At 70.5% G+C, this 57,671-nt stretch carries 46 protein-coding genes (2 of these 46 cut by a window edge); 22 read left to right on the top strand and 24 right to left on the bottom strand.

Going from position 1 to position 57,671, the window contains the following annotated elements; genetic code table 11:
• On the top strand, positions 1-418 hold the end of the coding sequence (gene efeU / locus ACWGR4_RS00460; RefSeq protein WP_452129982.1) for an iron uptake transporter permease EfeU. The gene continues 434 nt to the left of window position 1, outside the view; only the last 418 of its 852 coding nucleotides appear in the window; its start codon lies beyond the left edge, outside the window; the stop codon is at positions 416-418.
• A gap of 121 nt (positions 419-539) precedes the next feature.
• On the opposite strand, the gene efeB is transcribed toward efeU, so the two are convergent.
• Both efeB and efeO read right to left on the bottom strand, forming a co-directional pair.
• Positions 540-1,820 (bottom strand): iron uptake transporter deferrochelatase/peroxidase subunit, encoded by a 1,281-nt coding sequence (gene efeB, locus ACWGR4_RS00455; protein WP_452129981.1) that lies wholly within the window; start codon positions 1,818-1,820, stop codon positions 540-542.
• Between the two features lie 94 nt (positions 1,821-1,914).
• Positions 1,915-3,054, bottom strand: a complete 1,140-nt coding sequence (gene efeO, locus ACWGR4_RS00450; RefSeq protein ID WP_379996358.1) for an iron uptake system protein EfeO — start codon at positions 3,052-3,054, stop codon at positions 1,915-1,917.
• A gap of 880 nt (positions 3,055-3,934) precedes the next feature.
• On the opposite strand from efeO, the gene ACWGR4_RS00445 reads away from it, so the two are divergent.
• Both ACWGR4_RS00445 and ACWGR4_RS00440 read left to right on the top strand, forming a co-directional pair.
• Positions 3,935-5,182 (top strand): thiolase family protein, encoded by a 1,248-nt coding sequence (locus tag ACWGR4_RS00445; RefSeq protein WP_379996354.1) that lies wholly within the window; start codon positions 3,935-3,937, stop codon positions 5,180-5,182.
• Positions 5,179-7,296: a 3-hydroxyacyl-CoA dehydrogenase NAD-binding domain-containing protein gene (locus ACWGR4_RS00440; RefSeq protein ID WP_452129980.1), complete on the top strand. Its 2,118-nt coding sequence runs from the start codon at positions 5,179-5,181 to the stop codon at positions 7,294-7,296. The genes ACWGR4_RS00445 and ACWGR4_RS00440 overlap by 4 nt, the downstream gene beginning before the upstream one ends.
• A 563-nt stretch (positions 7,297-7,859) precedes the next feature.
• Here ACWGR4_RS00440 and ACWGR4_RS00435 read toward each other — a convergent pair.
• Positions 7,860-8,066 carry a hypothetical protein gene (locus tag ACWGR4_RS00435; protein ID WP_452129979.1) on the bottom strand — a complete coding sequence of 69 codons (207 nt, stop codon included), beginning with the start codon at positions 8,064-8,066 and terminating at the stop codon, positions 7,860-7,862.
• A gap of 93 nt (positions 8,067-8,159) precedes the next feature.
• A complete protein-coding gene (locus tag ACWGR4_RS00430) occupies positions 8,160-8,597 on the bottom strand; it encodes a hypothetical protein (RefSeq protein ID WP_452129978.1) in 438 nt (145 codons plus the stop codon).
• Positions 8,598-8,795: 198 nt separating this feature from the next.
• Here ACWGR4_RS00430 and ACWGR4_RS00425 point away from each other — a divergent pair, with 198 nt between their 5' ends.
• Both ACWGR4_RS00425 and ACWGR4_RS00420 read left to right on the top strand, forming a co-directional pair.
• Positions 8,796-9,299: a GNAT family N-acetyltransferase gene (locus ACWGR4_RS00425; protein ID WP_452129977.1), complete on the top strand. Its 504-nt coding sequence runs from the start codon at positions 8,796-8,798 to the stop codon at positions 9,297-9,299.
• Positions 9,300-9,348: 49 nt separating this feature from the next.
• The gene (locus ACWGR4_RS00420; RefSeq protein ID WP_452129976.1) at positions 9,349-10,467 is read left to right on the top strand and encodes an LCP family protein; all 1,119 of its coding nucleotides are present in this window, start codon (positions 9,349-9,351) and stop codon (positions 10,465-10,467) included.
• 4 nt (positions 10,468-10,471) lie between these two features.
• Here ACWGR4_RS00420 and ACWGR4_RS00415 read toward each other — a convergent pair whose 3' ends face one another.
• The gene (locus ACWGR4_RS00415; RefSeq protein WP_452129975.1) at positions 10,472-13,372 is read right to left on the bottom strand and encodes a hypothetical protein; all 2,901 of its coding nucleotides are present in this window, start codon (positions 13,370-13,372) and stop codon (positions 10,472-10,474) included.
• 1,655 nt (positions 13,373-15,027) lie between these two features.
• Here ACWGR4_RS00415 and ACWGR4_RS00410 point away from each other — a divergent pair.
• The 3 genes from ACWGR4_RS00410 (at position 15,028) to ACWGR4_RS00400 (ending at position 18,015) form a co-directional block, all read left to right on the top strand.
• On the top strand, positions 15,028-15,837 hold the full coding sequence (locus ACWGR4_RS00410) for an SDR family NAD(P)-dependent oxidoreductase (protein ID WP_380041831.1): 810 nt from the start codon (positions 15,028-15,030) through the stop codon (positions 15,835-15,837).
• Positions 15,838-15,973: 136 nt separating this feature from the next.
• Positions 15,974-17,092: an LLM class flavin-dependent oxidoreductase gene (locus tag ACWGR4_RS00405; RefSeq protein ID WP_379996339.1), complete on the top strand. Its 1,119-nt coding sequence runs from the start codon at positions 15,974-15,976 to the stop codon at positions 17,090-17,092.
• A 128-nt stretch (positions 17,093-17,220) separates the two neighbouring features.
• On the top strand, positions 17,221-18,015 hold the full coding sequence (locus tag ACWGR4_RS00400) for a hypothetical protein (RefSeq protein ID WP_379996337.1): 795 nt from the start codon (positions 17,221-17,223) through the stop codon (positions 18,013-18,015).
• A 99-nt stretch (positions 18,016-18,114) separates the two neighbouring features.
• Here ACWGR4_RS00400 and ACWGR4_RS00395 read toward each other — a convergent pair whose 3' ends face one another.
• From ACWGR4_RS00395 to ACWGR4_RS00380, 4 genes are all read right to left on the bottom strand, one after another.
• Positions 18,115-19,584, bottom strand: coding sequence for an amino acid permease (locus ACWGR4_RS00395; RefSeq protein WP_452129974.1), 1,470 nt, complete (start codon positions 19,582-19,584; stop codon positions 18,115-18,117).
• 283 nt (positions 19,585-19,867) lie between these two features.
• A complete protein-coding gene (gene dxs, locus ACWGR4_RS00390) occupies positions 19,868-21,817 on the bottom strand; it encodes a 1-deoxy-D-xylulose-5-phosphate synthase (protein WP_452129973.1) in 1,950 nt (649 codons plus the stop codon).
• 121 nt (positions 21,818-21,938) lie between these two features.
• On the bottom strand, positions 21,939-23,069 hold the full coding sequence (locus tag ACWGR4_RS00385) for an ROK family transcriptional regulator (RefSeq protein WP_452129986.1): 1,131 nt from the start codon (positions 23,067-23,069) through the stop codon (positions 21,939-21,941).
• 349 nt (positions 23,070-23,418) lie between these two features.
• Positions 23,419-23,736, bottom strand: coding sequence for a hypothetical protein (locus ACWGR4_RS00380; RefSeq protein ID WP_379996331.1), 318 nt, complete (start codon positions 23,734-23,736; stop codon positions 23,419-23,421).
• Between the two features lie 281 nt (positions 23,737-24,017).
• Between ACWGR4_RS00380 and ACWGR4_RS00375 the strand changes: the two genes are divergently transcribed.
• A complete protein-coding gene (locus ACWGR4_RS00375) occupies positions 24,018-25,016 on the top strand; it encodes an asparaginase (RefSeq protein WP_452129972.1) in 999 nt (332 codons plus the stop codon).
• 434 nt (positions 25,017-25,450) lie between these two features.
• On the opposite strand, the gene acnA is transcribed toward ACWGR4_RS00375, so the two are convergent.
• Positions 25,451-28,168, bottom strand: coding sequence for an aconitate hydratase AcnA (acnA, locus tag ACWGR4_RS00370; protein ID WP_452129971.1), 2,718 nt, complete (start codon positions 28,166-28,168; stop codon positions 25,451-25,453).
• Between the two features lie 352 nt (positions 28,169-28,520).
• Between acnA and ACWGR4_RS00365 the strand changes: the two genes are divergently transcribed.
• Positions 28,521-29,540 carry a Gfo/Idh/MocA family protein gene (locus ACWGR4_RS00365; RefSeq protein WP_452129970.1) on the top strand — a complete coding sequence of 340 codons (1,020 nt, stop codon included), beginning with the start codon at positions 28,521-28,523 and terminating at the stop codon, positions 29,538-29,540.
• Between the two features lie 9 nt (positions 29,541-29,549).
• Here the strand turns inward: ACWGR4_RS00365 and ACWGR4_RS00360 are convergent, their stop codons facing one another.
• Entirely contained in the window at positions 29,550-29,924 is a 375-nt protein-coding gene (locus ACWGR4_RS00360) for a PH domain-containing protein (RefSeq protein ID WP_379996323.1), read from the bottom strand.
• Positions 29,925-29,973: 49 nt separating this feature from the next.
• The gene (locus ACWGR4_RS00355) at positions 29,974-31,146 is read right to left on the bottom strand and encodes a PLP-dependent cysteine synthase family protein (RefSeq protein ID WP_452129969.1); all 1,173 of its coding nucleotides are present in this window, start codon (positions 31,144-31,146) and stop codon (positions 29,974-29,976) included.
• A gap of 167 nt (positions 31,147-31,313) precedes the next feature.
• Between ACWGR4_RS00355 and ACWGR4_RS00350 the strand changes: the two genes are divergently transcribed.
• The 5 genes from ACWGR4_RS00350 to ACWGR4_RS00330 all read left to right on the top strand — a co-directional run bounded on the left by ACWGR4_RS00350 (position 31,314) and on the right by ACWGR4_RS00330 (position 36,661).
• Complete coding sequence (locus ACWGR4_RS00350) at positions 31,314-31,823, top strand: SigE family RNA polymerase sigma factor (protein WP_379996319.1); 510 nt, start codon at positions 31,314-31,316, stop codon at positions 31,821-31,823.
• Positions 31,824-31,912: 89 nt separating this feature from the next.
• Positions 31,913-33,010 (top strand): hypothetical protein, encoded by a 1,098-nt coding sequence (locus ACWGR4_RS00345; protein WP_452129968.1) that lies wholly within the window; start codon positions 31,913-31,915, stop codon positions 33,008-33,010.
• 181 nt (positions 33,011-33,191) lie between these two features.
• A complete protein-coding gene (locus ACWGR4_RS00340) occupies positions 33,192-34,562 on the top strand; it encodes a DUF2252 domain-containing protein (protein ID WP_452129967.1) in 1,371 nt (456 codons plus the stop codon).
• Between the two features lie 87 nt (positions 34,563-34,649).
• Positions 34,650-36,110, top strand: a complete 1,461-nt coding sequence (locus tag ACWGR4_RS00335; protein WP_452129985.1) for an AlkA N-terminal domain-containing protein — start codon at positions 34,650-34,652, stop codon at positions 36,108-36,110.
• Positions 36,107-36,661, top strand: a complete 555-nt coding sequence (locus tag ACWGR4_RS00330; protein WP_380042765.1) for a methylated-DNA--[protein]-cysteine S-methyltransferase — start codon at positions 36,107-36,109, stop codon at positions 36,659-36,661. Before ACWGR4_RS00335 ends, ACWGR4_RS00330 begins: the two co-directional genes overlap by 4 nt.
• 38 nt (positions 36,662-36,699) lie before the next feature.
• Here the strand turns inward: ACWGR4_RS00330 and ACWGR4_RS00325 are convergent, their stop codons facing one another.
• The gene (locus ACWGR4_RS00325) at positions 36,700-37,485 is read right to left on the bottom strand and encodes a hypothetical protein (protein WP_379996310.1); all 786 of its coding nucleotides are present in this window, start codon (positions 37,483-37,485) and stop codon (positions 36,700-36,702) included.
• A gap of 339 nt (positions 37,486-37,824) precedes the next feature.
• Here ACWGR4_RS00325 and ACWGR4_RS00320 point away from each other — a divergent pair, with 339 nt between their 5' ends.
• Positions 37,825-39,030, top strand: a complete 1,206-nt coding sequence (locus tag ACWGR4_RS00320; RefSeq protein ID WP_452129966.1) for a DUF4073 domain-containing protein — start codon at positions 37,825-37,827, stop codon at positions 39,028-39,030.
• A 139-nt stretch (positions 39,031-39,169) separates the two neighbouring features.
• Here the strand turns inward: ACWGR4_RS00320 and ACWGR4_RS00315 are convergent, their stop codons facing one another.
• The 3 genes from ACWGR4_RS00315 to ACWGR4_RS00305 all read right to left on the bottom strand — a co-directional run bounded on the left by ACWGR4_RS00315 (position 39,170) and on the right by ACWGR4_RS00305 (position 43,247).
• Positions 39,170-40,114: a hypothetical protein gene (locus ACWGR4_RS00315; RefSeq protein WP_452129965.1), complete on the bottom strand. Its 945-nt coding sequence runs from the start codon at positions 40,112-40,114 to the stop codon at positions 39,170-39,172.
• 34 nt (positions 40,115-40,148) lie between these two features.
• Positions 40,149-42,062 carry an IucA/IucC family protein gene (locus tag ACWGR4_RS00310; protein WP_379996303.1) on the bottom strand — a complete coding sequence of 638 codons (1,914 nt, stop codon included), beginning with the start codon at positions 42,060-42,062 and terminating at the stop codon, positions 40,149-40,151.
• A 762-nt stretch (positions 42,063-42,824) separates the two neighbouring features.
• Positions 42,825-43,247, bottom strand: a complete 423-nt coding sequence (locus tag ACWGR4_RS00305; protein WP_078974902.1) for an ATP-binding protein — start codon at positions 43,245-43,247, stop codon at positions 42,825-42,827.
• 242 nt (positions 43,248-43,489) lie between these two features.
• Between ACWGR4_RS00305 and ACWGR4_RS00300 the strand changes: the two genes are divergently transcribed.
• Together ACWGR4_RS00300 and ACWGR4_RS00295 are read left to right on the top strand one after the other, a co-directional pair.
• Positions 43,490-43,984 carry a hypothetical protein gene (locus ACWGR4_RS00300; protein ID WP_452129964.1) on the top strand — a complete coding sequence of 165 codons (495 nt, stop codon included), beginning with the start codon at positions 43,490-43,492 and terminating at the stop codon, positions 43,982-43,984.
• A gap of 82 nt (positions 43,985-44,066) precedes the next feature.
• The gene (locus tag ACWGR4_RS00295) at positions 44,067-45,629 is read left to right on the top strand and encodes an MDR family MFS transporter (RefSeq protein ID WP_452129963.1); all 1,563 of its coding nucleotides are present in this window, start codon (positions 44,067-44,069) and stop codon (positions 45,627-45,629) included.
• Here the strand turns inward: ACWGR4_RS00295 and ACWGR4_RS00290 are convergent.
• Positions 45,591-46,130: a hypothetical protein gene (locus ACWGR4_RS00290; protein ID WP_452129962.1), complete on the bottom strand. Its 540-nt coding sequence runs from the start codon at positions 46,128-46,130 to the stop codon at positions 45,591-45,593. The genes ACWGR4_RS00295 and ACWGR4_RS00290 overlap by 39 nt on opposite strands.
• A gap of 69 nt (positions 46,131-46,199) precedes the next feature.
• Here ACWGR4_RS00290 and ACWGR4_RS00285 point away from each other — a divergent pair, with 69 nt between their 5' ends.
• Entirely contained in the window at positions 46,200-46,721 is a 522-nt protein-coding gene (locus ACWGR4_RS00285; RefSeq protein ID WP_452129961.1) for a hypothetical protein, read from the top strand.
• A gap of 78 nt (positions 46,722-46,799) precedes the next feature.
• Positions 46,800-48,686, top strand: coding sequence for a serine/threonine protein kinase (locus ACWGR4_RS00280; protein WP_452129960.1), 1,887 nt, complete (start codon positions 46,800-46,802; stop codon positions 48,684-48,686).
• 19 nt (positions 48,687-48,705) lie between these two features.
• Here the strand turns inward: ACWGR4_RS00280 and ACWGR4_RS00275 are convergent, their stop codons facing one another.
• Positions 48,706-49,083 carry a peptidase inhibitor family I36 protein gene (locus ACWGR4_RS00275; protein ID WP_452129959.1) on the bottom strand — a complete coding sequence of 126 codons (378 nt, stop codon included), beginning with the start codon at positions 49,081-49,083 and terminating at the stop codon, positions 48,706-48,708.
• A gap of 202 nt (positions 49,084-49,285) precedes the next feature.
• Between ACWGR4_RS00275 and ACWGR4_RS00270 the strand changes: the two genes are divergently transcribed.
• Entirely contained in the window at positions 49,286-49,786 is a 501-nt protein-coding gene (locus ACWGR4_RS00270; protein ID WP_452129958.1) for an AMIN-like domain-containing (lipo)protein, read from the top strand.
• A gap of 253 nt (positions 49,787-50,039) precedes the next feature.
• On the opposite strand, the gene ACWGR4_RS00265 is transcribed toward ACWGR4_RS00270, so the two are convergent.
• The 6 genes from ACWGR4_RS00265 to ACWGR4_RS00240 all read right to left on the bottom strand — a co-directional run bounded on the left by ACWGR4_RS00265 (position 50,040) and on the right by ACWGR4_RS00240 (position 57,290).
• Positions 50,040-51,677 (bottom strand): BCCT family transporter, encoded by a 1,638-nt coding sequence (locus ACWGR4_RS00265; RefSeq protein ID WP_452129957.1) that lies wholly within the window; start codon positions 51,675-51,677, stop codon positions 50,040-50,042.
• A 92-nt stretch (positions 51,678-51,769) separates the two neighbouring features.
• Positions 51,770-53,599: a hypothetical protein gene (locus ACWGR4_RS00260; protein WP_452134158.1), complete on the bottom strand. Its 1,830-nt coding sequence runs from the start codon at positions 53,597-53,599 to the stop codon at positions 51,770-51,772.
• A 317-nt stretch (positions 53,600-53,916) separates the two neighbouring features.
• Entirely contained in the window at positions 53,917-54,318 is a 402-nt protein-coding gene (locus tag ACWGR4_RS00255) for a hypothetical protein (protein WP_452129955.1), read from the bottom strand.
• 329 nt (positions 54,319-54,647) lie between these two features.
• Positions 54,648-55,595: an ABC transporter ATP-binding protein gene (locus ACWGR4_RS00250; protein WP_452129984.1), complete on the bottom strand. Its 948-nt coding sequence runs from the start codon at positions 55,593-55,595 to the stop codon at positions 54,648-54,650.
• Between the two features lie 38 nt (positions 55,596-55,633).
• Positions 55,634-56,443, bottom strand: a complete 810-nt coding sequence (locus ACWGR4_RS00245; protein ID WP_452129954.1) for an ABC transporter permease — start codon at positions 56,441-56,443, stop codon at positions 55,634-55,636.
• Positions 56,436-57,290, bottom strand: coding sequence for an ABC transporter permease (locus ACWGR4_RS00240; RefSeq protein WP_452129953.1), 855 nt, complete (start codon positions 57,288-57,290; stop codon positions 56,436-56,438). Before ACWGR4_RS00240 ends, ACWGR4_RS00245 begins: the two co-directional genes overlap by 8 nt.
• 298 nt (positions 57,291-57,588) lie before the next feature.
• Here ACWGR4_RS00240 and ACWGR4_RS00235 point away from each other — a divergent pair, with 298 nt between their 5' ends.
• Positions 57,589-57,671, top strand: the 5' portion of a protein-coding gene (locus ACWGR4_RS00235) for a TerD family protein (protein WP_379996275.1). It continues 1,228 nt past the right edge of the window; 83 of the gene's 1,311 nt are visible here — the first part of the coding sequence; its start codon is at positions 57,589-57,591; the stop codon falls past the right edge of the window.

The following is a 57,671-nucleotide window of genomic DNA, read 5'->3' as shown; positions in this document are numbered from 1 at the left end:
CACCGAGCCGATGATCGGCGTCGCCCTCGGACTGGCCACCGCCGTCGTGCTCGGCTACCTCTTCTACGCCGGCGCCGTCCGCATCAACCTCGCCAGGTTCTTCCTCTGGACCGGCGCCGCACTCGTCGTCGTCGCCGCCGGCGTACTCGCGTACGGCGTCCACGACCTCCAGGAGGCCGACTACCTCCCCGGGCTGTCGAACCGGGCCTTCGACATCAGCGACACCATCCCCCCGGACACCTGGTACGGCACCCTCCTCAAGGGCATCCTCAACTTCCAGCCCGACCCCACGGTCCTCCAGGTCACCGTCTGGACGGCCTATCTGATCCCGGTCATGGCACTGTTCTTCCTGCTCCCCAAGGGCGGCCCGAAGAAGGCTCCGTCGGCGGCGCCTCGGGAGACGACGACCGCCGCCTGATCCGGGGGCGTCAGTGGGACGGGACGGCACGGGCGAGGGGCCCGATCCGAAGCGGTGCTTCGGGTCGGGCCCCTCGGTGTCTCGGGCCTTCGGTCCATGGGCCGCCGGGCCACCGGGTCGCTCAGGCGAACAGTGCCTTGCCCCAGTAGTCGTCCGCGCCGCGCACGCCGCCCGGACACGCGAACAGGGCCGAGCCCACGTGCTGGATGTACTCGTTCATCGCGTCGTTCGACGCCAGCCGCTGCTGGATCGGGATGAAGCCCTTGCGCGGGTCGCGCTGGTAGGCCAGGAAGAACAGGCCCGCCTCCAGCCGGCCGAGGCCGTCCGAGCCGTCCACGAACGAGTAGCCACGACGCAGGATGGTCGCGCCGTTGTTGGTGTCGGGGTGCGACAGCCGCACATGCGACTTCTCCGGCAGCGCCTTGAGCGGCACCACGTCGTGTTCGCCGGTCGCGCCCTGCGGCGCGCCCACACCCTTGTTGCGGCCGATCACGTCTTCCTGCTCCTGCAGCGAGGTGCGATCCCAGGTCTCGATGTGCATCCGGATCCGGCGTGCGACCAGGTAGGAGCCACCGGTCATCCACGCCGGGCCCTCACCGGCCGGCACCCACACGTGCTCGCGCAGCCGGTCGGTCTCGGTGCCGGCGATGTTGCGCGTGCCGTCCTTGAAGCCGAACAGGTTGCGCGGGGTCATCGCCTCGGGCGTGGTCGAGGACGTCTTGCCGAAGCCCAGCTGCGACCAGCGCACCGACACCACGCCGAAGCCGATCCGGGCCAGGTTGCGGATCGCGTGCACCGCGACCTGGGGGTCGTCGGAGCAGGCCTGGACGGCGATGTCGCCGCCGGAGCGCTGCGGGTCGAGCTTGTCCCCGGGGAAGGCGGGTAGTTCGGTCAGCGCCTCCGGCTTCTTCGCGGCGATCCCGAAGCGGTCCCGGCCGTCCTTGGTGAACAGCGTGGGGCCGAACCCGACGGTGAGTGTGAGGTTGTTCGGCGGCAGCCCGACGGCCTCGCCCGTGTCGTCGGGCGGCGACTCGGGCACACCGCTGTCGGCGCCGGTCCCGATCTGCTTGCCCGCGGTCATCGCGGCCGCGGCGGCGGTCCACTGCTGGAGCATGCGCACCAGTTTGGCGCGGTCGTCGGTGATCACGTCGAACACGCAAAAGTGCAGCCGGTCCTGAACCGGGGTGGCGATGCCGGCCTGGTTCACGCCGTGGAAGTCCACCGCGCCCGGGGTCGGCGTGGACGACTTGTCCTCGCTCCCGGTGACCGCGGTGGCCACCCCGCCCGCCGCGGCTGCGCCGACCACGAGCGCGCCACCGGTCCAGCCCAGCAGCGCCCGTCGACTGAATCCGTCGCCCGACGGCGGTTCGACCGCCTCGGCGACACGTTCGGTCTCGGTCATGGGCCCTCCCTAGGCTCGTGCGGTGCGGTCGGCTCGTGCGGTGCGGTCGGCTCGTGGGGTTCGGTCGGTTCGTGCTTCGCAATGGCGGGCGATGTCACTGGGCGACGACGCCGGCAAGCTTCGACAGCGGCTCGCCGAGCGCGTTGACCGCGTCCGAGAGTTCCTTGCGCTTGGCCTCGTCGACCGTGTCGTAGGAGACGTAGCCCTCGCCCTGCTTGTACTTGAACAGCAGGCCCTGGATCTTGGCGAACTCGGCGTCGAGGGTGCCGGTCAGCGCCGCGTCCTTCTCCGCCACATACGGCTTGAGCAATTCGAAAGCCTTCTTCGCGCCGTCCACGTTGCCCGCGAAGTCCCACAGGTCGGTGTGGCTGAACGCCTCCTCCTCGCCGGTGACCTTGCCGGTGGCCACCTCGTCGAGCAGGCCCTTGGCGCCGTTGGCGATCGAGGTCGGGGTGATGTCGACGGTGCCGACCTTGGACTGGAGCGTGTTCAGGTCGGCCATCAGGCGGTCGGCGTAGCCCTTCTCGACGTCGGTGATCTGCCCGGTGGTCCACAGTGCCTTCTCGATCCGGTGCCAGCCGGACCACTCCTGACCGGGCTCCAGGTCCGCCTCGCGCGCGTCCATCTGCGGGTCGAGGTCGCCGAAGCTCTCCGCGACCGGCTCGATGGTCTCCCAGCCCAGGCGCGACTTCGGGTAGAGCTCCTTGGCCTTGGCCACGTCGCCGGCCTTGACCGCCTTCACGAACTCGGTCGCGATCGGCATCATCTGCGCGACCGTGTCGTTGGTGAAGGTCCGGTAGTGCGCGACGGCCTGGGCGAGCCTGGGGTCGATCGGCTTCTCGGCGGGGGTGCCCGCGACGGTGACCTTCTGCCGGATGCCGTCGCCCTTCATGCCGGGCTTGCAGGCGACCTCGTAGGTGCCGGCCTTGATCTCGAAGTTCAGCGTGGCCGACGTGCCGGGGCCGATGTTCTCCCGCTCGGTGACGATCCGGTCGCCCTGCGCGTAGACGTAGAGCTCGGTGATCTGGTTGCCCTTGTTGGTCACCTTGATGCTGTTCTTGCCCGCGGGCCAGTCCTTCTTGGCAACGTCGCAGGACTTGTCCTTGGCGGTCACCTTGACCGCGTCGCCTGAGGAGTCGTCGCTGTTGCACGCGGTCAACGCGAGCGGCAACGCCAGCAACAACCCGACACCCAACGCGCGGGTGGCGGTGGGGCGACGACGGACGACAGACATGAACTCTCCCGGGGACGAGACAGGCGAAGACGGGTCGAAGCCCGGCAGACAAGCAGAAGCAGGACGTACGGAACGCGCAGGACACACGGATGGGCATGGCAGTGCCGTATAAAACGGACGAAAAGCAATTATTAGGCAAGGCTAACCAAGCCTAGGCTTGGCTTATTTTGTCAGCCGAATGGCCCCATACAGTCAAGGCAAAGTAAAGGCCCGGCGTGGCGAACGTGGATCACATCACGTCCCGCTCGGGACCTTTGGCGCGGCAAAAGGTGGCAAGCCCGATAAATACGTAGGGTCGTGCCAAGTCCGTTCAACCTGGAGCACCCGTGACCACCTCGGAGGACCGTCTCTCCGCCGCATCGCCCGGGGCTCGCTCCGCCACCGCGACCGCCGCCGCTGCGGACACGACCACCACCGCGGCCGCAGCCGACCCCGGCGCCGCGACCGTGTCGGGGTCGGTACCTGCACCCGCACCCGGCGCTCGGGCTACTGGATCGCGGCGGCCCGGGGGATCGGTTCGAGCGGATCATCCCGATCGCCACCTCCATCTCGCTCGCCCCCTACGGCCTGACCGCGATCGCGCTGCTGCGACTGCTGCGCGCCGATCGGGCCGCGTTCGACGCTTCGGCACTGGTCCGGTACGGGATGATCGCGGTACTCGCCGCGGCGTACTCGATCCGGGCGGTGGTCGGGTCCGGCCGGACGGTGATCCGGCAGTGCGTGGTACTGCTCGCGGCCGGCGGTCCGGTGCACCTGTGGCCGACCCCCCGGCGACCGCGGTCGAGACGCGCCGACGGGCCGATGGGGACCGAGGGCTAGGCCACGTGGTTACCCATGAGTAGCATGGGGCCCGTACCCATCGGTGGAGGAGTGTGCGCTCGTGCCTCGTAACGTCCGGGACGTCGTCTTCGTAGACGGCGTCCGTACCCCCTTCGGCAAGGCCGGCCCCAAGGGCATCTACCACGAGACGCGAGCCGACGACCTCGTCATCGCGTGTATCCGTGAGCTGATGCGCCGCAACCCGTCGCTGCCGCCGGCACGCGTGGACGAGGTCGCGATCGCGGCCACCACGCAGATCGGCGACCAGGGCCTGACCATCGGCCGCACCGCGGCGCTGCTGGCCGGGCTGCCGCGCGAGGTGCCCGGCTACGCGATCGACCGCATGTGCGCGGGCGCGATGACCGCGGTCACCACGGCCGCCGGCGGCATCGCGTTCGGTGCCTACGACGTGGTGGTCGCCGGCGGTGTCGAGCACATGGGCCGACACCCCATGGGCGAGGGCGCCGACCCGAACCCGCGGATCATCTCCGAGCAGTTGGTAGACCCCTCCGCGCTGGTCATGGGCAACACCGCCGAGAACATCCACGACCGCTTCCCGCAGCTCACCAAGGAGCGCGCGGACCGGTTCGCCGTGGGCAGCCAGGAGAAGGCCGCCAAGGCGTACGCCGACAATCTGATCCAGCCCGACCTGGTGCCGGTCGCGGCCCGCTCGGTGGAGCAGGGCTGGGGCCTGGCCACGGCGGACGAGCCGATGCGCCCGGGCACCACCCTGGAGGGCCTGGCCGCGCTCAAGACCCCGTTCCGCCCGCACGGCCGGGTCACCGCGGGCAACGCGGCCGGCCTCAACGACGGCGCGACCGCGTGTCTGCTCGCCGCCGAGGACACCGCGCGCGAGCTGGGCCTGCCGATCAAGATGCGCCTGGTGCAGTTCGCGTTCGCCGGCGTCGAGCCCGAGGTGATGGGCATCGGCCCGGTCCCGGCCACCGAGAAGGCGCTGGAGCGCGCCGGGCTGAGCATCGACGACATCGGCCTGTTCGAGCTGAACGAGGCGTTCGCGGTCCAGGTGTTGTCCTTCCTGGACCACTACAAGATCGCCGACGACGACCCGCGCGTGAACAAGTACGGCGGCGCGATCGCCTTCGGCCACCCGCTCGCCTCCTCCGGCGTGCGGCTGATGACCCAGCTCGCGCGCCAGTTCGAGGCGCACCCCGAGGTCCGCTACGGCCTGACCTCGATGTGCATCGGGCTCGGCATGGGCGGGACCGTCATCTGGGAGAACCCGAACTGGACCGGGGCCGACGCGGACACCACGACCGCCGGCGCGAACTCCGAGGGGAACGACAAGTGAGCGACCTGACGCGACTGGCCGCCGAGGTCTTCCCGGACGAGCTGGTCTCGCACTTCCCGGTGCGGGTACTCGACCTCCCGAACGGCGCCGGAAAGTTCGCGCTGATCACCATCGACAACGGCTTCGACCACACCAAGCCGAACACCTTCGGCCCGGCGGGCCTGGCCGAGCTCGGCGCCGCGATCGACACGATCGAGACGCTGGCCGCGGCGGGCGAGATCGTCGCGGCCGGGGTGACCGGCAAGCCGTTCATCTTCGCGGTCGGCGCCGACCTCAAGGGCGTCGAGAAGGTCACCAACCGCGAGCACGCGCACGCCATCGGCAAGGCCGGCCACGACACGTTCAAGCGGCTGACCGCGCTGTCCGTGCCCACCTTCGCGTTCTACAACGGCGCGGCGATGGGCGGCGGCGTCGAGATCGGCCTGGCCTGCACGTACCGCACCATCTCCACCGCAGTGCCCGCCTTCTCGCTGCCCGAGTGTTTCCTGGGCCTGGTCCCCGGCTGGGGCGGCTGTGTGCTGCTGCCGAACCTGATCGGTCCGGACAACGCGGTCACGGTGATCATCGAGAACGCGCTGAACCAAAACCGTCAGCTCAACGGCCCCAAGGCCTTCAAGCTCGGGATCGCGGACGCGCTGGTGGACTCGGCCGACTTCCTGGCCCAGTCGCTGGTGTGGGCCGGCAAGGTCGTCTCCGGCGAGATCGTGGTCGAGCGCCCGGAGATCGACCGCGGCGCCGGCTGGGACGCGGCCGTCGCGCGGGGTCGAGCGATCGCCGACTCGAAGGTGCACGGCGCCTCCCCCGCGCCGTACCGCGCCCTGGAGATCATCGACGCGGCCCGCGACGGTGACGTGCAGGCCGGCTTCGACGCCGAGGACGACGCGCTCGCCGACCTGATCATGGGCGACGAGCTGCGCGCCGGGCTGTACTCGTTCAACCTGGTGCAAAAGCGCGCCAAGCGACCGGCGGGTGCCCCCGACCGGGCGCTCGCCCGCCCGGTCACCAAGGTCGGCGTGGTCGGCGCCGGACTGATGGCCTCCCAACTCGCACTGCTGTTCGCGCGCCGCCTGCGGGTGCCGGTCGTGCTGACCGACATCGACCAGGAGCGGGTGGACAAGGGCGTCGGCTACGTGCACGACGAGGTCGACAAGCTGCTGCTGCGGGGGCGCGTCTCGCCGGACGCCGCGAACCGGCTCAAGGCGCTGGTGACCGGCTCGCTGACGAAGGACGCGTTCGCCGACGCCGACTTCGTGATCGAGGCCGTGTTCGAGGAGATGGCGGTCAAGCAGCAGGTGTTCGCCGAGGTGGAGGCGGTGGTCTCGCCGACCTGCATCCTGGCCACGAACACCTCGTCGTTGTCGATCACCGAGATGGCCTCGAAGCTGGCCCACCCCGAGCGGGTCGTCGGCTTCCACTTCTTCAACCCGGTCGCGGTCCTGCCGCTGCTGGAGATCGTGCGCGCGGAGCAGACCGACGACGGGGCGCTCGCCACCGCGTTCGCCGTCTCCAAGCAGTTGAAGAAGACCTCGGTCCTGGTCAAGGACGCCCCGGCGTTCGTGGTCAACCGTGTGCTGACCCGCTTCCTGGGCGAGGTGCTGGCCGCGGTGGACGAGGGCACCCCGATCGAGGTCGCCGACAACGCGCTGGCCCCGCTGGGCCTGCCGATGTCGCCGATGGTGCTGCTCGAACTGGTCGGCCCGGCGATCGCGGCCCACGTGGGCGGCACCCTGCACGGCGCCTTCCCGGACCGGTTCGGCGTGTCGCCGAACCTGGAGCGGGTGGTCAAGGCGGGCAAGCGCTCGTTCCTGACCTGGGCCTCGGGCGCGCAGGAGGTCGACCCGGAGGTGGTGGCGCTCCTGGAGGTGGGCGACTCGCCGTCCACGGAGGAGCAGGTCCGCGACCGCGCGCTGGCGGCCCTGGCCGACGAGATCGACCGCATGCTCCAGGAGGGCGTCGTCGCCGCCCCGCAGGACATCGACCTGTGCATGATCACCGGCGCCGGCTGGCCCTTCCACCTGGGCGGCATCACCCCGTACCTGGACCGCGCGGGCGTCACCGAGAAAACCCTCGGCAAGCGCTTCCTGCCGGCAGGCACGGCCTCGGTTCCGCGGTAGCTTCGGTTCCGCAATAGCGGTAGTCGAGAACATCCGACGGGCGGCCCGATCAATGGGGCCGCCCGTCGGCGTTCGTGTCCGGCGGGATCGGAACGTGGCCTCGGAGTCGGCCTTCTGGAAGTACCACAGGTTCTGAATACGCCGGAACATATACGTATAGCGGACGTGCGCCCGGCCGCCGGCGGCACGATTCACGGAATCCGCCAACGGCCGGTCGTTCACGCTCACGTGATCCGAATCGAACCTGGCCCGGTTGTCGCGGAGTTCGAGCTTGGCGATGTCCACCGAGATCAGCGTCTCGGCATCCGGATTCATCGATCTCCACAAATTCGTGGCCGCCATGCCACAACCACCGAAGGGTGGAATCGCGACGTTCCCCGCCTTGACGTTGGGACACGCGGCCTCGAAGTCGTTGCGCCACGTCGCGGTGAACCAGGTGAGGGCCGCGCTCTTCGCCTCCGAAACCGCCGCAGGATCGGGGGGCCGCTCGGGCGACCCGCCGCACCCGGCGACCAGAACGATGCCCGCAGCTACACCTGACACACAGCGCCCAACACCGCTCATCACGGATCTGCGGGCTGCTTGGGCGGGGTGACGACCTCGCGCAGGTCCACGGGTATCCGGTCCGGGAGGCTCTTCGGAGCCAGATCGACCTCGTATCGATGCGGATCCACCTGTTGCCCGCCGTCCCATTCGAGATCCCGCGTCTTTCCGGTGAACGGGGCCGCGGCGACTCCGGGGTCGACCAACGGCAGTTGGGGGTCGTACATCGTCGCGCACCTGACCGAGCAGGCCATCCACGGCCGGCGCGATGCCCGGTGCGGGATCGACGCCGAACCGCGGGAGGTCCTTCGCATCCGACATCAGCCCATCACCTGCTCGATGCGGCTCTTGGGCGGAGCGGCGGGGGCGGTCGCGTCGGCGGGGGCGGTCGGGGTGGTCGCGGCGGCGGGCGCGGCAGGGGCGGTCGTGGTCGTAGCCGGCACAGCGGGCACGCCGGGCACGCAGGAGGCGTCTGGCGCGGTGAAGGACGCGCCGACGGCGGTCTCGGTCGCTCCGTAGCTCGCCTTCGCCGCGGCCACCGCCTGACGTATGTGGTCCACGCCCTGCGTAAAGCCGCGGATACGTTCGTCCCACTTCTCGTGGACCTCCGAGCACGCCTTGTCGAGATCCTTGCGCCCCATACGTTTGGGACCGATCTCCGCCAGGGCGTCCAGCGTGGTCCCGGAGACGGACGCGGCCTCGGCCGATCGGCCGGACACGCCTTCGAGCCAGGCGAGATCGATGGCGAAATCGGTCATGGTAACCACCCCCGTGAGGCCGCCGGCGATCGGCCGATGCCTCGGAGATGGGCCTCGACGCCGATCAGGTCACGTTAAGTGAGCACGCGAACGCCGGTCAAGGAATCGGTTTGCCCCGGTTTCGGGCGCTCCACAGCCGCCGCCCGCACTGTCCCCGGTTCGGGCGGCGGGGCTTCGGCAGCGGCCACAATGGTGATCATGAGTGATGCGATGCGTGGGGCTTCGGTGCGCGATCTGGAGCGGTTGCGGGAGATCGAGGTCGCGGCCGGGGTGCGCTTCCTGGATGTGGGGATGCCGGAGATCGCGGCGGACGAGCCGTTCTCCGTCGAGGAGTTGGACGCATATCGGACCGGCGGACGCTGCCTGGTGGTCGGCGAGCCCGCGCTGGCCTACGTGATCTGGGACCTCGTGGACGGCGCCGCGCACATCGAACAGGTCTCGGTACATCCCGACGGCGCGCGGCGCGGACTGGGCCGGGCGATGATCGATCGGGTGCAGGCGGACACCGGGCTGACGTTGACGTTGACCACGTTCCGGGATGTGGCCTGGAATGCCCCGTACTACGCGCGGATCGGGTTCCGCACGCTCGACCCGGCCGAAGTGACGCCGGGTTTGGCGGCGATCCGGGCACACGAGGCGGTGCTCGGACTCGATCGTTGGCCCCGGGTGTGCATGCGCCGGCCGATCTCGGATCAGCACTGATCCGCGAATCCCCTGCCATTTGCGACAGTTGGTCCGCTAACTTCTGCGCATGAAAGATGCGCCGGATGCGACGGGCGAGTCGGCCGAGGCCGACGAAGCGGACAGAGCGAGTGAGTCGGCCGACGCCGACGAGGCGGACAGAACGAATGATTCGACCGACGAGGCCGAGGCTCACTTCAAGCCGGCCCCGACACCCGCGCGCAAGCCGTGGTCGCGCCGGCGCAAGGCGGCCGTCGCCCTGGTCGGTCTACTGACCCTGTCGTTGCTGGTGGTCGGCGGGTGTACGGCCTGGCTGCTGTACTCGCTGAACTCCAACATCAAGCGCATCGACGGCGTGTTCGACCGGTCGGGCATCCCCGCGGCGGGACCGCGTCCGCCGGCCGATCCCGCCGCCGGCCGGGCCCTGAACATCCTGCTCGTGGGCATGGACGCGGCGGCCGCCGGCGCCGACCCCGAGGCGCTGCAGGGGCGGCGCAGCGACACCATGATGATCCTGCACCTGCCCGCGGGCCGGGCGTCCATCTCGGCGGTCTCGCTGCCGCGCGACGCGTGGGTGTCCATCCCGGGACACGGCGAGGCCAAGCTGAACGCGGCCTTTTCGTGGGGCGGGCCGGCACTGCTGGTGGCCACGATCGAGAATCTGACCGGAGTGCGGATCGACCACTACGCGGCGGTGGACTTCGGCGGCTTCAAGGGCATGGTCGACGCGCTCGGCGGCGTATCGGTGGACGCCGACCACGGCCGAACCAGGCTGGACGGCACCAAGGCGCTGGAATTCGTCCGGCAGCGCTACGGGTTGCAGCGCGGCGACCTCGACCGGGTGGCACACCAGCAGCAACTCCTGGGCGCGATCGCGAAGCAGATCACCGCGGAGGGGGTGCTCGGCAGTCCGCTGCGCACCGAGAACCTGTTGCAGTCGCTGACCAAGTCGCTGACCGTCGACGACAATCTGAACTTCAAGGCGCTGCTCGACCTGGCCACCGACCTCAAGGGCATCGACGAGTCCGATCTGGCCTTTCGCACCGCGCCCGTGGCCGGCTTCGCCGAGCGTGGTGGTGGGCAGAGCGTGGTCCTGCTCGACGACAAACGTTGCCGGGAACTGTTCGCCGCCGTCCGCACCGACATCCCGTGGCCGGAGCCCGCCCCCGGCGAACTCTGGCGACCGTGAACGCTCAGCGCAGGCGGCGCAGGGCGCGGCGGGCTGCGCCGGCGACCGCGGGGTCGGGGTGGGTGGTCTCGGCGAAGCGCAGGACGTCCTCGGCGCAGGGGTGGCCCATCGTCGCCAGCTCGCCGAAGACCACGTCGGCGCCCGGGCCCTGACTGCCCGTCACCTCGGTGAGCAGGCCCAGCACCGCCGCCTCGTGTCGGCCGAGCAGCGCCGCGGCGGCGTTGTCGGCGGTCAGCCAGGCGAGCGTGCGCAACGTCGCGGGCGGTACGTCGCGGTCGTGGGTCAGTCGCCAATTCCACACGTGCGGGGCCAGCGTGGGGTCGGCGCCGGCGTCGGCGAGGGCCTGTTCGACGGCGGCCTCGGGCAGGTCGGCGTCACCCACATGGGCGAAGAGCATCAGCCGCTCGGTGGGGCCGGCGGCGCCCGCGACCGCACACAGCTCGGACAGCGCGGCGTCGATCGGGCGGCAGCCGATCCAGCTCGCGAACGTACGCGTGGCGATCGGTCGCGGCCACGCTCCCATCGCGCCGAGCAGACGGGCGCCCGAGGCGGCGGTGTAGTCGTCGACGGTGGCGACCGGCAGGCCCTGCTCGCGAAACATCCGGTGCACGAGGGTGCCGCCCAGGCCGGTGAGGGTGATGCCCTCGGCGGTGCGCCGAACGATGCCGAGCGCGGCCAGGCGATCGGCAAGCAGGATCACCCCCGCCCGCACCCGAGCCAAGACCTCCCCGGACCACTCGCCGGAGAAGGCGGACACCCCCGGCGCGGGCGAGTGCGGGTACAGGTGCGGGGGTGACGCCGGCGGGAAGTCGGTCGCGGGCGCGGTCGCGGGCGCAGACCCCGACACCGGCGGGTGCGAAGGCAACCCGGTCGCGGACGCAGGTGACCCGGTCGCAGACGCGGGCGACCCGGTCGCGGGCGCAGGCGCGGACGCAGGCGGATGCGCAGGCGACGCGGTCGCGGGCGCAGACCCCGACACCGGCGGCTGCGGCTGCGGGTGTGGGGGTGCCGGTGGGGTCGACGCGGTGCCGGGGCCATCCGTCCCGCACAGGCGACCCATCTCGCGGACCAGGTCGGGCGCGTCCAGGATCCGTCCCAGCGCGAACGCCTCGTCGTCGGCGGAGGGCTCGGGCGGCAACATTCGAACCACGTGGTCGAGGTCGCGGCGCACCGCGAGGCCGACGAACAGCGACACCGGGAGCGGCCCGCCGAGTTGCACCAATCCGGTGAACAGCGACGCGGCCAGCCCCTCGGGGACGTCCCAACGCTCGTCGTGCGCCTCCCCGAACGTCGCGTTGTCCTCGGCCACCACCACCATCGCGCGCGCGGCGAGCGCGATCAGCTCCCCGTCGTCCCCCTCACGCCACACCCGCAAGCCGTCGGCCACCCGCACCGCACCATCCTTCGGCACCAGCAGCCCGGTACCGATCGCGAGCGTCCACCGCCGGTGCAGCGCATGCTCGTCCCGGGCGGTACGGGGCGGCCCCTCGGCCCGCGACGGCTGCCGAGGGATGCCGAGTTCGGCCATGACGCAGTCGGCGACCGCGGTCGCCAGTACCCCCTCGTGGGTGATCGGCAACGGCCCGTGCCGCTCGACGTACTCCGCGAGCGCCGCCGCCTGCGCCATCAGCGGCGACATCCGCGCGGCCAACGCGCACTCGGATCGGGGCGGCACGTACAGCGGCGGCAGCGCGGGTTCGTCGCATCCGCCCGGGCCGGTGAGCGGGGCGGGCACGCCCAGTTCCAGGAAGCGGGTGCGCAGCCCGTACATCCCCAGTGGCGTCAGCCGCACCGCCATGAACGGCGCCCCGCCACCCACCAGCTCACGGATCTCCAGCACGCCGAACGCCCGCAGGTCGTCCATCTGATGCGCCAACGACAAACCGGTGAACAACGCCGGGTCGGCGACCGAGGGCGACCGGGGCCGCCCGTCGGGCGTGTACGAGAGCAACTCGAACAGCCCACCCATCGGCACCCACCGACCCGCGTGGTCGTACAACTCCCGCAACAACTCACGGATCACATCACCGCCGCGCAGCACATACGCCGCGCGCCGCACCTCGGGTCGCCCGGTGGCCTCGCCGACCGCGACGCCCTCCCACAGGCTCGACCACACCCGCAGAACGTCGCCGGGTCGCCCGACCGCCAGCGCCCGGGCAAGCTCCCCGGCGGTCGCGACCGTACGCCCGACCTCGATCAGGCCGGCCGTACACGCGATCGACCACACCTGGTGCAACGGCTCCACGTCGCGCGCACTGCGAACGCCGGCGACCGGTTCGTCGATGCCGAGCAGCCGCACCGCCTCGGCCGCGGGCGCCAGTCTCAGGACCCCGGTCGCGGTCACCGGACGCCCGCGACCGACCCAGCGGGCGAGGGTGAGGGCGGCGGCGAACGACGGCGCGGCCGAAGCGGCCCGAGCCAACTCCCGCTCGTCCGGCAGCCGCACCGCCGGCAATGCCCGCCCTCGCCCGGGCCCGGTCGCATAGCCCGCCACGAACAACTTCTTCGCCGAGCCCCACCGCCGCGAGTCGGCCATCCTCGCCGGCAGTTCGTCCTCGTGCCGATCCAGCACCTCGAACAACGGGACGAGCCGGTCGCTGTCCGGGTGCAGCGGACCCTGCTCGCGCAAAAACTCCAGGAACAACCGCAACGCGGGCACCACCAGCGCCACCGTGTCCTCGCGGGGCAGCGCGACATGCGCCGGCACCAACGTCTCGAGCAGCGCGTTCAGATCGCCGGCCCGCCAGCGGGTGTGATCGTCGAGCCGCAGGCACGCGACCCGCAGATCGAGCAGGGTGCCGAGGACATCGACCATCCGCTCGGCATCCCGGGCAGGCCGACCGACCCGCGCGAGCCACGTTCCGAAGTCGGCCACGATGCCGCAGGAATCGGGAGATAGCGCCACGTCGCAGAGCGTAGTGAGCACCATCCCCGGTCCGCATGGATTTCGGACAATCCATGCGAACCACCGACGCAGCCCCCGTCCCCACCGGCAACAAGCAACAAAGGCGCCCCCAGACACCACCCCCTACACACGCAACCGAACAACCCACACACCCACAGGCACAACCCCAAGCACCCCTCAACCAGCCGCCGTCAGCCTGCGGGGGCGACCTCAGACAGAGCCGGCCACGACACGTGCCAAACGAAAGACACATGCACCCGCAGGACAACCACAGGCGGGGGCGCCTCGGACGGCCGACGCCGACACTCACGAACGCATCACCCATGCGGCAGCGACTTCAGGCAGCAACCACCACCCACGTGCCGAATGGAAGACACGTACGCCTGCGGAACAACCTCGGACGGGCAACAACCCAGCTTGTCGAGCGACCTCGCACGGGTGGTGACCGCGCTCGGACCGCGCTCGCCGGCAGGTAGCACCTGCGAAGGCGACCTCGCGCCTTGCGGCTGCCTCGCAGACAGACGGCACCTGCGCCTGCGCCTGCAGGAAGACTTCAGGCCACTGACATTCGGAGGCGAACGGCGCACACGGGTACAACCGCAAGCAGGTGTCGGCCACACGTACGTGCAGGGGTCGACTCGGCCGGCCAACGTCAACACCCGCGAACGGCGGGACGGGCGCGCGCGCCTGCGAACGCGATCTCGGACCGCCGGCGCTGGGAGGCGCACGGCGCGTGTGAGGACGACCTCGGACCGCCGGCGCCCACGGGGGCCATCACGCGGGCGGGTACCGCTGCACCTGCCAGTGGTGGCAACCCCTAGCAGTCGGCACCGATGCCTGCGGGCGGTGGCGATGGCGGTAGCGGTGGCAACCGCACCCTTGCCTGCGCCCACGGATGCAACCTCAGGCGACCAGCGCCTGGACGCGGATACACCTGCGGGACGCCCACAAGCAGGTTGCGACCGCATCACAGGCCGGGGCAACTGCGCCCGCAGGGACGGCCTCGGACCGCCTGCACCTGCGGGCGCCTGCGGGGGCGACGTCAGCCAAGCGGCAACGCACTCGCGGGCGCTGCCGCCTGCGCTCGCCGGCGAGCGGCACGCGCCCCCGCAGGGACAACCGCAGGCCACCATTGGTGCCTGCGCCCGCACGATCCCGACCGGCGCCCGACCTCGGCCGAGCGGCAACGCGCTCGCCGGCGCTGCCGCCTGCGCTCGCCGACAAGCGGTACCTGCTCCCGCACGGGTGTCCTCGGGCGGTTCGCGACTGCGCTTGCGGGCGCGAGGAGGCTGCGAGGGCAGCCTTGGGCTCCGGTGGCTGTGGGGCGGACGTGGCCGCTTGTGGTCACCCGCGCCTACGGGGCCGATGGCGTCGGCCCCGGGCATGGGTGCGGGTGCGGGTGCGGGTCTCGGGGCGTTGCGGATGGGGTCGTCGGGGTGGTTCCTGCCGGTGATGTCCGCCACTTTTGACTGACGCACCGTCAGATCACCTGCGGGCCTGCGGCGACACCGTTGCCCCGGAACGGAAAAAGACGCCTGTCTCCCTTCAGGTGACGGGTCGTCAGGTGGCATGGTGACCCCAGCGCAGAGCACGGCCCGCGACGGGCGGCCCCGCGCCGAGGCGACAACGTACGCGATCCACAGTGAGGTGCCCCCGTGCTGCTCGACCCTTCCGCCGCCCTGCTCACCGATCGAGTGGCCGTGGTCACGGGCGCGGCCCGGGGCATCGGCGCGGCGACGGCCCTCGCGCTCGCCAGGTTCGGCGCCGACGTCGCCGTCTGCGACCGCGAGCCCACCGGTCTCCGGGAGACCGCCAAGGCGATCGAGGCCACCGGCCGGCGCGCCTTCGCGATGGAACTCGACGTCCGCGACGGCGACGGCGTCGAGCGCTTCCTCCACGACGCCCACACCGCCCTCGGCCCGCTCGACATCCTCGTCAACAACGCCGGCGGCGGCTTCTGGTCGCCGTTCCTGGATGTCCGCCCCAAGGGCCAGAGCGCACTGGTCGACGAGAACTTCACCTCCGTCACGCACGTGATCCGACACGGCGCCCCGCTCATGCGCGACGGCGGCTCGATCGTCAACGTCACCAGCATCGAGGCGTTCCGCGCCGCGCCCGGCTTCGCGGTATACGCCGCGATGAAGGCCGCCGTCGAACAGCTCACCAAGTCGCTCGCACTCGAACTCTCGCACCGCCGCATCCGGGTCAACTGCGTCGCCCCCGACGCCATCCCCACCCCCGGCGACGCCGATCTCGCGGAGACGTTCGAAACAGCCGAGGGCGCGTACGACTACGGCGCCAAAGTGCCCCTGGGCCTCGGCGAGGCCGACGACTGCGCCGCCCCGATCGTCTTCCTCGCCGGCGACCTCGCCCGCTTTGTCACCGGCACCACCCTGCACGTAGACGGCGGCACCATGGCCGCCTCCGGCTGGGTCCGCCGCCCGGACGGCACCTTCACCCCCTGACCCCGCCCCACCGCCCGCACCCGCCGGCGCCCACCAGAGCCCGCCGGCGACCCCTCGCGACCGCCACCCCGTCCCGCCCCGAACCACCCAAGCGCACCGACCGACCACCCGCCCCGACCGCGGAACTGGGAGTGCAATGGAATTCGGCATCTTTCTTCAGGGCTACAACCCGGCGTTCCGACGCGAGGGAAACCCGAACGCCGAACACGAAGCCCTGATGAACGACATGGACTTCGCGATCGCCGCCGACCGGGCCGGATTCAAGTACGCGTGGCTGAGCGAGCACCACTTCCTCGACGAGTACTCGCACCTGTCCGCCAACGACGTCATGTGCGGCTACCTCGCCCACGCAACCGAGCGCATCCACATCGGCTCCGGCATCTTCAACCCACTCCCCCAGGTCAACCACCCGGCCAAGGTCGCCGAACGCGTCACGATGCTCGACCACCTCACCCGCGGCCGCTTCGAGTTCGGCACCGGACGCGGCGCCGGCAGCCACGAGATCCTCGGCTTCCTCCCCGGCATCGAGGACATGTCCGAGACGAAGGCGATCTGGGAGGACGTGATCCGCGAGTTCCCGAAGATGTTCCTCCAGGACGTCTACGAGGGCTACCAGGGCACCTACTGGCAACTCCCGCCGCGCCGGATCCTGCCCAAGCCGTACGGCACGTCGCACCCGGCCATGTGGTACGCCGCCGGCAGCCCGCCCTCCTACGTGATGGCCGCGCGCATGGGCCTGGGCGTCCTCGGCTTCTCGATCGGCGACCCGGCGAGCGCCGAGCAGTTGGTCGCCGGCTACAAGCGCGAGATCGTCAACGCCGAGCCGATCGCCGACTTCGTCAATGACAACGTACTCGCGGTCAGCACCGGCTTCGTCGCGGAAACGAAGGAACGCGCCATCGCCAACGCGGTCGCCGCCCGGCCCATGTACCTCACCAGCAACGTCTTCCGCTACCACGACACCTTCCCGCACCCCGAGGGCATCCCCTACTGGCCCGAGACGATGCCCGACCTGACCCCCGAACTGGTCGAGTTCGCCGCCGACGCCGGCGCGCTGATCTGCGGCGACCCGGACGGCGTCCTGGAGGCGGTGCGCGCGTACGAATCGGTCGGCGTCGACCAGCTCGTCCTCGGCCTCGGCTGCGACGACCGCGAGAACACGCTCAAGACCATCGAACTGTTCGGCCGGCACGTCATCCCGGGGCTCGACACCGACCCCGAACACCGCACCACCCGCTTCCGCCGGCAAGCCTGACCGCCGGCGGAAGCGGCCACCACCGCGACCACTACGCCGACCACCGGCCCGACCATCCACCCCGGTCCCCGACCGACCCACCCCGTCCCCGACACGAGTCACCGCACGACCCGAAAGGCAGTCACGTCATGAGCTTCGCCGAATACCCGATCCGGGTGGGCAGCATGCTGTTCACCGCCGTGGACCCCGAGCGCGGCCACGAGGTGAGCTACAACCGCTGGTACGAGCGCGACCACTACTACGCCGGCTGCATGATCGGCCCCGGCCTGCTCGCGGGCAGCCGCTGGGTGGCCACCGCCGACCTCAAGGCGCTGCGCTTCCCGGCCGACAGCGACGTCGTACCCGCCATCGGCGCCGGATCCTACGTCGCGATCTACTGGATCAACGACGGCCAGTTCGACGAGTGGAACGCGTGGGCCGTCGACCAGGTCAACTGGCTCTACGGCAACGACCGCGGCTTCCAGCACCGGGTGCACGCGCACACCGCCATGTACCTGCACGACAACCGCTGGTACCGCGACGAGGACCCGGTCCCGCTGGAACTCGCGCTCGACCGCAACTACCAGGGCCTGGTCTCGCTCGCCGTGCAGCGCGAGGAGGGCGTCTCGCAGGAGGACCTGGAGAAGTGGTTCTCCACCCACCTGCCGGAATTCCTCCGCGAGTCCCCGATCGCCTCGGTCGCCGCCTGGACCGCGGTCCCGCTCAAGGACGACGCGCCGGCCTTCGTCCCGCGCGACCCGAACGCCGCCACGCGCAGCATGCAGCTCTACTTCCTCGAGGGCGACCCGCGCGAAAGCTGGGACACCTTCCGCGAGTGGGCCGCGCGCATCGACGCCTCCGGCATCGGCCGGGTCACCTACTGCGCCCCGTGGATCCCCACCGTGGTCGGCACCGACACGTACACCGACCGACTCTGGGACTGACCAGCCTCGGTCACCACGCCGTCGGCGGGCTCGGATCCGAACGAACCCGGACCCGGGCCCGGACCCGACCCGTCGACGGCACGGCAACCGGCCCACACGTCAACTCAGTCGGCTGTGCCTGGCCCCGTAGAAGAAGTAGACGGCGAACCCGGCCACCATCCACACCAGGAACCTCAGCCACGTCTCGCCGCTGAGGTTGATCATCAACCACAACGTGGCCAGTATCGACAGGATCGGCAACCACGGCACGAACGGCACCCGGAACGCACGGGGCAACTCCGGCCTGGTCCGGCGCAGGATCAGCACGCTCGCCGCGACCACCAAAAACGCGAACAGCGTCCCGATGTTGACCATCACGTCGATCTCGTGGATCGGGGTGAACCCGGCGATCGCCGCGACCACCACCGCGATCAGCATCGTACTGACGTGCGGCGTGCCGTACTTGGGATGCACCCTGGCGAACAACGGCGGCAGCAGCCCGTCCCGGCTCATCGCGAAGAAGACCCGGCTCTGCCCCATCATCAGGATCATGCACACGGTGGTCAGCCCGGCCACCGCGCCGATGCTGATGATCGTCGCGATCCAGCCCTTGTCGACCGACCGGAACGCCTCCGCCAACGGCGCGGCGGAGGACAACATGTCGTAGCGCTGCATCCCCACCACGACCAGCGACACCGAGACGTACAGGATCGTGCAGATCACCAGCGAGCCGAGGATCCCGATCGGCATGTCGCGCTGCGGCTTGCGAGTCTCCTCGGCGGCGGTGGCGACCACGTCGAAGCCGATGTACGCGAAGAACACCAGCGCCGCGCCGGAGAAGATCCCCATCGCGCCGTAGATCTGCGGCTCGAACCCGAACAGGGTCTGCACCAGCGGCGCCTTGAGCCCGCCGTGGCCCGACGCCGGCGGCTGCGAATCGGGCACGAACGGGTTGTAGTTGCCGGACTTGACGAAGAACAGCCCGGCGAAGATCACGAGCAGCACGATGGCGATCTTGATCGTGACCATCACGAGGTTGAACCGCGCCGACAACTTGACCCCGAACACGAGGATCACCGCGACGCCGAGCACCAGCAGCAGCGCCGGCAGGTTGACCTTGCCCCCGTCGCCCGGCGCGGCGGTGATCGCCTCCGGCAGTTCGAGACCCGCCTGGGAGAGCAGCGAGTTCAGATACCCCGACCAGCCGATCGAGACCACCCCGACGCCGAGCGCGAGTTCGAGGATCAGGTCCCAGCCGATGATCCACGCAGGTAATTCGCCGAGCGTGGTGTAGGAGAACGTGTACGCGGAACCCGCCACCGGAACCGTGGACGCGAACTCGGCGTAGCACAGCGCGGCGAGCCCGCAGACGAACCCCGCCAGCACGAAGGACAGCGCGACCGCGGGGCCGGCGTAGTCCTTCGCCGCCGTGCCGGTGAGCACGAAGATGCCCGTGCCGACCACCACGCCGACCCCGAAGACCATCAGGTCCAGGGCGGACAACTCCCGGCGCAGGCCGTGCCCTTCGGGTTCGTCGGTGTCCTGGATGGACTGTTCGATGTTCTTGGTCCGAAACAAAACGTTGGCCATGGCAACACCTCCTGGTGGCGGAGACCGTTGCCATGATCGGGGCTTTCACTCCTGTTTACGGGGGATCGATCCTCGGCGCGTCAGGGTGATCTTGCTATTGGTCGCCGTCGCACTCGCGCCCCGAAGGCGTCGCCCGCGCTCGCACCTCGAAATCGTCGCCCGCGCTCGCACCTCGAAGTCATCCCCGCTCGCTCCCGGGCACGCAAACGACCCCGGGGCGCGGAACGGGAAGGTGTACCCCTCCCGTCCCACGCCCCGGGGCCGTCGTGGCGCGAGCCCTCGGTCAGGCCGTCGTCTCGTGCTGCTCGGCGTCGGCGTCGGCGGTCTTGGACGCGATTTCCTCGACCACCTGGCGCGAGATGTCCTGGGCGTTCAGCCCGATCCGCACCAGTACCTCGTCCCGCTCGGCGTGGTCGAGGAACTCCTGCGGGATGCCGAAGTCGCGCAGCGGTACGTCCACCCGGGCATCGCGCATCGACTGGGCGATCGCCGCGCCGACACCGCCGGCGCGGCCGTTGTCCTCGATGGTGACCACGAGCCGGTGCCGGGCCGCGAGCGGCGCGAGGCCGGCCGGTACGGGCTTGACCCAGCGCGGGTCGACCACGGTCGCCGCGATGCCCTGGTCGGCGAGCCGGTCGGCGACCTCGATCCCGGTCTCGGCCATCTGCCCGACGGTCACGATCAGCACGTCGCCGCCCTCGCCGCCGCCGTTGCGGTCGGGGCCGGTGCGGCGCAGTACGTCCATGCCGTCGATCCGGCCGATCGCCTCGATGTCGGGGCCCACCGCACCCTTGCCGAAGCGCACCACGGTCGGCGCGTCGTCGACGTCCATCGCCTCGCGCACCTGGGCACGCACCTGCGCGGCGTCACGCGGCGCGGCCAGCCGCAGCCCCGGGACGACCTGGAGGATCGACATGTCCCACATGCCGTTGTGGCTGGCCCCGTCCGGCCCGGTCACCCCGGCCCGGTCCAGCACGAACGTCACCCCGCACCGGTGCAGCGCGACGTCCATCAGGACCTGGTCGAAGGCGCGGTTGAGGAAGGTCGCGTACACCGCGACCACCGGGTGCAGCCCGCCGGTGGCCAGGCCCGCCGCCGAGGTGACCGCGTGCTGCTCGGCGATCCCGACGTCGAACACCCGCTCGGGATACTTCGCCGCGAACTTGTGCAGCCCGACCGGGATCAGCATCGCGGCGGTGATGCCCACGACGTCCTCCCGCTCGTCGGCGACGGCGACGATCTCGTCGGCGAACACCGACGTCCACGACGCGCCCGACTTCTTCACCGGCAGGCCGGTCTCGGGGTTGATCACACCCACCGCGTGGAACTGGTCCGCCGCGTCGTTGACCGCGTGCGCGTAGCCCTTGCCCTTCTGGGTGATCGCGTGCACGATCACCGGCCCGCCGAAGCCGCGGGCCCGGCGCAGCGCGTTCTCCACGGCCTCGACGTCGTGCCCGTCGATCGGGCCGATGTACTTCAGGCCCAGGTCCTCGAACAGGCCCTGCGGCGCGACCGCGTCCTTGAGGCCCTTCTTGGCGCCGTGCAGCATGTCGTAGACGGGGCCGCCGACGACCGGGGTGCGGCCCAGGACGCCCTTGCCCCACTCCAGGAACCGCTCGTAGCCGCGCGTGGTGCGCAGCGTCGCAAGGTGGTCGGCGAGGCCACCCTGGGTGGGACCGTAGGAGCGCTCGTTGTCGTTGACGACGATGATCACCGGGCGGTCCTTGGCCGCGGCGATGTTGTTCAGCGCCTCCCAGGCCATGCCGCCGGTGAGCGCACCGTCGCCGATCACCGCGACCACGTGCCGGTCGGTCTGGCCGCGCACCTGGTAGGCCTTGGCCAGGCCGTCGGCCCAGGACAACACCGTGGAGGCGTGCGAGTTCTCGATCACGTCGTGCTCGGACTCGGCGCGGCTGGGGTAGCCCGACAGGCCGTCGGCCTGGCGGAGCCGATCGAACCCGTCCTTGCGACCGGTCACGATCTTGTGCACGTAGCTCTGGTGTCCGGTGTCGAAGAGGATCTTGTCGCGCGGGGACTCGAACACCCGGTGCATCGCGATGGTCAACTCGACCACACCGAGGTTGGGACCCAGGTGTCCGCCGGTCTTGGCGACGGACTCCACCAGGAAGGTGCGGATCTCGTCCGCGAGCTGTGCGAGTTGCTCGGGCGAGAGGGCTTTGAGATCACGGGGTCCTCGAATGCCGTCCAGCAGGGCCACCCGTTCCTCCTTCATCGGATCCGTCACCACCCCCACGGGTGTGCGTGCGGGAGAGGCGTCCATCGAGTCTAGACGCGGCGGTGCCGACGGATGGTTCGCATCGACCCACCACGCCGCGCCATCCGTGCGGGACAACTCACATCGCGGCGCCCGCGATCTGCGGCTCGGGCATGCGTTCGATCGCGAAGGGAGTCATCTCGCTCATCACCATCGCCATCGCGCCCAGCACCTCGGCGCGCTCGCCGAGCGAGCCGGTGACCACGGACAATCGGCGCGAAGCGCTGGGGATGGCGTAGCGGCCGACCGACTCGACGATCGGCGCGATCAGCAGGTCGCCGGCGCCCGCGAGGTCGCCGCCGAGGATGATCCGTTGCGGATTGAGCAGGTTCGTCAGGCTGGCCACGCCCACCCCGACGTGCCGGCCGGCGTCCGCGACCACGCGCCGACACCCCGCGTCACCGGCCCTGGCGAGTTCGATCATGCGCTGGATGGTCAGGTCGGTGCCGTGGCTGCCGCGCAGCAGGTCCAGGAGGTAGGAGGCGTTGGTGAAGGTCTCCAGGCAGCCCCGGTTGCCGCAGCGGCACACCGGTCCGGACTCGTCCAGCGTTATGTGACCTATCTCGCCCGCCGTACCGCCGGGGCCGCGGTAGAGCCGGCCGCCGATCACCAACCCCGCGCCCACGCCGCCGGACACCTTGAGATAGGCCATCTCGGTACATCCCACGCCCGCGCCCCACACCGACTCGCCGAGCGCGCCGAGGTTGGCGTCGTTGTCGACCAGGACCGGCAGGCCCAGGCGCTCGCCCATCGCCTCGCGCGGGTGGCAGCCCACCCAGCCCGGCAGGATCGTGGTCGAGCCGAGCGCGCCGGTGTCGATGTCGATCGGGCCGGGCACGCCGAGGCCGACCCCGGTGACCTCGGAGCGCACCACGCCGGCCCGGTCGAGCAGCACCCCCAGCAGCCGGTCGGCCAGGGCGAAGCCCTCGTCGGCGGAGGAGTCGACGTCGATCGGGACATGCTCCTCGGCGAGCACACGGTGCGCGAAGTCGCCGATCGCGACCCGCAGGTGGCGGTGTCCGAAGTCGATGCCGACGACCACGCCCGACGCCCGGCTGAGCGATACGGCGCGGGCCCGCCGTCCGCCGGAGGAGGTGGGGGTGACCTCGACCATGTCGAGGGCCTTCAACTCCCGTACGATGTTCGACACCGTCGCCGCGGACAGGCCGGTGCTCCTTGCGATCTCGGCCTGGGTGAGCGCCCCCGCCATCCGCACCGCGTGCAGGACCCGGTCGAGATTGCCCCGATGCAGCGAGGACTGGGACCCCGACGAGTGCGGCCCCGGCGACTGGGCCTCCGGAAAGCGGGCCCCCGTCGTGCCGTCGGACATCTGCGTTCCCCTCGCCCCGGTGCATCTGCAGCACGTGTTGTGTGCAAGTCCTGAACTCTAATGCGCCCTCTGCTTACACAGAAGAGTCAAACCTGAACACAGGCGTCACGATCGGGCCTCTATTCGCCACTCCACGCACACGCGGTACGGGGAAGGCGGCAAACACCCCTTTCGCCCCCGGCGCCCGCCCCGCTCCGCCTCGCCCGGCCGCCCCGGGTGGTCGCCGGCGTCACAGCCTCGGTTCCCACCGCTCGCCACCCAGCGCCTCCTCGACGAGGCGGACCGCGCGCTCGGTGGCCGCCGCGCGCGAGCCCTCGTACTCGTACATCCGCAACGTCGCCTCCAGCGCGTGCACGGGCACAGCCTCCTTGAGGTCGACGCGCGCCGTGCCGTAGCCGTGCCGGGCCGCGGCCAGCGCCGCCGCCACGTGCTGACGGGCCATCCGGGCCAGGATCACCGGGTACTTGCGCAGTACCTCATGGCTTCGATAACCGGGCGGACACAGGTCGTACAGCCATGCGACGGCGGTGTCCTCCCACCCCGGCACCCCGGGCGGTCGAACACCCCGCGGCCAACCCGCCGGCGCGATTCCGTCCTTCCCGCGCGGCCTGGCTCGCGCCTCGTCCCCCGTCGCCGCATGCGCGAAACGACCCGGCCGCTCCCATGCCGGGGTGTCTCGATCGCCATTGCCGTACATATGTTCGATTATGCGCGGTGGTCGGCCGAGAATGCACATGTGGATCATGGAGGGGTACACCCGCACCCACGTTCGATCGACATCGCCGCACCCCGGCCCCTTCGGGCCGCCCGCCAACCTACGGAGGACCCGTGACTCAGGCCGCCCGCTCCGGCGACGAGGCCGCCTTCGCCCACATACCGCTGGTCGGCGTGTGGCGCAACGGCTTCCTGGAATCGGTACACCACGGCACGGCCGTACTGACCGGCACCGACGGGTCGGTGGTCGAGGGCCACGGCGCGGTCGACGCGCCGATGTTCCCGCGCTCGGCCAACAAGCCGTTCCAGGGCCTCGCGATGCTGCGCAACGGACTGGACCTGGACGGCGAACTACTCGCCCTCGCGTGCGCGAGCCATTCCGGCGAGGCGTTCCACCTGGAGGGGACCCGGCGCATCCTGGCCCGGGCGGGCCTGCCGGAGAGCGCGCTGCGGTGTGTACCGGACCTGCCCCTGGGCGCGGCGCAGCGCGACGCGTGGCTGGCGGACGGTCGCGGTCCCGAGCGGATCGCAATGAACTGCTCGGGCAAGCACGCGGCGATGCTGCTCACGTGCGTGCGCAACGGCTGGTCGACCGAGGACTACCTGACGCCGGAGCACCCGCTGCAAAAGGCCGTCCGCCGAGCGGTGGAGGACGTCGCCGGCGAGCCGGTCGCGGCGGTCGGCGTGGACGGGTGCGGGGCGCCGCTGTTCGCCATCTCGCTGGCCGGCCTGGCCCGCTCGTTCGGGCGCTTCGCGGGGGCGGCCGAGGGCACTCCCGAACGGCGGATCGCGGACGCGATGCGGGCGCACCCGCAGTGGGTCGCGGGGACCGGTCGCGACGTGACGGACCTGATGCGGGCGATCCCGGGACTGCTCGCCAAGGACGGCGCGGAGGCGGTGTACGCGGTGGGCCTGCCGGACGGCCGCGGCGCCGCGGTCAAGATCGCGGACGGGGCCACGCGGGCGCACATCGTCGCGATCGCGGCCCTGCTGTGGCGCATGGGCGCGGACGAGCAAACCCTCGCCCCGTTCACGCAGTCGCCGGTGTACGGCGCCGGCGAGGTAGTCGGCGCGATCCGCGCCTTCCCTCGTTTGAGTGAACCGGCCCGGTAGTCCTGTCGCCCACATGGGCCGAACGCAACACTGACCGTGCGGCCGGTTGGGAAACCAACCGGCCGCGCCAGTGCCTGCACCCAGGCACCTGACGCTCGTGCCGGTGCGCCTGCGCTCGTGCACCTGGGCCTGCGAGGCCGGTGAGCCCGGCCAAGCGCTCGTGCGCCTGCGGGGCCGGTGCGCCCGCCGGCGCAGGCTCACGCGGGCGCACCCGCCAGGGGCACCCGCGCCGAGACCGCCCGCCGGCGACGGGGCGGTCCGGTGCGAGGGCCGATCACGCATGCGGGGCAACCCCGATGACGCGCCGAACAACGCCGGCAAAACCGCGGCGGAACACGAACACCGGGCCGGGCTCCCGAGGGAGCCCGGCCCGGTGCGTGACCACCGCGAGGCCGCGACCGCGAAACGGTGCCCGGCCCTCGATCGACGTGCGATCAGCCCTTGTTCACCAGCGAACGCAGCACGTATTGCATGATGCCGCCGTTGCGGTAGTAGTCCGCCTCACCGGGGGTGTCGATGCGCACGACCGCGTCGAACGCGACACCGGTGTCGGTGGTGACCTTGACCGTCTTGGGCGTACGGCCCTCGTTCAGCTCGGTGATGCCCTCGAACGCGAAGGTCTCCTCGCCGGTGAGCCCCAGCGACGCGGCGCTCTGGCCCGCCGGGAACTGCAGCGGGATGACGCCCATGCCGATCAGGTTCGAACGGTGGATGCGCTCGTACGACTCGGCGATCACCGCACGCACACCCAGCAGCGAGGTGCCCTTGGCGGCCCAGTCGCGAGACGAGCCCGAGCCGTACTCCTTGCCCGCCAGCACCACCAACGGGATTCCCGCGGCCTGGTAGTTCACCGACGCGTCGTAGATCGTCGAGACCGGGGCGTCGGCCTGCGTGAAGTCACGCGTGAAGCCGCCCTCGGTGCCCGGCGCGATCTGGTTGCGCAGGCGGATGTTCGCGAACGTGCCGCGGATCATCACCTCGTGGTTGCCTCGGCGCGAGCCGTACGAGTTGAAGTCCTTGCGCTCGACACCGTTCTCGGCCAGGTACTTGCCCGCCGGGCTGTCGCCCTTGATCGAGCCCGCCGGCGAGATGTGGTCGGTGGTGACCGAGTCGCCGAGCTTGGCCAGCACCCGCGCGCCCGCGATGTCGACCACCGGCGCCGGCTGCATCTGCATGCCCTCGAAGTACGGGGGCTTGCGCACGTAGGTGGACTGCGGGTCCCACTCGAAGGTGGCGCCCGTCGGGATCTCCAGCGACTGCCAGCGCGAGTCGCCGGCGAAGACGTCGGCGTAGCGGTCGATGAACATGTCCTGGTCGATGGAGGAGGCCACGACCTCGGCGATCTCCTCGTCGCTCGGCCAGATGTCCGCGAGGTAGACCGGCTTGCCCTCGGGGTCCAGGCCCAGCGGCTCGGTGGTGATGTCGATGTCCATCGAACCCGCGAGCGCGTACGCGATCACCAGCGGCGGCGAGGCCAGGTAGTTCATCTTGACGTCGGGGTTGATCCGACCCTCGAAGTTGCGGTTGCCCGAGAGCACCGAGACGACCGCGAGGTCGGCGTCGTTGACCGCCTTGGAGACCTCCTCCGGCAGCGGGCCGGAGTTGCCGATGCAGGTCACGCACCCGTAGCCGACCAGCGAGAAGCCGACCTTCTCCAGGTACGGGATCAGGCCCGCCTTCGCGTAGTAGTCCATGACGACCTTGGACCCGGGCGCGAGCGTGGTCTTGACCCACGGCTTGCGGGTGAGGCCCTTCTCGACGGCCTTCTTCGCGAGCAGCGCGGCGCCGAGCATCACCGACGGGTTCGAGGTGTTGGTGCAGGAGGTGATCGAGGCGATCACGACCGCGCCGTGGTCGATCTCGTACTCGACGCCGTCCGCGCCGACCACCTTGGTCGGGTTGTGCACGCGACCGTTCGAACCGGTGGGGGCGTCGGAGGCCGGGAAGGACTCCTTGCCCGACTCGTCGCCGTTGGTGACGTAGTCCGGCAGCGCGCCGCGGAAGCGGGACTTGGCCTCGGTCAGCACGACCCGGTCCTGCGGACGCTTGGGGCCGGAGATGGAGGGCACCACGGTGGAGACGTCGAGCTCGATGTACTCCGAGTACTCCGGCTCGTGGCTCGGGTCGTGCCACAGCCCCTGGGCCTTGGCGTACGCCTCGACCAGCGCGAGCTGCTTGTCGTCGCGGCCGGTCAGGCGCAGGTAGGTGATCGTCTCGGCGTCGATCGGGAAGATCGCGCAGGTCGAGCCGAACTCCGGCGACATGTTGCCGATGGTGGCGCGGTTGGCCAGCGGCACCGCACCGACGCCCTCGCCGTAGAACTCGACGAACTTGCCCACCACGCCGTGCTTGCGCAGCATGTCGGTGATGGTCAGCACCACGTCGGTGGCGGTGACGCCCGGCTGCGCCTTGCCCGAGAGCTTGAAGCCGACCACGCGCGGGATCAGCATGCTGACCGGCTGGCCGAGCATGGCGGCCTCGGCCTCGATGCCGCCGACGCCCCAGCCGAGCACGCCCAGGCCGTTGACCATGGTGGTGTGCGAGTCGGTACCGACACAGGTGTCGGGGTAGGCCTGCCCGTTGCGGACCATGATCGTGCGGGCCAGGTGCTCGATGTTGACCTGGTGCACGATGCCGGTGCCGGGGGGTACGACCTTGAACTCGTCGAACGCGGTCTGGCCCCAGCGCAGGAACTGGTAGCGCTCCTTGTTGCGGCCGTACTCGATGTCGGTGTTGATCTCGAACGCGTCCGGACGGTTGAACACGTCGGCGATGACCGAGTGGTCGATGACCATCTCGGCGGGCGCGAGCGGGTTGATCCGGGAGGCGTCGCCGCCGAGGGCCTTCACGGCCTCGCGCATCGTGGCGAGGTCCACCACACACGGCACACCGGTGAAGTCCTGCATGATCACGCGCGCCGGCGTGAACTGGATCTCCTCGCTCGGCTCGGCCTTCGCGTCCCAGCCGCCCAGGGCGCGGATGTGATCGGCGGTGATGTTCGCGCCGTCCTCCGTGCGGAGCAGGTTCTCCAGCAGGACCTTCAGGCTGTAGGGGAGGCGCTTGCTGCCCTCCACCTTGTCCAGCCGGAAGATTTCGTACGACTCGTCACCCACGTTCAGGGTGGAGCGAGCGTCGAAGCTGTTCGCGGACACGACGGTCTCCCTTGATCTTGTGCGTTTCTCCCGCATCCTGCCGACACCCACTCGACCTTCGCCAAGCAAGGTGACCCTAAGTAGGGGATGCCGGGGTCTGCGCCCCGCAGATATCTTGATGTCAAGACAAGTCTAGCCCAGGCGTCGACTCCCCCGTGCGGGTACCCGTCTCCGGCGCGCCGAAAGGTCGGTCGGGATTCGTCCCGAGATCTCTCCCACGCACGCGCGTGCGCCCCTAACATGCGGGGCAGCGAGTCCGGTACGGCCCACCGTGTGGGTCCGGAGCGTGGCCTCGGGAACACGCCCGGGGTATGGGCGCATCGGGTGGGATGGCGACGAGGGGAATGACGCCATGAAGCGGATCCGGATCGGGATACTGGGCGCGGCTCGCATCGCGCCGGCCGCGCTGGTCAGGCCCGCGCGGCTGATCCCGGAGGTACGGGTCGCCGCGATCGCCGCACGCGACCCGGCCCGCGCCGACACCTTCGCCCGGCGCCAGGGCATCCCGCGCGTGCACGCGACCTACGCCGATCTGATCGCGGATCCCGAACTGGACGCGGTCTACATCCCGTTGCCCAACGGACTGCACGCGCACTGGACGACCCGGGCGCTGGCGGCCGGCAAGCACGTGCTGTGCGAGAAGCCGATGGCCGCCAACGAGGCCGAGGCGCGGGAGATCGCCGACGCCGCGGAGCGTGCGGGCCTGGTCGCGATGGAGGCATTCCACTACCGCTACCACCCGCTCGCGGGGCGGATGCGGGAGATCGTCGACGACGGCGAACTGGGCGAGATCCGCCGGATCGACACCTCGATGTGCTTCCCGCTGCCGCTGCCGGGCGACATCCGCTACCGCTACGACCTCGCGGGCGGATCGCTGATGGACGCCGGATGCTACGCCGTACACCTGATGCGGGTGCTGGCGGGCGACGGCGACCCGATCGAGGTCCTGGGCGCGCGGGCGCTCACCGTACCCCGCGACCGCCGAGTGGACCGCGCGATGTCGGCCCGGCTGCGACTGCCGGGCGGTGTCCTGGGCGCGGTGCACGCGTCGATGTGGTCGCGACGCCTGCTCGACATGCGCGCGCACGTGGTGGGCACGCGCGGCGAGATGCGCGTATTCAACTACCTGATGCCGCACCTGCCGCACCGGTTCACCGTGAGCGTGGCCAAGCGCCGGCGGCACGAACACCTGGGCGAGGCCGCGAGGACGCCGACCTACCGCCTGCAACTCCAGGCGTTCGCGGACGCGATCCGACTCGGCCGGCCGACCCTGACGCCCGCGGCCGACGCGGTACCCACCCTGCGCGTCATGGACGCGATCTACCGCGCGGCCGGCCTGCCCCTGCGCGGGGAGGCCACCGCCACACGCTGAGCGAGCGGCTCAATGCATGATGTAGTGCAGGATGACGTCGTGCACGTGCCGGCCCTTGTCGTCGCTGCGGAACTCCACGCTGTAGGTCTGCGTGCCGACGTGGATCGCAATCTCGCTGGAGCTCAGGTAGGAGCCGGTGAAGCTCTTGTTGGAGACCATGCTGACGCTGCTGATCTTCGAGTAGGGCAGCGAGGTGATCGCGATTTTCTTGCCCACGAAGCTGTTGTCCTGGATGATCGCGCGCCGATCGGTCAGGCCGATGAACCCGGTGCCGACACCCTTCGCGTCGTAGACCGCGATGATCTGCTCGCCCGGGAGCAGACCGCTCTGGATCTTCTCCAACTGCTCACGCTTGTCGAAGACGACGTTTCCCGCCCCGCTCATCCCGTGCTCCTCCCGGTGGACCTGCGACACCCAGCCTAAGGCCGCCCGATCAGCGCCATTCGCCCGTGTCGTGGAAGTGGGTCAAGGTTGCCTCGTATGGAGTGAGATCCAACTCCTGGCGGGCCAACCACTCGTCCGAGTAGTACGAGTGCGCATAGCGCTGGCCGCCGTCGCACAACAGCGTCACGATCGAGCCGGTACGCCCCGCGGCGCGCATCTCGGCGACCAGGCGCAGCGCGCCCCAGAGGTTGGTGCCGGTCGAACCGCCGGCCTTGTGGCCGGTGCGGCGGTGCAGTTCGCGCATCGCCGCCATCGACGCGGCGTCGGGGACCTTGATCATGCGGTCGACGATGTTCGGCATGAAGCTGGCCTCGACCCGCGGCCTGCCGATGCCCTCGATCCGCGACGAGCACGCCTCGGCGTACGCGGGGTCGTGCGTGCGCCACCCTTCGAAGAAGGCCGAGTTCTCGGGGTCCACGACGCAGATCTTGGAGTGGTGTCGGCGATAGCGCACGTAGCGGCCCATCGTCGCGCTGGTGCCCCCGGTGCCGGCGCCGACGACGATCCACTCGGGGATGGGGTGCCGCTCCTCCGACATCTGCTCGAACACCGACTCGGCGATGTTGTTGTTGCCCCGCCAGTCGGTGGCGCGCTCGGCGTAGGTGAACTGGTCCATGAAGTGGCCGCCGGTCGCCGCCGCGAGCGAGCGCGAGACGTCGTAGACCGTGGCGGCGTCGTCGACGAGGTGACATCGTCCGCCGTGGAACTCGATCAGCTCGATCTTCTCGGGACTGGTCGTGGCGGGCATGACCGCCACGAAGGGCAGGCCGATCTGGTTGGCGAAGTACGCCTCCGAGACGGCCGTGGAGCCCGAGGACGCCTCGATCACGGTGGTGCCCTCCTCGATCCACCCGTTGCACAGGGCGTAGAGGAACAACGATCGTGCGAGGCGGTGCTTGAGCGAGCCCGTGGGGTGGGTGGACTCGTCCTTGAGGTAGAGGTCGATGCCCCACTCGGTGGGCAGCGGATAGGCGAGCAGGTGGGTGTCGGCGGAGCGGTTCGCGTCGGCGCTCACCTTGCGGATCGCCTCGTCCACCCAGTCCCGGGTCTTCGCGCTGAAACGGTCCACATCGTTGCCCACCGGCGTCACGTCGACTCCCCTGGCTGGTTCCTGTCCCCCGTGCCGGGCGTGGATGACGAGGGCTGTGGGATCGATGGTCATCGATCGCCGCCCAGGCTACGGGCCGACCCGCCATCTGCGGGACCAACCCCCTGAAAGGCCTATGAGCTGCGCATACGTATTCTCGGCCGGAACGTGTGACGTGTCGGGGGGTCCGCCGCGTCTATGGGGTGGGTACGCGCGAGGGCGCGTAGGGACGAGGAGGGCCTATGGCGGGCTTCGACGCTGAGCCGGCCGATTTCCTGGAGTTCGCCAATGCCTGCAGCGGTCGGCTGTTCCGGACGGCGTGGCTCCTGTGTGGCGATTGGCATCTCGCCGAGGACCTCGTGCAAACGACGCTGGGCAAGCTGTACCGGGCATGGAAGCGGGTCAGCCGGGCCGACAGCCCGGAGGCATACGCGCGCACCGTGCTCACGCGCACGTATCTGTCCCACCGGCGCAGGCTGAGCAGCACCGAGCAGCCGTACGCGGACCTGCCGGAGGGTGCCGGTCCCGAGCAGGACCAGGCGTTGCGGCTGACCCTCCTGAAGAGCCTGGCCGAACTGCCGCCCAAGGACCGGGCGGTCTTGGTCCTGCGCTATTGGGAGGACCTGAGCGTGGAGCAGACGGCACGGCAGATGGGCGTGTCCGAGGGAGCCGTGCGCAGTAGGTCCATGCGGGCGCTGGAGAAATTGCGGAGCCTGCTCGGGAGCGAGTCCGGCTGGCTTTCCGCCGCATGAGGGGTCGACGAGTGCACCGCCGGCACGGCCGTACGGCTGGTGAACGAGACGACCCGGGTTCATACGGATGGCGAGGAGACGGTACGTCTATGGGGTCCGAGGAAAAGGAACTGGCGGCCGCGATGCGGACGTCGGCGTCGGGGCTGGTGCCCCCGACGGGATTGGTCGCGGGCGGCATCGCCCGAGGCAGACGGATGAAGCTGGTCCGCCGTCTCCAGGTGGGCGCGTCCGCCGCGGCGGTGCTCGCCGTGGCGGGCACGACCGTCCTCGCCGTCTCCGGCGGGGACAACGGTGGCGACCGGCATGTCACGGGCCCGGCCGGCATCGCGACGGAGATCCCCGCCCCACCGACCGCGACGGCACCCAAACCCGGGCCGACCCTGTCCGCACCCACCGGCCTGGTGCCCGTCCTGCCGCCGGTGCTGCTGCAAAACCTCCTGCAGCGTGTGCCGCAGGGCCTCGTGCGCTCCGGAGTCACCGGGTCGGATCAAACAGTCAAAACGTCCGCGGGCATACGCAGCGCGGGCGCGTCGGTGTCGTTGGTCCTCGACGACTCGTCCGGCCCCACCTTGTTCTCGGTGACGGTACGGCAGGACGCCGAGAAATCCGACGAGGTCCACTGTCCGCCGCAGGACGGCAGTACCAAGGCCACGTGCACGGACCGCAAGATGGGGAACGGCACCCGCGTGGTCGAGCGTCAGGACTGGGTCTACCCCGCGTCGGCGGACACCCCGGCAAACCGTGCCGACGGCAAGGCCGGTCCGTCGGGAAGAGGACCGAAGGACTGGTCCGTGCGCGTCGAGCGCCCCGACGGCGTCGTGGTCGAGATCAGGGAGATCGCCTCCCGCGAGGAGAAGGGCCCCGTCAGCCGGGAGACGCCGATCTTCCAGATGGACGCGTTGCGCGGATTCGCGCTCGATCCGGTCTGGAGGGTATGGATCCCACCCGAGATCAACAAGATCGCCGACAGCGCCCTGCCGGTATTCGTCCGCGCTTCTTCCTCGGACGCGAAGTACGAGCCGCAGCTGCCGCCGGCGAACGCGCCGTCCGGTCCGACGGGCAGCAGTGGGAAGGCCGTTCCGCCTGCGGAACCGTTCGCGGGAACATGGTCGGCACACACCCGCGGCACTGCGCCGGGGACCGCATCTCCCAGCACGTCGACCCCCGGCCCCGGAAACAGCGGCTGAAGATCTCCGCCGCCTGTCGGGCATGACCCGGCGGTGTCCGGGCAGGCGCCGGACGTCGAGCCCCCGAGCGCCTCTGACTCCCCCTCACGCTTCGGGGGCTCGATGCCGCCCGCAGCCGGACGTCTGGGATCCTGACGCGGGGTCCTGCCGACCCCGCGGATTCTCGAGAGAGGCGGTCGCGATGACCGGGGGCATAGGTATCGGTCTGGGCGGCGTGGGGTTCGAGGGTGGCTACGCGCAGTACGGCCCGACGGACGCCGAGGAGCGTGCCCGACACATCCTGCAGGTCTTCGACCGTGCCTTCGGCGCGCTGATCGACGGCGACCCGGCGGCGTTCCGGGTGAAGTTCCGCAAGATGGCCGCCTCGGCATTCGCGTTCTACCGGGGCACGGCCTGCCTGTTCTACGCCGACTTGGACGGCCGCGAGGATCCCTTCCTCGACGAGCGCACCTCGCGGGTGTGGATCCACGGCGACCTGCACGCGGAGAACTTCGGCACGTACATGAACGCGGACGGCAAGCTCGTGTTCAACGTCAACGACTTCGACGAGGCGTACGTCGGCCCCTGGACCTGGGACGTCAAGCGGTTCGCCGCCAGCCTCGCGCTGATCGGGCACGGCAAGGCGCTGAGCGACGACACCATCGCGTCCCTGGTCGCCGCCTACGGCGCGGCCTACCTCGACCAGCTTCGCCTGCTGACCGACAAGACCACGCCCCAGGACTCCGCGCTGACCCTGGCGACGACCGAGGGTCCGCTGCTGGAGGTCCTGCGCCGGGCCCGCCTGCAGACCCGCATCGAATTGTTGCGCTCGGAGACGGTCGTGGCCGACCACGAACGGCGGTTCGCCTTGTCGGGCGGCGCGTTCGAGCTGCCGGACGACGTCAAGGCGACGGTCCTGGAGGCATTCCGCCGCTACCTCGACACACTGCCCCCCGCGACCCGGCAGCGGCCGGACACCTACGAGGTCAAGGACGTCGTGGGTCGGCGCGGAGTCGGCATAGGCAGCGCCGGTCTGCCCTCGTACAACCTGCTGATCGAGGGGAACACGGAGGCGCTGGAGAACGACGTGATCCTGTACATGAAGCAGGGCCAGACGCCTTCGGTCAGCCATCACGTCACCGACCCCGAGGTGCGCTCCTACTTCGAGCACGAGGGACACCGCACGGTCATCTCCCAGCGCGCCCTGCAGGCGCACGCGGACCCGTGGCTCGGCTACACCGACATCGACGGGATCGGGCAACTGGTCGCCGAGGTCTCACCCTACGCGAACGACCTCGACTGGTCCGACCTCAACGAGGTGGACACGATCACGGAGGTCGTGGAGTACCTGGGCCGCGCCACCGCGACGATGCACGCCGTCGCGGACGAGGAGAGTGGTCACACGCTCGTACCCTTCTCGACCGAGGACGCCATCCGCACGGCGATCGAGCGCGACGAGGATGGCTTCATCACGTCGCTGGTGGACTTCGCACACGCCTATGGCGCACGCGCCCGGGCCGACCACGCGATCTTCGTGGACCTCTTCCGCAACGGTCTGATCCGGGGTTTGTAGCCCCGCCTCGAGGCCCGGAGGGGCACCACGCCGGCGTCCGATTCCCGCCGGCCCCCGGGCCGGGAGCGGGTGACACTGGTCGACGTGATGGACGACGAGCAGTGCTACCGAGCGTGCAGCAGCCGAGACAGTCGGTTCGACGGCTGGTTCTACATGGCGGTCACAAGCACCGACATCTACTGCCGGCCGAGTTGCCCCGCGGTCAAGCCGAAGCGGGAGAACGCGAGGTTCTACCCCTCCGCGGCGGCCGCGCAGGCGGCGGGTTTCCGGGCGTGCAAGCGCTGCCGTCCGGATACCTCGCCGGGATCGCCGGAGTGGGACGTGCGCGCCGACGTGGTCGGCCGGGCGATGCGCCTGATCGCGGACGGCGTCGTGGACCGCGAGGGCGTGGGCGGCCTGGCGGGTCGCCTCGGCTACAGCGACCGCCAACTGAACCGCCTGCTGATGGCCGAGGTCGGCGCGGGCCCCCTCGCGCTGGCCCGGGCCCGGCGGGCGCAAACGGCCAGGGTCCTGTTGGAGACCTCCGATCTCCAGATCGCACAGGTCGCGTTCGCGGCCGGCTTCGCGAGCGTGCGCCAGTTCAACGACACGGTGCGCGAAGTGTTCGGGCGCACTCCGACGGAGGTGCGCGGGCGCGCCGGCGCGCGAGGCGTCGAGCCCGGCGAGATCCGGCTGCGCCTGCCCTACCGGGAGCCGATCGCACTCGCACACGCGCTCGACTTCCTGGGTCTGCGGGCGGTGCCCGGCATCGAGGAGTACGCGCACGGCGTCTACCGCAGGGTGCTGTCTCTCCCGCACGGCACCGGGGTGGTCGAACTCTCCCCCGGCCCCTCCTGGGTGTGGTGCCGTCTGGTCCTGGCCGATCTGCGCGACCTGGGCGCCGCCGTGCAGCGCTGCCGCCGCCTGCTCGACCTGGACGCGGACCCGCTCGCGGTGGACGAGGCACTGGGCAACGCCGAACTCGCCGACGGCGCGCTGGCCGCCCTGGTGCGGGCCACACCCGGGCTACGCTCGCCGGGCCATGTGGACCCCGACGAACTCGCCGTGCGGGCGGTGCTCGGCCAGCAGGTCTCCGTCGCAGGCGCGCGCACGATCGCGGGTCGGCTGACGTCCCTGTACGGCAAGCCGCTGCCCGCACCTCAGGGCACACTCACTCACGCCTTCCCTGCAGCCGCCGCGCTGGCGGACGCGGATCCGGCCGATCTGCCGATGCCCAACGCGCGTAAGAAGGCGCTCTTCGCGCTCACCGGCGCACTCGCGTCCGGCGCCGTTCGCCTCGACCCGGGGGTCGATCGTCGGGCCGCCGAGGCTGCTTTGTTGGCCCTTCCGGGCATCGGCCCCTGGACGGCGTCGTACATTCGACTGCGGGCACTCGGCGATCCGGACGTGTTCCTGCCGACGGATCTGGGCGTCAAGCACGCGCTCGCGGGCTTGAACCTCTCGATCTCGGCGGCGCAGTCGTGGTCCCCGTGGCGCTCGTACGCACTGCACCACCTGTGGGCGAGCCTGTCCGCAACGTCCACCGTCTCGGTGAAGGAAGTCGCATGAACCAGGACGCCCTGTTCGAGGCCGTCGAAGCGCCCGACCCCAACGTGCCTCCCGCCGTGTTCAACACCCCCCTCGACGGCCCTCGTCGATACGCGACGATGGACTCCCCCGTCGGCGAGCTGCTCATGATCGGCGACGGCCGCTCGCTCACCGCCCTGTTCATGGGCGCGACGCCAAAAGCGGACTGGGTACACGATCCCGGTGCGTTCGGTGAGACGAAGGCGCAGTTGAGCGCTTACTTCGCCGGCGAACTGCGCGAGTTCGACCTGCCGTTGGCGCCGGTCGGCACGGCCTTCCAGCTCAAGGTCTGGTCGGCCCTGACCACCATCCCGTTCGGGCACACCATGTCCTACGGCGGCCTGGCGACGAGGTTCCTCGGCCAACCGACCGCCTCCCGAGCGGTCGGGCTCGCCAACGGTCGCAACCCGATCAGCATCATCATCCCGTGTCACCGGGTGATCGGTGCGAACGGCACGTTGACCGGCTACGCCGGCGGACTGCCGCGCAAGCAACGCCTGTTGGCCCTGGAGAACGTCCGCGTCACGGGATAGCGAGGCCGCCTTCGACGACACCACCGCGGCCACGGGACTCACGACTGGAAGGCTCGCCGCACGAGCGCGGCCACCTGTCCCCGGCGGAGCGTGTCGTGCCAGGTGAAACGCAGCACCAGGGCGCCCACGAGAGCGAGTTCGTTGGCCCTGGCCCGATCGCGAAACAGCGCGTCGGGCCGCGAGTGCACGTCCATCCCGTCCGCCTCTGCGAAGACGGGCCGCAAGCCGGTGAGCCACGCGAGGTCCACCCGGGCCCGACCGCCGCCGGGCAGGGCGACCTCGTGCTGCAACTCGTCCGGCGCGACCCCGCCGCGCACGCAGTCGAGCCGTACCCGCGACTCCAACGGGCTCTCGGCTCGCCCGTCCGCGATCGCGAGCAGTGGTCGCACTCGGCCCGCGCCGGGACGGCCCGCCGACACCCGCTCGATTCCCACGAGGTCTGCCTCCTCCACCAGTCCCAGGTGCAGCGCCGAGTCGAGCACCGCGAGACCTTCCTCGGGCGACAACCTCGGGACGAGGTCGGCGAGCGTGCGCACCGGCGTCGTCACCGGCAGGCCGTCCACCGTCACGGTCTCGTCGGCTCGCAGCCGACGGCGATACGCCACGATCCCCGGACCACCACGACGCGAGGCGGTATCGGGCGTCGCCACGTGCACACATGCCTCGTGTGGCACGCCACGCATCCCGTGCATACGGGCCGCACTGTGCAATACGGCGACGGCCCGCTCTCCATACGCCGCGAGCCCGGCACGCAACAGCCCGCGCGAGGAGAGCAGACATCGATCGGCATCGACGTGCCCCACGCCGCGTGCGATCTCGCGCACCTTCCCAGCGTTCACGAGCCTTCGCCACACCTGTCCGGATACTCCGGCGGATGTCGCTCGTTCCCGTGTCACCACTCCGTCGTACTGCCATGCCAGCTCCCGCAGGACTCGTAGGGCCTCTTCCATTCCCGGATCCTGGTCCGTGCGGCCGGCCGCGTGCTGCCGGCGACGGGAGCTGTGGACAACCGGGCACTTGTGGACAACTTGAGGCACACTTTGCCGGATTCGCGGATGATCTTCAGCTGCTCGACATCTTCATGATCATCGAGGGCCGCCCAACGGCCGGCCCCAACCGGTGTGATGGGCGCGTCCCCACTGCCTCCTGTCCCGAGGATCGCCATGCCCGACATCCGCAAGCACCGGCGCATCGCCGCCGTGTGCGCCGCGCTCGCCCTCACTGCGGGCGCGAGCGCCGCGTACGCCGAGAGCCGCCCCACCCCCCGCGCGGCCGCCCCCACGAGCGCGGCCCCCGCCGCGCCCGCCAAGGTGTCCTTCAACGTCGTCAGCGACGTACAGGGCGACCTGGCGGACTTCGGCCGGGCGCTCGACCAGATGAAGGTCGTCAACCCCGACAGCCGCGCGCTCGTGGTCAACGGCGACATCACGCCGCGTGGCTACAAGGCCGAGTACGACCAGGTGAAGCAGGTCCTGAACTCGCGCCCGCACCCGGCGAACACGTACTTCACGATCGGCAACCACGAGTTCTACGTGCCCAAGTACTGCAACCCGGACAAGCTGTGCCAGGAGACCTGGCCGAACGGCACGACCGAGCAGTCGCTGTTCCAGAACTTCTACGATTTCACCGGCCTCGACAAGGTCTACTACGAGCGCGTCGTCGACGGTGTGCCGATGTTGTTCCTCGGCACCGAGAAGTACATGAAGTACAGCGACCCGTCCAAGTGGGACGAGGTGTGGTTCAGCGAAGAGCAGCTGACCTGGCTCGAGCAGCGGATGAACTACTGGGAGGCACAGGGCAAGCCCACGTTCGTGTTCTCGCACCACGTCCTTCCGGACACGGTGTCGGGCACGCGCAACAAGCTCTACAAGTCGGACTACCTCCAGGCCGACCGGCTCATGAACATCCTGGGCGCCCACAAGGACGCCGTGCTGTTCACGTCCCACACGCACTGGGATCTGAACCTGTCCGACTGGGCCGTGCGCAAGGTCGTGCCGGGGACCGGCAACCTCGAAGGCTTCACGGTCGTCAACACCGGCGCCGTGCAGACCCAGTGGACCGACAACGGCTCCGGCGGCGAGAGCGCGCTGGACGGGCTGGAGAACAGCGGGCTTCAGGTCGAGGTCGCGAACGACCGGGTGACGATCAAGGCACGCGACTTCCGGCGCAACCACTGGATCAAGGAGCTGAACGTCCAGCTCCACACCAAGTGCGCGGCGGCCAAGCCGTGGACGGAGTCGATGACGTACAACAACGGCGACACCGTGGTGTGGAACAACCGCACCTGGCGTGCCAAGTGGTGGACGCGCGGCGAGACGCCGGGCACGACCGGCCCGTGGGGCGTGTGGGAGGACCAAGGCGCCTGCTGATCAGCTGCGACCGAGCCGATGGGGGTGGGACCGTGCCTCGGGCGGTCCCACCCCCATCCGTGCCGTCGAATTCGCGAACAGCGGCGCGACGACGGCGCGGGCCACGTGCTGTGCGCGGCGGGTCGAGCGCACGCGAGCGCTACCGGGCCCCGGCTCGAGGTCCGGCCGTTGTCGAACCGGGCGGCGCGGGCAGGACTTCCGCCGCGAGAGCCGGCTCCGCGTCGGAGGTCGAGGTCGCCGGCAGCCGAGGCGGCCCGATCGTGGGATCGACCCGCACGAGGGTGAGATCGCCGTCGGCGAGCACACCCGCCCGCCGGCGCGCAGCCACCCATCGGGCAAGTTCCGAAGGGCCGCTTGCCGCGGGTTCCCGCAGTTCCTCCCACGGCCGGCCGCCCGCCAGCGCCGTGCGCAGGAACCATGCGCCCGCCGTGTCGTTGGCGACGTACAGCAGGTCGCGGTCGGTCCAGGTGCCCCGCGCGCATCGCACCCGTCGGGCAACCGCCGCAGGATCCGCGCCGTTGCTGGTCGCGACATCCACCCGCCGAGAGGTCGGGAACACACGCCAGAGACGGTCACCGCGGACCTGGAAAAGGTACGCGTCGCCGAGCACGGCCGCGGCCCACTGGCCCCGTCCCGACAGCCACGGGTGCGGCGCGAGGTGTGCGGCGAGGACTGCGGACGCGTGTGCCCCACGGGTCAACTTGCGGAGTTCGTAGGGCTGTACCGGCATCCCGCGCCGGTCCCGCTCGACCAGGTAGCGCCTGGTCAGATCGGGCCATCGGTCCGCCGCCCGCGCCAACACGTCCGCGAAGCCCGTGCCTCCGCACAGCAGCGGTGTGGGCGCCGCCCCGCAGGCGCGGACCAGGAGTTCGGCCCAGCGCCGTGCGAGCAGGCTCTCCGCGGCGCCGTCCGCGAGCGCGACGCGCAGTGCGCCGGGTCGGTCCACCCGGGCTCTTCTGCAGGCGGGCCCGGCCGGGGTCAAAAACCCCCGGCCGGCGCCGTCACCGATCCAGACCGCGTCCTCGTACTCGAGTGGTTCGCCTTCGTGCCGGTGCAGCGCCAGGACCGTGACGTTCGCGCGCACCGTGCCGTCTCCTCTGTGGTGGTACGAAAACCTCTCAGCCGCGTACGCCCGCGATCGGGTTGGGGATGTCGACGTAGACGGACTGGGTCTCCAACGGGACTTCGAGTTCGTCGAGACCCGCGACGCGGGTGAGCAGGTTGGCTTTGCACCGCAGTGTGGCACCGTCGAGGAGGCGGTCCACCAGCGGGCGTCCGGCCGGATGATCGGTGCGGGTGCGCACCAGTCGGTCGCGGAAGATCGCGATCAACGCCTGTTCGTCCGCCAGTCCTTGCGCACCCATCGCACCCACCAGACCGAGCACGTTGTTGATCGCCAGGTAGTAGCCGAGCCGTTCGTCGATCACATGATCGGGACACCACGTGCCCAGATCCCGACCCGCGCCCGGGAGCCAACGCGCCAGGCGAGCGCCCCGTTCGGCGGAAAAGTAGTAACCCTGGTTGCCCCGATAGCGACCGCCGATAGGGCGGCCGTCGGTGTCCAGCACGACCATCGTGTTCTGCTGATGCGCCTCCAGGCCCAAGCCGTATTCACCGTGCAACCACAGGATCGGCGCGACCAACACGTCCAGATAGCGCCGAAACCACGACTCCGCGGTCTCCCGCAGCGGTGTCGCGGTGCGCGCGGCGAGCGTGTACAGCACATCGGCGAGCATCGACCTGCTCCGCGCCAGGTCCGGGCGCGGAGCAGCCAGGCCCGCGATGCAGTGCACGCGATCGCGCGCGCCGAACGGGTTGTCGCGCACCACGAGTTCGAGCCCCGACTCGCCACGCCCGCCCGGGATGTCGACGGCGATCCAGCCCAGGTCGCGCAGCACGTCGAAGCCGGGATGGGCAGAATGCATGACCCGCTTGAGGCCGGCGTCGAGCATCCGGTGCACCGCGAGACCGCGGCGCAGTTCACTGCGGTGGTTCTCGCGCCGGGAGTTGGTGATCTCGACGCCGAGCGAGGTCTTGAGCATCACAGGCGCGCCGGAGCGGTACACCGTGCGCAGCGAGGATGTCGCCGACCAGGCGGGACCGCCGGGCCCCAGGTCGCGCAGCAGGCCGCGATCCAGGAGGGCCGCGATGCCCGGGCGGGCGAGCACGTCCCGGGCCTGCCACGGGTGCGCCGGCAACGCGACCATGCCCGGAGGCAGGTTCACGTCGCCCTCGGCGAGGCCGGCGAGGACGACCGGCACAGGCCGCCCCAGGTCGCCGTCGTGAACCGCGACCGAGGGGTCGACGGCGAACCAGTGCAACGGGAACGAGCCGCGGAGTTCCGGCGAGTAACGCGGCGAGGATGGTCCGTACATGCCCTGCCGGGATGCCGGCGAGGGGTGCATCGGGTGACCGAGCACGATCGACTGCTCGGTGCTCAGGAACGGTGTGTTCCCGGCAACGTCCTCGGGCGACTTGCGACGCTCGGAAAGGTGGTGCGCGATCCGCCGGGTCGAGTCGATGACCCGGTCCGTCATGTCGGCGATCGCGGTGATCGAGCCGACGCGACCGTGCGCGGCCTCGATCGCGAGCAGGACCGCGAGCGTGGTGGCGTCCAGTGCGACGCCGCTGCTCAGTCGGACCGGTCCGAATCGGTGCATGCCCGTCTCGGATCGATACAGGATCGGCGCGACGACGGTGCTGGCGGTCGCGGGCAACGGAAGCCGTAACGGGCCGTCCGCCGGTACCACCGTTCCGCTCTCGCGGATGCGGCAGCGCAGCAGATTTTCGATGGCCGCGTGATCGGCGGCGCGCGCCGGCACGGGATCGAGCAGCGGATCGGTCGAGACCCGGTCACCGGGGCCGGAGTGCCGCGCGGCGCCGAGTACCGCACCGGTGCGCGGGTGTTCGGGTTCGACGTGGGCCGGATGGTCACGCGCCGGCGAGGGTTCGTCGCCGGCGGGCCCCGGGGTGGGCTTTCGAGGGCTGCCCGGTCGCGCCGGCTCCGGAAGCGCCTCCGCGGATGTCGACATGTGCGGTACGTACCTCCCCTGGTCTGCACGGCCGTGGGTCGGACTACGGTTCGGATCGTGGACGCGGTCCATTCGCCACCGCTCCGAGGGACGTTCACCGTACGGCAATCCGTTGGTTATCAGAATCATGTCCCGCAACAGGCCCGCGTGTGCGGGCTTTGCGCGATGGCGACCCCTCGTCATGATCCGCGACACCGTCGGGCACGGCATCGACGGCGAATGCGAGCCACCACCCGAAACGTCGTCACCGAGCGGTTCGGAGGACTCCTCCGCACGATACGAACCTCCCGGTAACAGTGACGTCGACGGCCGGAACAGGCGTTTCCGAGCCGGTTTTCCGTCCGCCCGCGCCGGCCCGTGAACATGCCGGTGGGCCTGGGGCGGATCCGCCCATCCGCCGGTGGCGATCGGGACGGACGAGGGGAAGCCACGCGGCACACCCCTCACTTCCACAAGGAGCTTGCACCACTTCGGGACGCCTCGGGGCACTTGTGGAGGATATCCCTGCGACGATCGCGTGATCCGCCGATCGCCATCACGCATCGCCGTCATGCGGTTACGATACGAATGCCCTTGTCCCGCGGGCGCCGAGGGTCGCATGCGAAGGGAATCTCACGATCCGTTCCGCGCGTCCGCACGGGAGCCCGCACCCGCAGGGGCTCCGTCACCGTCCACCTCGGCCGATCTCACGTGCGCTTACGACGGGTTCGACCGCACGCGCTCACCGTGGGCGCGGTATGCCCGCGCCTGCCGGGAAGGGGATCAGGCGACCGGCCACGGCAGTATCACCCACAGCGTCTTGCCGTCCGGGTGGGCCTCGATGTGAATCTGACCGGCGAGTTCGGTGACGATGTTGCGGACGATCAACAGGCCGCGGCCCGACGTGTCGTCGACCGTTTCCAACAGGGCGACCGGACGGTAGGGATGGCGGTCGCGAACACCCAGCCACAGCCAGCCGTCGTGCACGGTGCACGTCACCGAGACCTCCGGCGACAGTACGGCCGCGTGTTCGACGGAATTGGTGATCAGTTCGGAGGCGACCAACTTGAGGGCGTAGCCCAAGTCGTGCCCGTAGGGCAGTCCCCAGTAGGTCAGATGGTCGGCGAGGGCACGCCGGGCCTGTGCGACGGAGGCGGGTTGGGCGGGCAGGGTGAACCAGCAGGATCGCTCGTATCCCGTTCCCATGTCACCCCTTTCGGCACCGCGCCTCAGCGTACTGACCGGCGCGCTTGCGGGCGCACGGTTGACGATTCGTCATATCGCTACGATTCGATGATCGGTCGCGTGTGTGAGCGAAGGTCGACATGGGCAAGACCATCGCAGTCCACGTCCCTCCCGGCGTGTGATTGTGAGCGCCGAACAACGGCATTCCTTCGCGAATGACCGGATTGTGCACGGTGCGGATTCCAGAAGGGTGACTACCTGTGGTGGAAGATCTCGATGCCGTCGAACAGGCCATGCTGGCCAATCTCCTCGACGGTCGGCGGCCTCGTCGGCGCAGTTCGGAAACGCCGACCCGGTCCAATCGACAACACCAGCCGCCGCAGCAGCGCCGTCAGGCGCAGTCGGTGCCGCGCGCGGTCATCCCGGCGCCGGCGCCCACCGCGGCTCCCAATCGCGACGCTACGCGCGTACTCGACATCGGTCGGGTGATCAAGCAGATCGACCCCCGAACCACGCCGGAGCAACGCCACGCGATGGCGACGAGTTGGACCCAGCTGGACCTGACGGCGGCCCAGGTGTTGGCCTGGCTGACCGCCGGCATCCTGCCCACCGAGTACAAGCTCGCGGCCGCGTGCCTGGAGCAAGGCCTGACACCGCAGGACATGAAGACCCGCCTCGAGGGCGTACGCGTGGTGGAGCGACTGCGCAGCGAGGGCGTCGACGGAGTGGTGGCCCTGCTGCGCAGCGGCGCCGCGTAGGCGGGCCGCATCGAGGCACATCGCGGGCCCGGGCCGGGATGATCATTGACATGGTTCATTACCCAGCCTAGCTTTTAGCGATGTGAAGGATTCGGGGGCGGGTACCGCCGCCCCACCCACTCTGACGCATCGCCAGATCTTGCTGGTCTTTTGCGGGTTGATGCTCGGCGTCATGCTGGCATCGCTCGACGCGACCATCGTTTCGACGGCGATGCCGACGATAGTCGCCGACCTCGGCGGGCTCGAACATCTGGCGTGGGTGACCACCGCGTACACCCTCGCCACCGCCGTCTCGATCCCGCTGTACGGCAAGCTCGGTGACGTACACGGCCGCAAGCGGCTCTTCCAGTTCGCCATCGTGGTCTTCCTCGCGGGCTCGATGTTGTGTGGAATCGCCCAGTCGATGGGGACCCTGATCGCCTTCCGGGTGATCCAGGGGCTCGGCGCCGGCGGGCTCATGAGCAACGCGCAGGCCATCATCGGCGATCTGGTGCCACCTGCGGAGCGCGGTCGCTACCAGGGGTTCATCGCGTCCACGGTCGCCTTCTCGACCGTGTGTGGGCCCCTGATCGGCGGCTTCTTCACCGAAGCGCTGTCGTGGCGGTGGGTGTTCTATGTGAACATCCCACTGGGCGCGGTGGCTCTGATGGTCACGTCGGTGGTGCTCAGGCTGCCGCGCAAGGCTTATACCAAGCGTCCGTTCGACCGGTACGGGCTCGCGCTGCTCACCTGCGGGACCAGCGCCCTGATCCTGTTCACCAGTTGGGGCGGAACGCAGTACGCCTGGATCTCCGCGCCGAGCCTGGCCCTGGCCGGCACTGCGGTCGCCATGCTTGCGGCATTCGTCCTGGTCGAGCGGCGCGCAGTCGATCCGTTGATCCCCCTACGGCTGCTCTCGCGCAATACGATCGTGCGCGTCGCATGCCCCCTGACCATGGTCACCGGGTGCCTGACCATCGGGATGAGCACCTTCCTGCCGATCTACCAGCAGATCGTGCGCGGTCACGGGCCCACCGAGTCGGGGCTGCTGCTCGCGCCGATGATGCTCTCGATGATGGTCTGTTCGACCCTGACGGGTCGGTTGATCTCGCGGATCGGCAAGTACAAGCGTTTTCCCCTGATCGGCACCCTGCTCGCCGCGGCCGGGCTCGCGGTGTTGTCACTGCTCGGCACCGACAGCCCGTACCCGCATCTGCTGATCGGACTGATGGTGCTGGGATTCGGTCTCGGCACGATCGGACCGGTCACCACACTCGCGGTGCAGAACTCGGTCGACCAAGCCGACATCGGCGTGGCCACCGGCCTCAACTCGTTCGCGCGCTCGATCGGTTCGGCGCTGGGCGCGGCCGTGCTCGGAGCGGTGTTCGCACACGGGCTCGCCGACGGCGCCGTCGCGGGTGGGGCCGGCGAGAGCGGCATGGGCGTGACACGGCAGGCGATCGACGCGTTGCCGGCGGGGCAACGGGAGGCGACACTGGCCGGATTCGCGGACGCTCTGGACGCGGTGTTCCTCGCCGCGATCCCGATCGCGGTGCTCGGCTTCGTACTCGCACTGCTGCTGCGGGAGATCCCGCTGCGCCGGGGACCGAAGCATCTGACGGCCGCGTCAGCGGACACCGAGCGCAAGCTCTCCGAGGCCGGCTGACATATCGCGCAGGTCCTCCGCCGCGTCCCAGGCCCAGTGGTTGGGGTTGGCGGCGAGCGCCTCGTCGGTCTCCAGTCGGCGCAATGCGAGTCCGGCCAGGTCCGGGACCAGTTCGTGGTGGCCCCGCTCCTTCAGTCGATGCAGCACCGCCACCACGTCGCACACGCGTCGGGTGAGGCTGCGTTCGGGAACACCCTCGATCAGCCGGGACAGGCCGTAGCCGGCCATCAGGCCCAGGATCATGCCGCGTATGGCCGGTAGGTCGTGCCGCTCCCGCGCCGGTTCGAACCGGCGCCACCAACGCGCCCACGCCTCCGGCTCGGTGGTCGCACGGGCCTCGAAGGCGGTACGGCGCGGCAGCGGGGACGTGGAGCGCGTGGATCCGGCGCGCATCAACCGTTCGAGCGCCGCGTCGACCGCGGCCTCCAACTCGGGATGCGGCGAAGGCACTCGGTCGGTGTCCCGAACCTGCTCGGCGGCCGTCACGGTCATCGTCGTCATGCGATGTATTGGAGCGGAGTGTCGCGTTGCCGCGCCCTGCGATCACTCGAACGAGGGACACTGTGTCGTATGAACGAGTGGGAGCTGTGGCGCCAGGACGACAATGGCGCACGTTTCCGGATCCGGGGTTACGCCGACCGGGTCGGCGCGATCGCCGGGCGGTTGGTGATCGAGTCCGGAATGCCGCACAAGCAGGTGTACTGGGTGGCCGGGCCACGCGTCCCGACCTGCCCGACGCCGGCCGACGCCGCGGACCTGATCCAGGCGCTGTCGGCGACTCCGGAGCCGTCGGCCGCCGCGTTCCTCGCCGCGTTTCGGCGGGCCGGCGAATCGTTGCGGGACGATGGTCGGTTGGAGCCCGACACCATAGCGGCCGTGTTCCGCGCCGCATGGGACACCGCCGAACCCGCTGCCGGAGAGTGGGAGTCGGGGTCCGACGCCGAATCCGGGCATGCCGACGATCCCGTGTCCGCACCCGGCCGGGCCCGGGAGCATCTCACCCGCGCCGCCGTCGCGTTGCGGATTCGGGACCCGCAGGCGGTCATGCGCTGGCAGGATCTGCTCGACCTCGTGACGCACGTGCCGCGCTGACGGCGGTCGCCGGGCAGGTGGTCGCCGGGGGAGTCGGCGTCGCGGGGGCAGGGACACCCATCGACTCAGGGGGAATCGATGCGCGAGCTCCAGGCCGGCGATCCGACGCGGATCGGGCCCTATGCGATCCATGGCCGACTCGGCGCCGGCGGTATGGGGCGGGTCTATCTGGGCCGATCGCCCGGTGGGCGGCCCGTCGCGGTGAAGGTGATTCACGCCGAGTTGGCCCAGGATCCCGACTTCCGGGCCAGGTTCCGGCGCGAGATCGACGTCGCCCGCCGGGTGCAGGGCTTCTTCACCGCACCCGTGCTGGACGCCGACGCCGATGCCGACGAGCCGTGGCTGACCACCGCCTACATACCCGGGCCGTCGTTGCACGCGGCAGTGGTCGAGCAGGGGCCGCTGCCCGTCGAGGCCGTGCGGGTGTTGGCCGGCGGCCTCGCCGAGGCCTTGGCCGCGCTGCATACCGCGGGGGTGGTGCATCGGGACCTGAAGCCGTCCAACGTGCTGTTGGCCGAGGACGGCCCGCGCGTGATCGACTTCGGCATCTCGCGGATCGGCGAGCAGACCGCGCTGACCCGCACCGGCAGCACCATCGGCTCCCCCGGCTATCTCGCCCCCGAGCAGGCGCTGGACATCGAAGTGGGGCCCGCGGGGGACGTGTTCGCGCTCGGCGGTGTCCTGGCCTACGCCTCGACCGGCCGACCACCCTTCGGAGGCGGCCGTGTGGAGGCTGTGGTGTACCGCGTCGTGCACGGCGAGCCGGATCTGGACGGTGTACCGCGCGAACTCCGGGGCCTGATCCAGTCCTGTCTGGCCAAGGATCCCGAGGACCGCCCACCCGCCGCACAGGTACTGGCCTACCTCCAAGCACTCGGCGTGGACGCGCACCCGGCCCCGGACACATGGCTCCCCGAAGCCGTCACCACGATGCTTCCCGCGCACCAAGCCCCTGCCGGCTCCTTGCCCACCCCCGCGCCGTCCGGGCCGCCCATGCCGGCTCCCCTGCCCGCCGCCGCCCCGCCCCACCCCGCTCCCCCTGCCGACGACTCGCGCCCGTCGGTCACCCACCCGCTGCCCGCGCGCCCGGCGCACGACCTGGTCGTCCCCGCACCGCCGCCGAGCCACGTACCGACCTACACGTCCTCACCCTGGGCGGTGCCCTCCGCCGAACCCCGCAGGCGTGGTCGCGCGGGTCCGATCGCGGCCGCCGTCGTGGCCTGCCTGCTGGCCGTGGGCACGGCGGTGGCCGTGCCCAGGCTTGTCCACGACGACTCCCCCGCCGCCCATCGGACCGACCCGCCGACCACGGGCACCCCCTCGACCCGGCCCTCCGCCGCAGGGCGCGTGTCACCGGGCGACGGCACCCCCGGCGGTACCGCCCCCACCGCCGCGGTCGTGCCCCCGACCGCCGGGACCCGCGCCACGGCAGCCCCGCCGAACTCCGGCGGTGAGACGCGGCACAGCCTCCAGGGCATCACCTTCGCCGTGCCTGCGGGCTGGACCGTCGAACAGGGCGCGGACGGCCCGAACGTGGTGTGCGTGTTGCCGCCCACCGCGCTTCTGGGTCGCCCCAACGACGGGTGCGCGGTGGACGGCGTGGAGATCCGCCTGCCGGACCCGCCCGGTGACGAATGGGGGCGGGCACTGGATCTCGAATCCGGTTCCGGGTGGGTCTGGCAGGGCGACGCGTGGTGCCGCGGCACCATCCCTCACGGCAGCGCGTTGACCACGTCCTCGGCGATCGTGGAACGAGGTCTGCGCCCGGTCGGGAACAAGTCCGCCGACTATCGGCGCTGGACGGCCGGTTGCGACAACGGCTCCTCCTATCACCCACGCGTGTGGTGGTTGCCGGTCACGAAGCTCTCGATCGAGACCTTCGCGATGCCGCCGAGGTTGGACGCGACGGTCGATCGCATCGCCGCGTCCTTCGACTTCTCGGGCTACTCGGGCGCCCAGGGGTGACCGGCGGTCCCGACCGCGCTCACGGCTTCTCCCAGATCTCGAACGCCCTTACCGTGAACGGCACATCGGGGACGAAGACGCCCTCACCCGGATAGGTGCTGAAGTCGCCTTCCGTGGCGCATTCCCGGCTCTGATACATCGTCACGTAGCGATCCATGCGGTTCGCGAAGGACAGCGCATCGACCCCCTCGGGGAGGGAGACACACTGCTCCACGTTGGAATCGGCCAACTCGAAGCTCGCCGTCGGTGCGCCCGCGAAGCCCGGAGAGGGCCAGAAGCACACCTGCCCGGGCGCACACGCGGACGCGGCAGCGGTGTCGGCGGATGCGCCGGGCGCTCCCACCGCGGTCAACAGGCTCGTGGTCAAGGCCAGCGCGCAGACAAAACGGCGTCGCATGCGGTTCATGGGATGTTCCCCGTTCGTCGAATCCGTGCCCCGGTTCCGACGTGTTTCCACGGTCGCTCGTGGAGGGGGAAAACGCACGCGAATGGCGGTGAATTAGCTCTAAAGAGTGCATCGGATATCAATATCCCGCATCCGGGAACCGAAGTGCGAAACGTTTCGTCAGTGTAGGTATCGGCTTTACTCGGAGGCTGTCATGGCTGTTGTGTCCGTCCCTCGTCGCCATCTCGTCCGCTCCGCGCTCGGTGTCGCCGCCGTCGTCGGCATCGCCGCGACGACCGTGTTGTCCGGAACGGCGCAGGCCGCCGGCGCCACCTACCTCACCAACATCCGCGCCGGGGAACACGCCACCTACGACCGCGTGGTCCTCGACTTCTCCGCCGGCGTGCCCGCCTACGGGAGCACCACGAGCAACGAGCTCTACCAGTGCGCGAGCGGGAAGCCGATCAGCTTCCCCAACAGCGCCGAGTACCTCGAGTTGGACATCGCGAGCGCCGCCCACGACGACAACGGCAACCCCACCTATACGGGCCCGCGTCAGGTGACGACCAACCTGCCCTCGCTCACCGGATACGCGATCACCTGCGACTTCGAAGGCAAACTCAAGGTCGGCATCGGCTACAAGAGCAATGTGCAACAGGTGGTCACGTCCGTTCTGACCAACCCGAGCCGCATCGTTATCGACGTCCAGCGCTGATCGACGTCCGGCGCCGATCGGGAGTCGACCGCTCGGTCGCCGCGACCGACCCCCGATCACGTGGTCATCCGCCGTTCGACCGCCGCCGGTTCGGCGGCGGTCGGCACCATCGGCGAATCAACCGCGAGCGGGCACTATGTGGACCTCGTACATCCGCTCCGCGTTTCTCGTTCAGCGCCGGCTACATCCACGTCTCGGCGGACGGGGCCCGCGGGCCCGGCCACGGCGCCGCCTTCGAGTCGGATCGGCGCGCTCAGATCCCGCCGTGGTGTCGATGGAAGGCCTCGGCCTCGACACCGTCGTCTTCGGCGCCCACCGCCGTGCGTACCGCGTCCGACAGACCGCGCGCCCGCATCCGTCGTGGACCCGCGGCGACCATCGGATCGCTGTTCAGGTCCTTCAACAGCGCAACACACAACGCCATCATCACCAACACGAACGGCAACGCGACCAGAATGGTCGCCTGCTGAAGAGACTTGAGCCCGCCCGCGACCAGCAGTACAGCGGCGACCGCGCCGATCAGGGCGCCCCATACGACCACCAGCAGGCGACCCGGCCTCAGTGAGCCCCGGCTGGTCAGCGAACCGAGCACCAGAGACGCCGAGTCGGCCCCGGTGACGAAGTACAGCGCGACCAGGACCATCGTCACGGTCGCGGTGACGCCGTACAGGGGCAGTGCGTCCAGCATCGCGAACAGCCCCGATTCCGGCCCCTCGGCGACCTTGGCCACCAGGTCGGCCGTGCCGGTCTGTTGCATCCGCAGCGCGGTCCCGCCCATCACCGCGAACCAGACGGTGCTCGCCCCGCTGGGTACGAGCAGTACGCCGATCACGAACTGGCGGACCGTCCGGCCGCGTGAGATGCGTGCGATGAACGTCCCCACGAAGGGGGCCCAGGAGAGCCACCATGCCCAGTAGAAGATCGTCCAGGAGCCCATCCACGCGTCGCCGCCGAAGGTTCCGGTGCGGGTCGCCGTGGTCAGCAGGTCGTTGAGGTAGCTGCCGACCGAGGCCGGCAACACGCCGAGGACGTACACCGTCGGGCCGACCACGAAGACGAACAACATGAGCATCAGCGCGAGCAGCACGTTCGCCGTGCTGAGCCACTTGACGCCGCGATGGATCCCGCTGAACGCGGACACCACGAACGCGGCCGTCAGGGCCACGATGATCACCACGTGCAGTGTGGAGGTGTCCTCGATGTCGGTGGTGAGGTCGAGGCCCTTGGCCACTTGGAGGGCACCGAGACCGAGGCTCGTGGCCGAGCCGAACACGGTCGCGAAGATGGCGAGCAGGTCGATCGCCCGGCCCGCCGCACCGTCCGCGTGCCGACCCAGGAGCGGCACGAATGCCGCGCTGACCCGATTTCCCCGACCGCGCCGGAAGGTCGCGTACGCGAGGGAGAGGCCGGCGATCGCGTAGATGGCCCACGGGTGCAACGTCCAGTGGAACAACGTCCATTCGAGCGCCGCCCCGGCCGCGCCCGGGGTCTCCGGGACCGCTCCCGAGGCCGGTGGCGGGGTGGTGAAGTGCTGGATGGGCTCGGCCACCGCGTAGAACATCAGCCCGATGCCCATGCCCGCGCTGAACATCATCGCGATCCAGGCTCCGGTGCCGAACTCCGGTTCGTCGTCGTCTCGGCCCAGGCGGATCCGACCGTACTTCGACAGGGCGATGAACACCGCGAGCACCAGGAAAAGGTCGGCGGCGACGACGAACAACCAGCCGAAATTGCGGATCGTCCAGTCGAGGCCGGTCGATGCCGCCGTATCGAGCGAACCCTTCGCGAAGACGCCCCAGAGGACGACGGCGAGAACAGCGGCGAAGCCGATGCCCGCGACGACCGGGTCCACGCGAGGCGCGGCTGCGGCGTCCCGGCTCGATCCGCTCACTGAGTCATCCTTTTCGTCTGGGTATGCCCCGCATCACATCGTGCGGGCTCGCGGATCGGGACGAGGGGGGCGCGCCGGGTCGAACGTGAGTGTCACTCCTTTGTCGCAGCCATCCGTACGGCCTCCACCCTCACTCGCTCGCAGGCACCCGCACCCGCACCAAGGTCAGCCGGACGCTCGGGGAGCGCAATCACAACACCCGCAGGGCCCCCGAACTCGTACATCAGGTCGAGACCGGCCGCCCTCAGCCGATCGAGCACGTCCGCATGAAACACGTCCGGGCCGTCGACGTCGCGCCTGTTCCCGCCGAGCCGCACGCCCGCGACCGCCTTCACGCGCGCCGGCGCCCTCGCGACCGCTGCCTCGCCCTCGGACCTCCCACGGCCGCACCCGCCCGAGGCCGCGTGCCGTAGCACCGTTCGCAACAGCCGTGCGCCGCGTGCGCGCAGTCGGGCCGGGTCGAGTTCGCTCGCCTCGAATGCGGTCACCACGATCAGTCGCCGCCGTGCACGGGACACCGCCGACGCAACGAGTGCGTCCCCGCCGGGCATGGTCGCCGCGCCGAATCGATGGATCAGTCGACCCTCGCGATCGCGCTTCGCCCCGACGCTGAGGAGCACCGTGTCCCACTCGCCGCCATGAAGGGCCGCCGCGCGACCCACCACGAGGTCCGGGCCCGAGCGCCCCGCCGGCAGCGCGGCCTGGATCCGGCGCGCCTGCGACCCACCCAGGGTGACGACGGCAACGCTCTCGTCGGGATCGCGTGCCCGGTATTCCCGCACCGTCTCGACCACCGCCGCGACATCGTCCTCGACCGACACGATGTGCCGCACGGCCACCTCCCCGCGCACGCCCGGGAGGGCGGCGGTCGCGCCGTCCGAAGGCAGCGCGAGCCGTTCGTCGAGGGCACGGTGCGGGTAGCCGATCCGGATCGGCCCGACGAAGCGGCTCACCGACGCGAGCACCGACCGCAGGTCGCCTTCGGAACCGGGGTCGCCGGGTTCGACCGGGCCGTCCGGATCGCCGAGCTCCGGCCCCAGGGGGTCACCGATCACGACGACCCGATCCGCCCGCAACAGCGCCGGGGTCGCGTCGCGTTCGCTCACCGTCCCCGCGTCGTCCACCACCACCAAGTCGAAGTGCGCGCTATCCGGCAACTGCCGCGCCGCACGCGGCGACATCACGTGCACCGGCACGCTTGCCGGCATCGCCTGCAACCGCATCCGCCCACCCGCGAGTGCTACCGACCCGGGTCCACCCGCGCCCGCAGTCGCCGCCGCTCGGGTCCGATAGCGATGCGCGTGCGCCTGCAGGCCCACCACCCCGCCGGGGTCGCCGGCGGTCGCGGCGTGTGCGAGTGAGGTGTACAGGAATCGCTCGTACTCGTCCGCGACCTGTTCCGCCGGCACCGTCCGCGCCGTCAGGCTGGCGACGAGCGGGGCGAGGCCGGCGGTCGCCAGTCGGGCATACGAGCGACAGCGGTCCGCGAGTACCTCCGGCGACACGCCCTTCGCCGAGATCGACCGGGCGAAACGGTCGAGGTGGGTCGCGATGTCGGGTAACGAGGTGTCGGCCGCCAGGCCCAGGGGTGGGAACAGGGTTTCGGCGTACGCCGCGAGCGCCTGCCGTTCGTGCTCCGAGTCGGCCCACGCCGGCACCATCGCCCGCAGGAACGGCGCCTCGGGCAGTCCGCCCGGCTGCTCCCGGAAGAGCCGACGCAGCGCCCGTGCCTCCGCCAGCGCGAGCCGCATCCCGCCCCGATCGATGGGAAAGCGCGTGTGCTCGCGCAGATGGCGGCGGACGGCGGGACGGCCGTACCAGTGCGTGGTCGCCAGCAGTTGCCGGATCGAATACGGCCCGACGAGACCCCCGGATCGATGCCGACCGAGAACTCTCGCACCCGTTTGACGAGGGCCAGACACGCGGCCCACTCGGCCGGATCGCGCGGTTCGGGCCGATCGGGATGCACTCGGGCCCGCCTCGCGGCCGCCCGGATCACCCGGAAGCGGGCGCGCAACTCGGCGAGTTCGCCGACCATGGTCCGCGCCTGCTCGGGGGTGTCGATCTTTACCCCGTGCCACACACGGTCACGCAGCCCGCCCGCGCGCCGCGAAGCGCTCGAGGTCGCATCCGAGCCGCCGGACCTCGCCTGGATCGAGTTCCGCCGCGCGCCGGGGATCGAGAATGGGCCCGGGCCACGGCTCCCGCCCGACGAGGTGGTCCTGGATCCCGTGCAGGGTCAACCCCCAGGCGCCGAACGGCTCGACCATGGCACGCCTGTGCCGATCCAACACCGCACCGTCCTCGACACCCGCCCCCTCGCCGGCGCCCCACCTCCCGCCCGCACCCGCGCCGGGGATGGCACCCGCGCCCCGACGTCGACCCCGACGTCGGCGAGTTCCGCCCACAACCGCTGTACGCCATAACGCTGTCGCGTCACCACGAGCACCCGACCGCCGGTGTCGATCTCCCGCCGGATGATCATCGCGGCGGTCCTGGTCTTGCCCGTCCCGGCCGCGCCCACCACCACGAGGACGGGAGGACGGGCGGACGCAGCGGCGAGGATCCGCAACTGGTCCGGGTCGGCGTCGCCCACCCACCCCGTCGCCTTCGCGTCGGGGTCCGCCGCCCGCAGGGTCACCGCGGCCCCGGCCAAGGCCGCGACGACGCCCCCTCGAGCGGTGTACCAGCGATGCCCCGGATCGGCGGCAACGGAAACCGCCCGTCCGCCCAGCGCAGCAGCGCGGCACCGACGACTTCCTCCTCACCATGCGCCATGTCCCGTCCTCCCTGAGGAAGACTCTCCTCCCGGGCGGCACACGCCCGCAGCGGGCAATCCCTCAAACCGGGGCCGTGCCCGCCGTTCCGGCACCCACCCGGTCCACGGCGCGTCGATCGGCGCACGCACCGCCGGCGCCCGCTTCCGGAACCACCGCCCGGGCCCGCTCTCCAGCCACCCGACGCGCCCCGTCACTCCCGATACAACCGCGCCACCACCTCCTCGATGGTCGGCTCGCGCACGGACACGTCCCGCAACCCACCGTCGCGCGCGATCCTGGCGATCAACTCCCCCGCAGGCACCCCGTCCAGCGCGAAGGTGACCCGGCGACCGTCCGCCTCGGCGCCCTCGACCGTAACCCCCGGCATGCGCACATCCAGCTCGCGTGCCTCGTCCAGATCGACCACCACTCGCCGGCGCGAGCCATAGCGCGCGTGCAGGGCCTCCAGCGTGCCGTCGTGGACCACGTGTCCCCGGTCGATCACGATCAGGCGTCGGCACAGGTGTTCGATGTCGGCGAGGTCGTGGGTGGTGAGGACGGTCGTCACCTCCCCGCCGGCGCCGATGTCCGCCAGGAACGCGCGCAGCGACTGCTTGCTGACCACGTCGAGTCCGATCGTCGGCTCGTCCAGGAACAACACGTCGGGTCCGTGCAGGAGCGCCGCGGTGATCTCGCCGCGCATGCGCTGCCCGAGGGAGAGTTGGCGCACCGGGGTGTCCATGAACTCGTCCAGTTCCAGCATCGCCCGGCATCGCTTGAGCCGGGCCTCGTGGTCGACGCGCGGCACCGTGTACACCGCGCCCAACAGCCGGAACGACTCGCGCAGCGGTAGGTCCCACCACAGTTGCGAGCGCTGCCCGAAGACCACCCCGATCCGGCGGGCGAGCCGGCGCCGGCGGGGCACCGGCTCGAGTCCGCAGACGCGGATGTGGCCCGAGGTTGGGGTCAGGATCCCGGTCATCATCTTGAGCGTGGTCGACTTGCCGGCCCCGTTGGGTCCGATGTAGCCGACCATCTCGCCCCGGGCGATGCTCAGTTCGACGCCGTCGACCGCGGACACCGTCCGCGTTTCCCGCCGCACCCGGCCTATCTTGCGCTTGATCGTGAATTCCTTGCGCAGGTCGCGCACTTCGATCATCGTGTCGGTCTCGATCATCGTCTCGGTCGCGGTGTCGATCACGATCCCGTACTCCTGTAGTGCCGAATCCCCGTCCGCCACACCAGCAGCGCGATCGTCCAGGCGAGCGCGGCGGCAGCCGGAGAGGACCAGGCGAGCCAGTTCGGCCCGCCGAGCGGATCCGCGTGCCCCGTCAGGAACAGCGCGGGTTGATAGCCGACGAGCGCGAGGCCGACCCCGTACCCGAACACCCGGCGCAGCAGCCCCGGGTAGATCGTCGCCGGATAGCGGGCGAACTCCTTGCCGCCGTAGGTGAACGCGTTCGCGATCTCGCCGGATTCGACGAACCAGAACGCAACGCAGGCGCCCAGCAGGAACACCGCCGCGAACAGCGCGCAGCCCGCGAGCGGGGTGAGCGCGAGCATCAGCACGCGCGCCGGTGTCCAGTCGATGTCGGCGTATACGAGGACTGCCACCAGCAGCACCGACGACTGCGCCACACGCCCGACGCGGCGCAACGCGAAGTCGGTGGCGAGCAGTTGCGGCAACACGCGCAGCGGGCGGATGAGGATGGTGTCGAGCGTGCCCTTGCGAACATATGTGGACAGACGTTCGATGTTGCCCACCAGCAGGTCCGCAAGGTCGAACGCGAAGGCCGCGAGCGCGGACATCACCAACACCTCGCGCAGCCCGAATCCGCCGACCGTCGGCGAGACGCGGAATACCACCAGGACCACCGCGGCCTCGACGAGCGTGCCGAGCGCGCAGGACGCGACATCGATGCCGAACGACAACCGGTACTGGGTCTGACTGCGGATCTGGGCCCGCACCAGGCGCACGTACGCCTGTCCGACTCCCGGCTCAGCCACCCTGGATCACCAGCCTGTCGGTGGCGGCGCGCTGCACGCGCGCCACGAGCGGGATCAGGATCGCGATCCACACCAGTTGCAGGACGACGCTGCCGATCTGCTGTGCGGGACCGGGACGTTCGACCAGCACGTCGAGCGGGATCTGGAACAACCCGGGAAACGGGGTACCGAACCACAACACCGCCTGCGCCCACTCGGGCAGGAAGCGCAGCGGGAAGAAGGTGCCCGCGAACACCCCGGAGGCGAGCAGCCACACCGCACTCAGCCCGCGCGCGTCGAGGAGCCAGAACGCGCCGAGGTTGACCAGATAGCGCAGGGCGAAGCTGAGCACCGTGCCCAGGGTCAGCGAGATGACGAACAGCGGCACCGTGTAGAGGCGATGCGGGACGTACAGGGTGAATATCAGGCTGCCGGCGAGGACGGGGACGACCATGCGGGCGAGGACCGCGTAGGCGGCGCGCCCCAGGTCGGCGGCCAGGAACGCTTCGAAGGGGTCGATGGGGCGCAGCAGATCGGCGGTCACGTCTCCGCTGCGGACGCGGTCGGCGAGCTCGTTCCAGGACCACACGTGGACGACGCTGAGGATGCCCTGGCCGACCCAGACGTAGGTGGCGAGTTGGGTGGTGTCGTAGCCGCCCGGCCGGCGGCCGTCGTCGGCCAGGGCACGCAGCAGCGAGTAGATCATCACACCGAAGACGATGTTGGTGAACAGTCCGGCGAGCGCCGCCTGGCGGTACGTGGACCAGCGGCGAAAGCCCGCGCCGAACAGCGCGCCGAAGCGGTACAGGCGGGCCCGGCGATCGGGCGGACGGTCGGGCCGCAGCGGGCGCGCGGAAGCGAATGACATGGTGAAATCCCTTCCCCGGGCGGCGTGCGGCGTCGGCGGAGCCGAACAGGCACGCGAGTCCGGGCATACCGGAGTGACCTCGGTCGGAGGCGTGGGATGCTCACTCTTGGTTTCGTTGCGCGGAGTCTGATGCGTGACGAACGCCGACTCCGGCCCGCAACACCCCGGGCAAGGCGAGCAAGAATAGCGGACACTCGGGTACGTTTCATCCAGGTTTTACTCACCCGTACGAGTGGGCACCTGATTTTTTCGCGTCAAGGGATGAACCGATGAGCACACTCGTGTGACGATCGTGTCCATGGTGCAGCAGTTGGGCAAGGGACAGAACACGCCGGTGACCCCCGCGAAGGTGCGCGCGGTCCTCGTCTGGCGGCCGGGGCC

The organism is Embleya sp. NPDC055664 (assembly GCF_053618075.1).
This window is presented reverse-complemented; position numbering and strand designations above follow the sequence as displayed.

What these genes read in the sequence shown, in the direction of transcription:
- efeB (WP_452129981.1), bottom strand. Translation starts at nt 1,820, where the DNA reads ATGACCGAGACCGAACGTGTCGCCGAGGCGGTCGAACCGCCGTCGGGC.
- efeO (WP_379996358.1), bottom strand. Translation starts at nt 3,054, where the DNA reads ATGTCTGTCGTCCGTCGTCGCCCCACCGCCACCCGCGCGTTGGGTGTC.
- ACWGR4_RS00435 (WP_452129979.1), bottom strand. Translation starts at nt 8,066, where the DNA reads ATGTACGACCCCCAACTGCCGTTGGTCGACCCCGGAGTCGCCGCGGCC.
- ACWGR4_RS00430 (WP_452129978.1), bottom strand. Translation starts at nt 8,597, where the DNA reads ATGACCGATTTCGCCATCGATCTCGCCTGGCTCGAAGGCGTGTCCGGC.
- ACWGR4_RS00425 (WP_452129977.1), top strand. Translation starts at nt 8,796, where the DNA reads ATGAGTGATGCGATGCGTGGGGCTTCGGTGCGCGATCTGGAGCGGTTG.
- ACWGR4_RS00420 (WP_452129976.1), top strand. Translation starts at nt 9,349, where the DNA reads ATGAAAGATGCGCCGGATGCGACGGGCGAGTCGGCCGAGGCCGACGAA.
- ACWGR4_RS00405 (WP_379996339.1), top strand. Translation starts at nt 15,974, where the DNA reads ATGGAATTCGGCATCTTTCTTCAGGGCTACAACCCGGCGTTCCGACGC.
- ACWGR4_RS00400 (WP_379996337.1), top strand. Translation starts at nt 17,221, where the DNA reads ATGAGCTTCGCCGAATACCCGATCCGGGTGGGCAGCATGCTGTTCACC.
- ACWGR4_RS00395 (WP_452129974.1), bottom strand. Translation starts at nt 19,584, where the DNA reads ATGGCCAACGTTTTGTTTCGGACCAAGAACATCGAACAGTCCATCCAG.
- dxs (WP_452129973.1), bottom strand. Translation starts at nt 21,817, where the DNA reads ATGAAGGAGGAACGGGTGGCCCTGCTGGACGGCATTCGAGGACCCCGT.
- ACWGR4_RS00385 (WP_452129986.1), bottom strand. Translation starts at nt 23,069, where the DNA reads ATGGCGGGGGCGCTCACCCAGGCCGAGATCGCAAGGAGCACCGGCCTG.
- ACWGR4_RS00365 (WP_452129970.1), top strand. Translation starts at nt 28,521, where the DNA reads ATGAAGCGGATCCGGATCGGGATACTGGGCGCGGCTCGCATCGCGCCG.
- ACWGR4_RS00360 (WP_379996323.1), bottom strand. Translation starts at nt 29,924, where the DNA reads ATGAGCGGGGCGGGAAACGTCGTCTTCGACAAGCGTGAGCAGTTGGAG.
- ACWGR4_RS00355 (WP_452129969.1), bottom strand. Translation starts at nt 31,146, where the DNA reads ATGACCATCGATCCCACAGCCCTCGTCATCCACGCCCGGCACGGGGGA.
- ACWGR4_RS00350 (WP_379996319.1), top strand. Translation starts at nt 31,314, where the DNA reads ATGGCGGGCTTCGACGCTGAGCCGGCCGATTTCCTGGAGTTCGCCAAT.
- ACWGR4_RS00345 (WP_452129968.1), top strand. Translation starts at nt 31,913, where the DNA reads ATGGGGTCCGAGGAAAAGGAACTGGCGGCCGCGATGCGGACGTCGGCG.
- ACWGR4_RS00340 (WP_452129967.1), top strand. Translation starts at nt 33,192, where the DNA reads ATGACCGGGGGCATAGGTATCGGTCTGGGCGGCGTGGGGTTCGAGGGT.
- ACWGR4_RS00335 (WP_452129985.1), top strand. Translation starts at nt 34,650, where the DNA reads ATGGACGACGAGCAGTGCTACCGAGCGTGCAGCAGCCGAGACAGTCGG.
- ACWGR4_RS00330 (WP_380042765.1), top strand. Translation starts at nt 36,107, where the DNA reads ATGAACCAGGACGCCCTGTTCGAGGCCGTCGAAGCGCCCGACCCCAAC.
- ACWGR4_RS00320 (WP_452129966.1), top strand. Translation starts at nt 37,825, where the DNA reads ATGCCCGACATCCGCAAGCACCGGCGCATCGCCGCCGTGTGCGCCGCG.
- ACWGR4_RS00310 (WP_379996303.1), bottom strand. Translation starts at nt 42,062, where the DNA reads ATGTCGACATCCGCGGAGGCGCTTCCGGAGCCGGCGCGACCGGGCAGC.
- ACWGR4_RS00305 (WP_078974902.1), bottom strand. Translation starts at nt 43,247, where the DNA reads ATGGGAACGGGATACGAGCGATCCTGCTGGTTCACCCTGCCCGCCCAA.
- ACWGR4_RS00290 (WP_452129962.1), bottom strand. Translation starts at nt 46,130, where the DNA reads ATGACGACGATGACCGTGACGGCCGCCGAGCAGGTTCGGGACACCGAC.
- ACWGR4_RS00285 (WP_452129961.1), top strand. Translation starts at nt 46,200, where the DNA reads ATGAACGAGTGGGAGCTGTGGCGCCAGGACGACAATGGCGCACGTTTC.
- ACWGR4_RS00280 (WP_452129960.1), top strand. Translation starts at nt 46,800, where the DNA reads ATGCGCGAGCTCCAGGCCGGCGATCCGACGCGGATCGGGCCCTATGCG.
- ACWGR4_RS00275 (WP_452129959.1), bottom strand. Translation starts at nt 49,083, where the DNA reads ATGCGACGCCGTTTTGTCTGCGCGCTGGCCTTGACCACGAGCCTGTTG.
- ACWGR4_RS00270 (WP_452129958.1), top strand. Translation starts at nt 49,286, where the DNA reads ATGGCTGTTGTGTCCGTCCCTCGTCGCCATCTCGTCCGCTCCGCGCTC.
- ACWGR4_RS00250 (WP_452129984.1), bottom strand. Translation starts at nt 55,595, where the DNA reads ATGATCGAAGTGCGCGACCTGCGCAAGGAATTCACGATCAAGCGCAAG.
- ACWGR4_RS00240 (WP_452129953.1), bottom strand. Translation starts at nt 57,290, where the DNA reads ATGTCATTCGCTTCCGCGCGCCCGCTGCGGCCCGACCGTCCGCCCGAT.